This is a genomic window from Paraburkholderia bryophila (assembly GCF_013409255.1).
In the GTDB taxonomy this organism is placed as follows: domain Bacteria; phylum Pseudomonadota; class Gammaproteobacteria; order Burkholderiales; family Burkholderiaceae; genus Paraburkholderia.
The window spans coordinates 2,297,472-2,354,221 of the sequence record NZ_JACCAS010000002.1 but is presented as its reverse complement, the minus strand read 5'-3'; the positions used below and the strand labels follow the sequence as shown (position 1 = coordinate 2,354,221).

The 56,750-nt window shown below is 60.5% G+C and carries 53 protein-coding genes and 1 pseudogene (2 of these 54 cut by a window edge); 25 read left to right on the top strand and 29 right to left on the bottom strand.

Annotated features, from left to right (window positions below; all coding sequences use genetic code 11):
- Both GGD40_RS31490 and GGD40_RS31485 read left to right on the top strand, forming a co-directional pair.
- Positions 1-431: the 3' portion of an ABC transporter permease gene (locus GGD40_RS31490; protein ID WP_179710332.1), read on the top strand. The gene continues 571 nt to the left of window position 1, outside the view; the window shows 431 of its 1,002 coding nt (coding positions 572-1,002); the start codon falls outside the window, past its left edge; the stop codon is at positions 429-431.
- A 120-nt stretch (positions 432-551) separates the two neighbouring features.
- Positions 552-1,700: a substrate-binding domain-containing protein gene (locus GGD40_RS31485; RefSeq protein ID WP_035555451.1), complete on the top strand. Its 1,149-nt coding sequence runs from the start codon at positions 552-554 to the stop codon at positions 1,698-1,700.
- Positions 1,701-1,766: 66 nt separating this feature from the next.
- Here GGD40_RS31485 and GGD40_RS31480 read toward each other — a convergent pair whose 3' ends face one another.
- The 3 genes from GGD40_RS31480 to GGD40_RS31470 form a co-directional block, all read right to left on the bottom strand.
- Positions 1,767-2,213 (bottom strand): NlpC/P60 family protein, encoded by a 447-nt coding sequence (locus tag GGD40_RS31480; protein ID WP_257030636.1) that lies wholly within the window; start codon positions 2,211-2,213, stop codon positions 1,767-1,769.
- Between the two features lie 175 nt (positions 2,214-2,388).
- On the bottom strand, positions 2,389-2,835 hold the full coding sequence (locus GGD40_RS31475) for a hypothetical protein (protein WP_179710334.1): 447 nt from the start codon (positions 2,833-2,835) through the stop codon (positions 2,389-2,391).
- Between the two features lie 239 nt (positions 2,836-3,074).
- Positions 3,075-3,404 (bottom strand): winged helix-turn-helix transcriptional regulator, encoded by a 330-nt coding sequence (locus GGD40_RS31470; RefSeq protein WP_179710336.1) that lies wholly within the window; start codon positions 3,402-3,404, stop codon positions 3,075-3,077.
- A gap of 141 nt (positions 3,405-3,545) precedes the next feature.
- On the opposite strand from GGD40_RS31470, the gene gstA reads away from it, so the two are divergent.
- Positions 3,546-4,181, top strand: coding sequence for a glutathione transferase GstA (gene gstA / locus GGD40_RS31465; RefSeq protein WP_179746263.1), 636 nt, complete (start codon positions 3,546-3,548; stop codon positions 4,179-4,181).
- A gap of 146 nt (positions 4,182-4,327) precedes the next feature.
- On the opposite strand, the gene GGD40_RS31460 is transcribed toward gstA, so the two are convergent.
- Together GGD40_RS31460 and GGD40_RS31455 are read right to left on the bottom strand one after the other, a co-directional pair.
- Positions 4,328-5,155: a hypothetical protein gene (locus GGD40_RS31460; RefSeq protein WP_179710339.1), complete on the bottom strand. Its 828-nt coding sequence runs from the start codon at positions 5,153-5,155 to the stop codon at positions 4,328-4,330.
- Between the two features lie 246 nt (positions 5,156-5,401).
- The gene (locus tag GGD40_RS31455; RefSeq protein ID WP_179710341.1) at positions 5,402-6,301 is read right to left on the bottom strand and encodes a LysR family transcriptional regulator; all 900 of its coding nucleotides are present in this window, start codon (positions 6,299-6,301) and stop codon (positions 5,402-5,404) included.
- 154 nt (positions 6,302-6,455) lie between these two features.
- On the opposite strand from GGD40_RS31455, the gene dld reads away from it, so the two are divergent.
- The gene (gene dld / locus GGD40_RS31450) at positions 6,456-8,195 is read left to right on the top strand and encodes a D-lactate dehydrogenase (RefSeq protein ID WP_179746262.1); all 1,740 of its coding nucleotides are present in this window, start codon (positions 6,456-6,458) and stop codon (positions 8,193-8,195) included.
- 41 nt (positions 8,196-8,236) lie between these two features.
- Here dld and GGD40_RS37470 read toward each other — a convergent pair whose 3' ends face one another.
- Positions 8,237-8,671 carry a hypothetical protein gene (locus GGD40_RS37470; RefSeq protein WP_373565382.1) on the bottom strand — a complete coding sequence of 145 codons (435 nt, stop codon included), beginning with the start codon at positions 8,669-8,671 and terminating at the stop codon, positions 8,237-8,239.
- On the opposite strand from GGD40_RS37470, the gene GGD40_RS31440 reads away from it, so the two are divergent.
- Positions 8,670-8,993, top strand: coding sequence for a hypothetical protein (locus tag GGD40_RS31440; RefSeq protein ID WP_179746261.1), 324 nt, complete (start codon positions 8,670-8,672; stop codon positions 8,991-8,993). The two genes, GGD40_RS37470 and GGD40_RS31440, sit on opposite strands and share 2 nt — an antisense overlap.
- A gap of 31 nt (positions 8,994-9,024) precedes the next feature.
- Here the strand turns inward: GGD40_RS31440 and GGD40_RS31435 are convergent, their stop codons facing one another.
- The gene (locus tag GGD40_RS31435; protein ID WP_179746260.1) at positions 9,025-10,137 is read right to left on the bottom strand and encodes a helix-turn-helix domain-containing protein; all 1,113 of its coding nucleotides are present in this window, start codon (positions 10,135-10,137) and stop codon (positions 9,025-9,027) included.
- 262 nt (positions 10,138-10,399) lie between these two features.
- Positions 10,400-10,978 carry a TetR/AcrR family transcriptional regulator gene (locus tag GGD40_RS31430; RefSeq protein ID WP_179710346.1) on the bottom strand — a complete coding sequence of 193 codons (579 nt, stop codon included), beginning with the start codon at positions 10,976-10,978 and terminating at the stop codon, positions 10,400-10,402.
- A 122-nt stretch (positions 10,979-11,100) separates the two neighbouring features.
- On the opposite strand from GGD40_RS31430, the gene GGD40_RS31425 reads away from it, so the two are divergent.
- Both GGD40_RS31425 and GGD40_RS31420 read left to right on the top strand, forming a co-directional pair.
- Positions 11,101-12,078 carry an SDR family NAD(P)-dependent oxidoreductase gene (locus tag GGD40_RS31425; protein ID WP_179746259.1) on the top strand — a complete coding sequence of 326 codons (978 nt, stop codon included), beginning with the start codon at positions 11,101-11,103 and terminating at the stop codon, positions 12,076-12,078.
- Positions 12,079-12,432: 354 nt separating this feature from the next.
- Positions 12,433-12,888 carry a hypothetical protein gene (locus tag GGD40_RS31420; RefSeq protein ID WP_179747112.1) on the top strand — a complete coding sequence of 152 codons (456 nt, stop codon included), beginning with the start codon at positions 12,433-12,435 and terminating at the stop codon, positions 12,886-12,888.
- A gap of 23 nt (positions 12,889-12,911) precedes the next feature.
- Here the strand turns inward: GGD40_RS31420 and GGD40_RS31415 are convergent, their stop codons facing one another.
- The gene (locus GGD40_RS31415) at positions 12,912-14,213 is read right to left on the bottom strand and encodes an aspartate aminotransferase family protein (protein ID WP_179746258.1); all 1,302 of its coding nucleotides are present in this window, start codon (positions 14,211-14,213) and stop codon (positions 12,912-12,914) included.
- 79 nt (positions 14,214-14,292) lie between these two features.
- Here GGD40_RS31415 and GGD40_RS31410 point away from each other — a divergent pair, with 79 nt between their 5' ends.
- The 3 genes from GGD40_RS31410 to GGD40_RS31400 all read left to right on the top strand — a co-directional run bounded on the left by GGD40_RS31410 (position 14,293) and on the right by GGD40_RS31400 (position 16,274).
- Positions 14,293-15,177 (top strand): LysR family transcriptional regulator, encoded by an 885-nt coding sequence (locus GGD40_RS31410; RefSeq protein WP_179710350.1) that lies wholly within the window; start codon positions 14,293-14,295, stop codon positions 15,175-15,177.
- 153 nt (positions 15,178-15,330) lie between these two features.
- Positions 15,331-15,807 (top strand): MaoC family dehydratase, encoded by a 477-nt coding sequence (locus GGD40_RS31405; protein ID WP_179746257.1) that lies wholly within the window; start codon positions 15,331-15,333, stop codon positions 15,805-15,807.
- Positions 15,808-15,854: 47 nt separating this feature from the next.
- Positions 15,855-16,274, top strand: coding sequence for a hypothetical protein (locus GGD40_RS31400; protein WP_179746256.1), 420 nt, complete (start codon positions 15,855-15,857; stop codon positions 16,272-16,274).
- Between the two features lie 37 nt (positions 16,275-16,311).
- On the opposite strand, the gene GGD40_RS31395 is transcribed toward GGD40_RS31400, so the two are convergent.
- Complete coding sequence (locus tag GGD40_RS31395) at positions 16,312-17,433, bottom strand: porin (RefSeq protein WP_257030635.1); 1,122 nt, start codon at positions 17,431-17,433, stop codon at positions 16,312-16,314.
- Positions 17,434-17,880: 447 nt separating this feature from the next.
- Here GGD40_RS31395 and GGD40_RS31390 point away from each other — a divergent pair, with 447 nt between their 5' ends.
- The 3 genes from GGD40_RS31390 to GGD40_RS31385 all read left to right on the top strand — a co-directional run bounded on the left by GGD40_RS31390 (position 17,881) and on the right by GGD40_RS31385 (position 20,727).
- Positions 17,881-18,954, top strand: a complete 1,074-nt coding sequence (locus tag GGD40_RS31390) for a MerR family transcriptional regulator (RefSeq protein WP_257030634.1) — start codon at positions 17,881-17,883, stop codon at positions 18,952-18,954.
- A 9-nt stretch (positions 18,955-18,963) separates the two neighbouring features.
- On the top strand, positions 18,964-19,473 hold the full coding sequence (locus GGD40_RS37115; RefSeq protein ID WP_257030633.1) for a DUF523 domain-containing protein: 510 nt from the start codon (positions 18,964-18,966) through the stop codon (positions 19,471-19,473).
- A gap of 126 nt (positions 19,474-19,599) precedes the next feature.
- Positions 19,600-20,727 carry an aminotransferase class V-fold PLP-dependent enzyme gene (locus tag GGD40_RS31385; RefSeq protein WP_179746255.1) on the top strand — a complete coding sequence of 376 codons (1,128 nt, stop codon included), beginning with the start codon at positions 19,600-19,602 and terminating at the stop codon, positions 20,725-20,727.
- Between the two features lie 107 nt (positions 20,728-20,834).
- Here GGD40_RS31385 and GGD40_RS31380 read toward each other — a convergent pair whose 3' ends face one another.
- Positions 20,835-21,476, bottom strand: coding sequence for a dihydrofolate reductase family protein (locus tag GGD40_RS31380; RefSeq protein ID WP_179746254.1), 642 nt, complete (start codon positions 21,474-21,476; stop codon positions 20,835-20,837).
- Positions 21,477-22,022: 546 nt separating this feature from the next.
- Between GGD40_RS31380 and GGD40_RS31375 the strand changes: the two genes are divergently transcribed.
- The 3 genes from GGD40_RS31375 to GGD40_RS31365 all read left to right on the top strand — a co-directional run bounded on the left by GGD40_RS31375 (position 22,023) and on the right by GGD40_RS31365 (position 24,688).
- Positions 22,023-23,447: a phospholipase D-like domain-containing protein gene (locus GGD40_RS31375; protein ID WP_218901358.1), complete on the top strand. Its 1,425-nt coding sequence runs from the start codon at positions 22,023-22,025 to the stop codon at positions 23,445-23,447.
- A 151-nt stretch (positions 23,448-23,598) separates the two neighbouring features.
- On the top strand, positions 23,599-24,165 hold the full coding sequence (locus GGD40_RS31370; RefSeq protein ID WP_179746253.1) for a GNAT family N-acetyltransferase: 567 nt from the start codon (positions 23,599-23,601) through the stop codon (positions 24,163-24,165).
- Positions 24,166-24,364: 199 nt separating this feature from the next.
- The gene (locus tag GGD40_RS31365; RefSeq protein ID WP_179746252.1) at positions 24,365-24,688 is read left to right on the top strand and encodes a hypothetical protein; all 324 of its coding nucleotides are present in this window, start codon (positions 24,365-24,367) and stop codon (positions 24,686-24,688) included.
- A gap of 176 nt (positions 24,689-24,864) precedes the next feature.
- On the opposite strand, the gene GGD40_RS31360 is transcribed toward GGD40_RS31365, so the two are convergent.
- Positions 24,865-25,263: a hypothetical protein gene (locus GGD40_RS31360; protein WP_179746251.1), complete on the bottom strand. Its 399-nt coding sequence runs from the start codon at positions 25,261-25,263 to the stop codon at positions 24,865-24,867.
- Between the two features lie 246 nt (positions 25,264-25,509).
- Here GGD40_RS31360 and GGD40_RS31355 point away from each other — a divergent pair, with 246 nt between their 5' ends.
- Positions 25,510-25,914 (top strand): hypothetical protein, encoded by a 405-nt coding sequence (locus GGD40_RS31355; protein ID WP_179746250.1) that lies wholly within the window; start codon positions 25,510-25,512, stop codon positions 25,912-25,914.
- A 290-nt stretch (positions 25,915-26,204) separates the two neighbouring features.
- Positions 26,205-26,540, top strand: coding sequence for a hypothetical protein (locus GGD40_RS31350; protein WP_179746249.1), 336 nt, complete (start codon positions 26,205-26,207; stop codon positions 26,538-26,540).
- Positions 26,541-27,038: 498 nt separating this feature from the next.
- Here GGD40_RS31350 and GGD40_RS31345 read toward each other — a convergent pair whose 3' ends face one another.
- Positions 27,039-27,506: a PH domain-containing protein gene (locus GGD40_RS31345; RefSeq protein WP_179746248.1), complete on the bottom strand. Its 468-nt coding sequence runs from the start codon at positions 27,504-27,506 to the stop codon at positions 27,039-27,041.
- 326 nt (positions 27,507-27,832) lie between these two features.
- Here GGD40_RS31345 and GGD40_RS31340 point away from each other — a divergent pair, with 326 nt between their 5' ends.
- The 3 genes from GGD40_RS31340 to GGD40_RS31330 all read left to right on the top strand — a co-directional run bounded on the left by GGD40_RS31340 (position 27,833) and on the right by GGD40_RS31330 (position 31,443).
- Positions 27,833-29,278: an IS1182 family transposase gene (locus tag GGD40_RS31340; RefSeq protein ID WP_179742617.1), complete on the top strand. Its 1,446-nt coding sequence runs from the start codon at positions 27,833-27,835 to the stop codon at positions 29,276-29,278.
- A 307-nt stretch (positions 29,279-29,585) separates the two neighbouring features.
- On the top strand, positions 29,586-30,419 hold the full coding sequence (locus tag GGD40_RS31335; RefSeq protein WP_179746247.1) for a DUF6236 family protein: 834 nt from the start codon (positions 29,586-29,588) through the stop codon (positions 30,417-30,419).
- Positions 30,420-30,822: 403 nt separating this feature from the next.
- A complete protein-coding gene (locus GGD40_RS31330; RefSeq protein ID WP_035555400.1) occupies positions 30,823-31,443 on the top strand; it encodes a trimeric intracellular cation channel family protein in 621 nt (206 codons plus the stop codon).
- A gap of 93 nt (positions 31,444-31,536) precedes the next feature.
- Here the strand turns inward: GGD40_RS31330 and GGD40_RS31325 are convergent, their stop codons facing one another.
- Positions 31,537-32,484, bottom strand: coding sequence for a GlxA family transcriptional regulator (locus tag GGD40_RS31325; RefSeq protein ID WP_179747109.1), 948 nt, complete (start codon positions 32,482-32,484; stop codon positions 31,537-31,539).
- A gap of 178 nt (positions 32,485-32,662) precedes the next feature.
- On the opposite strand from GGD40_RS31325, the pseudogene GGD40_RS31320 reads away from it, so the two are divergent.
- From GGD40_RS31320 to GGD40_RS31310, 3 genes and pseudogenes are all read left to right on the top strand, one after another.
- Positions 32,663-33,471: pseudogene (locus tag GGD40_RS31320) on the top strand (SDR family NAD(P)-dependent oxidoreductase).
- Positions 33,472-33,729: 258 nt separating this feature from the next.
- A complete protein-coding gene (locus GGD40_RS31315; protein ID WP_257030632.1) occupies positions 33,730-34,236 on the top strand; it encodes a tautomerase family protein in 507 nt (168 codons plus the stop codon).
- A gap of 292 nt (positions 34,237-34,528) precedes the next feature.
- On the top strand, positions 34,529-36,193 hold the full coding sequence (locus GGD40_RS31310; protein ID WP_179746246.1) for an ABC-F family ATP-binding cassette domain-containing protein: 1,665 nt from the start codon (positions 34,529-34,531) through the stop codon (positions 36,191-36,193).
- A gap of 62 nt (positions 36,194-36,255) precedes the next feature.
- Here GGD40_RS31310 and GGD40_RS31305 read toward each other — a convergent pair whose 3' ends face one another.
- The 5 genes from GGD40_RS31305 to prpC form a co-directional block, all read right to left on the bottom strand.
- Positions 36,256-37,233, bottom strand: a complete 978-nt coding sequence (locus GGD40_RS31305) for an NAD-dependent epimerase/dehydratase family protein (RefSeq protein ID WP_179746245.1) — start codon at positions 37,231-37,233, stop codon at positions 36,256-36,258.
- A 604-nt stretch (positions 37,234-37,837) separates the two neighbouring features.
- The gene (locus GGD40_RS31300) at positions 37,838-38,872 is read right to left on the bottom strand and encodes a questin oxidase family protein (protein WP_179746244.1); all 1,035 of its coding nucleotides are present in this window, start codon (positions 38,870-38,872) and stop codon (positions 37,838-37,840) included.
- A gap of 45 nt (positions 38,873-38,917) precedes the next feature.
- Positions 38,918-40,108, bottom strand: coding sequence for a 2-methylaconitate cis-trans isomerase PrpF (prpF, locus tag GGD40_RS31295; protein ID WP_179746243.1), 1,191 nt, complete (start codon positions 40,106-40,108; stop codon positions 38,918-38,920).
- 167 nt (positions 40,109-40,275) lie between these two features.
- Entirely contained in the window at positions 40,276-42,873 is a 2,598-nt protein-coding gene (gene acnD, locus GGD40_RS31290; protein WP_179746242.1) for a Fe/S-dependent 2-methylisocitrate dehydratase AcnD, read from the bottom strand.
- A gap of 271 nt (positions 42,874-43,144) precedes the next feature.
- Positions 43,145-44,314, bottom strand: a complete 1,170-nt coding sequence (gene prpC / locus GGD40_RS31285; protein WP_179746241.1) for a bifunctional 2-methylcitrate synthase/citrate synthase — start codon at positions 44,312-44,314, stop codon at positions 43,145-43,147.
- Positions 44,315-44,545: 231 nt separating this feature from the next.
- Between prpC and prpR the strand changes: the two genes are divergently transcribed.
- Positions 44,546-46,528, top strand: coding sequence for a propionate catabolism operon regulatory protein PrpR (prpR, locus tag GGD40_RS31280; RefSeq protein ID WP_179746240.1), 1,983 nt, complete (start codon positions 44,546-44,548; stop codon positions 46,526-46,528).
- On the opposite strand, the gene GGD40_RS31275 is transcribed toward prpR, so the two are convergent.
- The 10 genes from GGD40_RS31275 to GGD40_RS31230 all read right to left on the bottom strand — a co-directional run.
- Positions 46,485-46,889 (bottom strand): helix-turn-helix domain-containing protein, encoded by a 405-nt coding sequence (locus GGD40_RS31275; protein ID WP_179746239.1) that lies wholly within the window; start codon positions 46,887-46,889, stop codon positions 46,485-46,487. The two genes, prpR and GGD40_RS31275, sit on opposite strands and share 44 nt — an antisense overlap.
- Complete coding sequence (locus GGD40_RS31270; RefSeq protein WP_179746238.1) at positions 46,886-48,067, bottom strand: NAD(P)/FAD-dependent oxidoreductase; 1,182 nt, start codon at positions 48,065-48,067, stop codon at positions 46,886-46,888. The genes GGD40_RS31275 and GGD40_RS31270 overlap by 4 nt, the downstream gene beginning before the upstream one ends.
- On the bottom strand, positions 48,064-49,434 hold the full coding sequence (locus GGD40_RS31265; protein ID WP_179746237.1) for an FAD/NAD(P)-dependent oxidoreductase: 1,371 nt from the start codon (positions 49,432-49,434) through the stop codon (positions 48,064-48,066). Before GGD40_RS31265 ends, GGD40_RS31270 begins: the two co-directional genes overlap by 4 nt.
- A complete protein-coding gene (locus tag GGD40_RS31260) occupies positions 49,419-49,733 on the bottom strand; it encodes a (2Fe-2S)-binding protein (protein WP_035555362.1) in 315 nt (104 codons plus the stop codon). Before GGD40_RS31260 ends, GGD40_RS31265 begins: the two co-directional genes overlap by 16 nt.
- Positions 49,730-51,574, bottom strand: coding sequence for an ABC transporter ATP-binding protein (locus GGD40_RS31255; protein WP_179746236.1), 1,845 nt, complete (start codon positions 51,572-51,574; stop codon positions 49,730-49,732). The genes GGD40_RS31260 and GGD40_RS31255 overlap by 4 nt, the downstream gene beginning before the upstream one ends.
- Positions 51,574-52,524, bottom strand: coding sequence for an ABC transporter permease (locus GGD40_RS31250; protein WP_156126690.1), 951 nt, complete (start codon positions 52,522-52,524; stop codon positions 51,574-51,576). The genes GGD40_RS31255 and GGD40_RS31250 overlap by 1 nt, the downstream gene beginning before the upstream one ends.
- Complete coding sequence (locus GGD40_RS31245; protein WP_179746235.1) at positions 52,521-53,474, bottom strand: ABC transporter permease; 954 nt, start codon at positions 53,472-53,474, stop codon at positions 52,521-52,523. The genes GGD40_RS31250 and GGD40_RS31245 overlap by 4 nt, the downstream gene beginning before the upstream one ends.
- Before the next feature lie 87 nt (positions 53,475-53,561).
- The gene (locus tag GGD40_RS31240) at positions 53,562-55,178 is read right to left on the bottom strand and encodes an ABC transporter substrate-binding protein (RefSeq protein ID WP_179710385.1); all 1,617 of its coding nucleotides are present in this window, start codon (positions 55,176-55,178) and stop codon (positions 53,562-53,564) included.
- Between the two features lie 81 nt (positions 55,179-55,259).
- Positions 55,260-56,534, bottom strand: coding sequence for an NAD(P)/FAD-dependent oxidoreductase (locus GGD40_RS31235; RefSeq protein WP_179746234.1), 1,275 nt, complete (start codon positions 56,532-56,534; stop codon positions 55,260-55,262).
- A 66-nt stretch (positions 56,535-56,600) separates the two neighbouring features.
- On the bottom strand, positions 56,601-56,750 hold the 3' end of the coding sequence (locus GGD40_RS31230; protein WP_179710387.1) for a haloacid dehalogenase type II. The gene runs 519 nt beyond the window's last position; only the last 150 of its 669 coding nucleotides appear in the window; its start codon lies off the right edge, out of view; the stop codon is at positions 56,601-56,603.

Below are 56,750 nucleotides of genomic sequence, written 5' to 3'. Positions count from 1 at the left end.
TCTGGACGGTGCTGGCGGTAATCGCCGGCATTCTGCTGCTTCATTACAGCGTGTTCGGGCGGCAGATCTATGCCGCCGGCGGCAACCCGACGGCCGCGCTCTACTCCGGCATCAACACGCGCCGCGTGACCACGCTGGCGTTCATTCTCACCGGCATGCTGGCCGGACTCGCCGCGCTCGTGCTGTCCGCGCGCTCGCATGCGGCGCGGCCCGACGTGGTGCAAGGACTCGAACTCGACGTGATCGCCTCGGTCACGCTCGGCGGTTGCAGCCTGTTCGGCGGGCGCGGCTTCGTGCTCGGCACGCTGCTCGGGAGTCTCATCATCGGGACGCTGAATAACGGGCTGGTGCTGCTTGGCGTCAGTTCGTCGCTGCAACTGGTGATCAAGGGGGCGATCATCGTCGCGGCGGTGGCATTTACCAGGAAGTGACGAGGGCACGTCGACCACTCGTGATGGGCGGAAACCGCGCGATGTGCCCGCGTGTTGTCCGCGAATGGCAGGAGACAGGTTAAGCCGTAATACAAACGTGAAGACCAACGGAGGAGAATCATGAAGCAACATCGTCGTGGCTCGAACAGGGTATTAGGTGGCGTCCTCGCAGCGGCCGCCGTTGCAACGCTGGTTTCGTCGGGGGCTTACGCGCAATGCGTGACCAGCCTGCCGGTCGGTTCGATCGGTCCGAAGACGATTGTCGGCCAGGGGCCGAATGGCGAAAAAGCAGCTTCAGTGGACGCCGTGCAACTGAGCGCCGCCGACGTCGCCAAGATCAAGGCCGGTAAATTCAAGGTCGGCATTTCGATGCAGACCATGAACCTCGACTGGTCGCAATTGCAGGTGCAAGGCATTACCGACACGCTCAAGAAATACGGCGTGGAAGTGATCGGCACGGCATCCGCCGAATACCAGGTCGACAAGCAGATCGCCGATATCGAGAACACCATTCAGCGCCATCCGGACGGGATCATTTCCATTCCGGTCGACGGCACCGCGACGGCCGCCACCTACAAGAAGGTGTCGGAAGCCGGTATCAAGCTCGTGTTCATGGACAACGTGCCGACGGGGTTGAAGCATCCGGAGCAATACGCGTCGATGATTTCGGCGGACAGCGAAGGCAACGGCCAGATCGCGGCGAAGGTGCTGGCTTCGTGCGTGCCGAAAGGGTCGACTATCGGGCTCGTGAATTTCGGTGTGGATTACTTCAGCACGAAAGAACGCACCAAGGCCGTCAACGACTGGATGAAGAAGAACCGTCCGGACCTCAAGATCAAGCAGGTCGACTTCACCGATCCGTCGAAAGTCGGGCAGATCGCGGGCGACTTTCTGACGGGGAATCCAGACGTGAAGGGCTTGTTCGCCGTTTGGGATCAGCCGGCGCTCGACACGCTGACGTCGATGCGCGCGCAGGGTGTGAATATTCCCGTGACGACGGTCGACCTGGGTCTGCAATCCGCGATCGAGATCGCCAAGGGCGGACCGCTCAAGGCGACGGGTTCGCAACGTCCTTATGACCAGGGCGTCGCCGAAGCATTGGCCATGATGAAAGCGCTGATCGGACAGACGCCGCCTGCGTGGATCGGTGTGCAGTCGTTGCCGGTGGTGCAGTCGAACGTGCTTGAATCTTATAAGACGGTGTTCAAGAAAGATCCGCCGCCGCAGCTTGCGGATGCGTGCAAGAAGGCGAAGCCGGCTTGCGGTTGAGTGGGGTTTGAGTCGGGGAGGTGGGCGAAGCTCGCGCTCTGGGAAGGCATAGCCCACCCTCCGGATCTACGTCGGCCATCGGTATCCAAGCACCGAAGCCAGCGGATAAGCCAACTCGCGAACCTCGTTCAGTTGGTTTCCACCGAACAGATAGATCGACTCAGCGTCGTGGCGAACATAAAAACCAACATGTCCTTTCCAACTGGTGGGATCGTCCCGTGTCAATACAGCGATGCAGCCATAGACGGGATTTTCAAGCGGCGCGCCCCAATCGAGCCACGACCGTGCTAACGCCGAGCGCGTGCCATCAACGCCCACGCCTGCCAGACACCAGTTGATAAAAGAGGAACACCAGGACACCTTGTCGTCGTAGCCGACCAGGTTGGTGTGATTGTTGTACTCGACAATGCGCGGATTTGTCTCGCCAATCGGGAAACGCGCGACGCCGATTTCGGCAACCGCAACAGGCATCCACGCGGGTCCGTCAGCGCGAGGCAGGGTAGTGGAGTTCATTGGCCATGCTCAGTCATTGATCGTTTGCGCCGGGTGAAACCACACCTCGCAAAAAAACTGATCCGAGGCGGTGTTTCCAATGGCTATCTTCGCACATACGCCACGTTGGCATTGTGCATGGAGCGCCGCCAGACCCGCTCGGAGAACGCGGCGTCCCATCAATAAGGCCAATACCTCAATGCCCGTTGCAATAGACGGCCGTGAGAAGAAACGGAATGACCTCGTGAACGGTCGCCTCGCTTCCTGCACGGCGCACGCTCGCTTCGACCGACGCCGCGGGCGCGGTCACCACCACGCCGTACGTCCAGGGTTTGACGGGTTGACCGCTTCCCCGTTTGAACATCGGCTCGTCCTGCTCGTAGCCGAACACCGCGTAGACATGAAAGCCGAACGCGCTCAATTTGGTCCCTCGCGTCGGGCGAAACGAGTTGACCGAGTTGGCTTCGATACGCATGGGCTTCGGGTCGATGGACTGGTTGTCCAGAAGCGCGCCGATGAACTCATGCGGGCTCGACGTGCAGTCCATCTGCCGATCGAGCTCGTCGGCGTAGCACGGCAGCGGAGCAAAAGTGACCCCTAGCGACGCAATGGCCGCCAGCGTGTTGAAAACAGTCGATTTCATCGTCATGCCCCGACGGGTCACCCATGTCTCACTGTGCCATGTTTGGCGCCGATCGTTCGTGCGGTGGCAATCAATGCCGGCGACACGGTGCACTCTGCCGGTGCGTGTTTTCACGCGTGGTGCGAGACCTCGCACGCTCGCAAAACCGTCTCCGCGTCACCAAAAGAAAAGTACGCCCGTTTTAAATTTCGCGGCAAGAGAGTCCGACAAAACCGGCGCCGGAACAGCGGCCGAGCGTGTCACACCAGCAGCGCGGACCGCGCCTTGAGCCAAAGGCCAAAATCACGCATCACCTCGACAACGGGCCTTAGACGTTCGCCGTCTTCGGTAAGCTGATACTCGACCTTAACCGGTACTTGAGCAAATACCGTGCGCAGTACGAGACCGGCTTCTTCAAGCGCGCGCAGGTCCAGGGTCAGCATGCGTTGCGAAATGCCGGGCACGTCCCTGCGTAAATCGGTGAAGCGTTTGGGGCCATCCAGAAGATAGGAAACCAGCAACAAACGCCAACGTCCGCCCAGCAGACGCATGGCTTCCTCGACCGAACATCCGGTTGCACTGCTCTTCATTCGCCCGTCCTCGGTAAGTATATTTTTTGTACCTTCACCACACTATTCTGCCTTCTTCCTTTTTTATCCCGCTTGCCGGATATTAGCCGCGTTGCCGCGACAGCGCGCAGAACACGCTATTTACCTGGAAGAGAAAACCCGATGAAGCTCTATCACGCGCCCGGCAGTTGCTCGCAGGCGATTCATATCGTCTTGCAGGAAACGGGACTCCACGCGGAAGTGATCAAGGTCGATGCACGCAAGCATCGGATCGAAGGCGGCGCCGACTATTACGACGTGAACGAGTTGGGCTACGTGCCGCTACTCCAACTGGACGACGGCAGTTATCTGCGTGAAGGGCCGGTGATTGCACAGTATCTGGCCGATCAACGGCCGGCATCCTTTTTGACGCCGAGCCACGGCACCATGGAGCGATACCGGCTTCTGGAGTGGCTCAATTTTTTGACGTCAGAAATCCACAAGGGCTTCATTCCGTTGCTCTACGCCGTTGCGGCGGGCAAGTATGTCGACACCGCGAAACCGAAGCTCGAAAGCCGGTTTGCGTGGCTCGATAAACAACTGTCGGACAAGCCATTTCTGATGGGCGAGGTGTTCACGATCGCCGACGCTTATCTGTTCGCGCTAACCGGTTGGGGCAAGGCCACGTGGATGAAATCGGTGTACAACGCCGACATCGATTTCACCCCACTCGTGCATCTGCAAGCCTGGTACGAGCGCGTGCGGAACCGGACCGCTGTGCAGCGGGTTCTACGCGACGAAGGTTTGTCGGGCGAGTGACGGAAGGCTCACTCTTCGACATCAGGCCATCCTTCACTTGCCGACGAATCCGGTCGTTCCGATTCGCGAGACGGCGAGTTTTAACGAGGGTGTGCTTCACGTCCTGACACCTCCATGTGTAAGGGGGCATAACGTGAAGCAGGTGCTTACTGCCATCCGCTATAGTCGGCGGCCTGCACCGAATAGCCGTATCGAACCGGACGCGGCTGCCGATAAGGACGCGCCCAATAAGCTCGCCGATATCCCGCGTAGGCCTGGGGGCGGCGCACCATCATGACCGGCTGCACCAACACCTGGGGAGGCGGTTGCGGCACGTAAGCCTGTTGTTGGCCGACCATCGCCACATACTCGACGCGCTGCGGCGCTTGAGGCGGCGGACCGTAGGCTTGCGCTACATACGCGGGCTGCTGATACTGCGGATATTCGTCCTCGGCTTCAGCGTATGCGGGCGCTTCCGCATAGTTCTGCGCTTCCGCGTATTCCGGCGCCGGTTGGTACTGCATTGGCCGAGGCGGCGCATATTGCGGCTGCTGGTACGCTTGGCGGTACTGCGGCTGGGGTTGCAGTTGCGGTTGTGGTTGCGGCGGCAACGCGCGCTGCGCTATCTGCGGCTTCTGTACGGAGGTCACCTGCGCCTCCTCATCGCCCGGCATGCCTTCGGGGAGCGGCGGCATGACCTGCGCCGCAGCAGCCTTCGGCGGACGCTTCAATTGCTCGCGCAACGATGTGTACGTCTCGGCGTCTTCCTTGGCCCGCGCGTTGTAGCCATTGTGATAGGCATCGCTCAGATCTTTCAGGCGCGCGTTGTTTTCTTCGTCGGCCGTCAAGCGCTCTTCACCCGGATCGAGCGAGGCATCGGCAGCGCCCTTTCCATAAGCCGATGCCGGGCCGTCGGCGCGCGCAGAAACGGGATGCAGCAGTCCGGCAAAAGACACCACCGCCACTGAAATACCCAGCAGCAATTTCGTTCCCATAGTTTCACCTCGATATGCAACGCGACAACGGGCATGTGATCGACGAAGACCGACTCCGGTCCTCTGATAGACGGGATTTCGATGCCGGCGTGTCTCTACGTTATCGACGCTTTGCGCGAGGTCCTAAAGGGTAAAACGGGGTAAAACGCACCAGGGAATATCCGAACCTGCACTGGGAGAATCCGGGCAACACGCGATCAGAACGCCGCATGCTTACGAAGCAAAAATTCTCCGCTTACATGTCCCTCACCGCGTCCGCGCAACGGCTCGCTGTTGCCGCAAAATCCTGACGAAATTCAGCACGGTAGGCGACTTTTCGCGCGGCCGGTGAATCAACGCAATACCCGTCGAAAGCGGATTACCCTGCAGCGCGTGATACGACACGTTTTCCACCTGAATTTGCCGGATCGACGCGGGAACCACGGCAACGCCGAAGCCCGCCGCCACCAGATTCGCCGCCGATGAAATCTGCGGCGACTCCATGCCGATCGACGGCGCGAAGCCGGCTTCCTGGCAGGCGGCAATGATGGAATCGTAGAGATCCGGGCCGATGGGTCGCGGAAAGAGAATGAACGGGTCATCCGCCAGGTCGGCAAGATTGATGCGCCGCCGCCGGCTCAAACGGTGGTTCGCCGGCAACACGGCCAGCATGTCTTCGTCCACGAGCGGCTCGACCACCAGATCCCGGCAGTTCAGCGGCATGCGCACGAGCGCGGCGTCGAGTTGCCGCTCGGCGACTTTATCCAGCAGCAGCGAACTGTTGCTCTCCTCGCAACTGATCGATACGCGTTCGTACGCATGCCGATAACGCTGCATGGTTATTGCAACGGTCGGATGAAACACCGTCGACCCCGCGAAGCCGAGCGAAAGCCGCCCCGTCTCCCCACGTCCCGCGTTCTGCACTTCGACGAAGGCCTGCTGCGTATCTTCGATGATGCGCCGTGCGCGTTCGCGAAAGAGCCGCCCCGCTTCAGTCAGTTCGACACGGCGCGGATGCCGGATAAACAGCGGCGCGCCGATTTCCCGTTCGAGCTTCAGGATCTGCTGGCTCAAAGGGGGTTGCGCAATCCCCAGATGGGTCGCGGCGTCGGTGAAATGCAGATGCTCGGCGACGGCGAGGAAGTAACGCAGTTGGCGAAATTCCATATGTTTTTCGTCTCCAAATGACGACTTCAAGATATTGGACTAATGACCTGGCTGATTTTAACCTTCGTGTCAACCTGATGCGCTCAAAGGTCGCAGCCCAAACCATCGGACGAAATCGACGCGCGTCACACCCAACGCTTATGAGGAGAATTCGATGTCTGCAGCGCAAACACCGCTAGTCGCCGATCGGGACGACGTGGCCCATACGTTGATCGCGGAGCTGCGCGCCATCGTCGGCAAAAAGCACACCTTGACCGACGACGCCGCAACCCGGCGCTTTCGCACGGGCTTCCGTTTTGGCGCAGGCAAGGCGCTCGCGGTGGTCCGGCCCGGCACGATCGTCGAGCAATGGAAAATCCTGCAGGCGTGCATCGCGGCGAACGTGATCGTGATCGCGCAGGCATCGAACACGGGACTCACCGGCGGCTCGACACCCGACGGCGATGACTATGATCGCGACATCGTGATTGTCAGCACGAGCCGCATGAAAAAGGTGATGGTGATCGACGGCGGCAAGCAGGTGGTCTGCCTGCCAGGCGCCACGCTCGATCAACTGGAAAAGACGCTGAAACCCCTTGGCCGCGAACCGCATTCGGTGATTGGTTCGAGCTGTATCGGGGCGTCGGTGTTTGGTGGTGTCTGCAACAACTCGGGGGGCGCGCTGGTGCAGCGGGGTCCGGCCTATACGGAAATGGCGGCATTCGCGCAGGTGGATGCCGCAGGCAAGCTGCAATTCGTGAACCATCTCGGGATTGAACTCGGCGACATGCCCGAGGATATCCTCGGCCGACTGGAACGCGGCGCATTCTCGGACGCCGACGTCCGGCACGACGCAGGCGCCGGATCCGACCATGGCTATGCGAGCCACGTCCGCGAGATCGATGCCGACACACCCGCGCGTTTCAATGCCGACCCGCAGCGTCTTCATGAAGCGTCAGGCTCGGCCGGCAAGCTGATGGTGTTTGCCGTGCGGCTCGATACCTTCCCGATCGAACAGAACGCGAAGGTTTTCTATATCGGCACGAATCGCCCCGACGAACTCACCGAAATTCGCCGTCACGCGTTGCACGACTTTAAAGCCGTGCCGATCTCGGGCGAATATCTCCATCGGGACGCCTTCGACATTGCCGAGAAATACGGCAAAGATATGTTTCTGGCGATCCACTATCTCGGCACGTCGCGGTTGCCCGCGCTGTTCGGACTCAAAAGCCGCTTCGACGCGCTATTCGATCGGCTCGGCTTTCTGCCTTCGCATCTCACCGACCGTGTGTTGCAGGCCGCGAGCCGGCTGTTCCCGAGTCATCTGCCGCAACGGATGAAACAGTACCGCGACAGATACGAGCATCATCTGATGCTGAAAGTCGCGGCCGACAACGTCGACGAAACGCGCGAGTTTCTCGCGAGCTTTTTCGCCAAGGCGACCGGCGGATTTTTCGAATGTACCGACGAGGAAGGCACGAAAGCATTTCTGCATCGCTTCGCCGCCGCCGGCGCAGCCGTCCGTTATCGTGCCGTGCATACCCGCGAGGTCGAGAACATCGTCGCGCTCGACATCGCGCTACGCCGTAACGATCGCGACTGGATCGAGACGCTGCCGCCCGAGATCGAGGCAGCGATCGCCATCAAGCTGTATTACGGGCACTTCCTGTGCCACGTTTTCCACCAGGATTACATCGTCAGGAAGGGCAACGACTGCCTGGAAGTCGAACATAAGATGTGGGCACTGCTGGACCGGCGTGGCGCCGAATATCCGGCGGAACACAACGTGGGCCACCTGTATCGCGCGAAACCGCAGCTTGCGGCGTTTTATCAGCAGCTCGATCCGTGCAACTGCTTCAACCCCGGGATCGGACAGACGTCGAAATTTTCCAGATACCGGGAGATCGCGGGTTAGGTCCGGATCGGGCGTTCCCAATGAACAGGTATCGGAACGAGTCAGTTGTGAGCCGCCGTGTCCTCAAGGCTGGCGAGTACCTGACTCCCGTCAGTGCGTGCAGCGTCTTCAACCGGAAAAGTACTCTCACTGAACGCAATCACTTTGAATCCGCTTCCCACACCGCGCGGAATCGTAATGCCCCAGTGCCAGCCACCGGCTTGTTCGAAGACATGCAGTACAGGAACGGTCGGAGTGGGTAAAGACTGAAGCGTCGTCATGGCGCATTCTCCCGTCGTGGCAAAACTGCGCGCGCACCAATGCGGGCGCTCATCATTGAGTCTATAGACTGTTTGCTGCATTGCAATAAAAAACTGTGGTGAAAATGTCAAATATTGTGGTGTCACAATTTTGAAAAATAATGCCCCGCCATTTGGATGTGCGAGTATGGATTGACCAGCTTCAGAACTTAAGACTGTGATCCACGGGGGCTCCATGAGTAGTCATTCACTCATTTGGGCAGCGGTGCCGCACAACAGCGACGGCGTCGTCTTCCAGGTTCGTATTGTTCACGGACTGCAACGTTTCTACGTGTCACGCCGTGTGCTCGAGCATGTGTTCGATCTCGAGCCGAAAGCCACGGACGCAAGACAACTCGAACTCTTCTACAAGTTCTTGAAACGCATTCTGGCGCGAGCCGGCATCAAGCGTTCAGTCGCCGGTTCGGACACCGTTGCGCTTCAGGCAACGGATTTCATCGTACAGAGCAGGAGCGACAGCAACTCGATGCAGCGATCGATCTCGCGAACCACGATTTAAGCACCGCCGCAGCGAGCGTCAAACGTTGAGCTTACGCGTGAACGTGCGCCGCGTGTGCTACATGTGTAGCCTGTGCCGACTGGCTCGTCGTCGGCCAGTTCGTATGACGCGCGAACCCTTCCCTCTCTCGCCGGAGTAATGGCGCATACCCGTGCAAATCGCGCGGTGCGATATCGAACGCGCGACGAAACGCGCGGTTGAAACTCGATGCGCTGTTGAAGCCGAGTCCCGCCGCGATGTCCCGCACTTCGAGATGCGGAAAGCGGACCAGTTCATCGGCGGCCATTCGCAACCTGCGACTGGCGATATAAGTCGCCAGACCGCCTTCATGCTCGAACAGACGGTACGCGCTGGCACGCGACACATGCAGCGACGCCAATACGCGCTCCGTCGACAACTCCGGGTCGTGCAGATGCGCCTCGACATAGCGCCGCACCTGTCCGTACACCGCGGCGCGCACCGCCGCGCGCGCGTTGCCGGATAGGCCCGCTTGCCGGCTGAATGCAGCGGCCAGCAATTCGACCGCGGTAAGAAAGGACTGACGCGCGTCGTCTTTGCTCAGGCCGACGATTTGCCGATTGAGCGCGATCAGATGCGCTATCAGCGTGCGGGTCAACGGTGTTGTCGCTTCGACCCGGCGGCCATGCAGCGACGCCGCGTCGGGAAAGGCTTTTTCGACCAGCGCGCGCGGCACGAAGAACAACAATATCCGGCCATGAAAGCTCCGTACGGCGCACGGCTGATCCATATCCAGCGCAAGAATAGTCGGCATGGATGCGATGGGCGATGCGTCCCGCCCTTGCTTGCCGCTCACGAATTCACCAGGCCGGCCTTCCAGAAACACGCTAAATGAAACGTCGCGAATGTTCTCCGTCGAGACGCGTCCCAGTGAGCGCACGGCCAGATTCGGGCCAGTGCGGAAATGGAAAAAGCTGAGATCGTCGATCGAGTAGCGGGACATCGCGGCGTCGAAGGTTTCGTCGGCGTGCTTTGAGGCAGGCTGAATGTCGTAGACCGGACTCATGCGTTCCTGCCACGAGAGGAAGCTATGACGGGCGTCGCCCTGCACGCTGAAATTGCTGTGTACGATGCCCGGCGCAAGCTGGGGCGGCTCGGCCGCTAACAACAGGTGGCTCAATGGCATACAGGCGGGCGGCGGATCGCTGGCTCGTTGGTGCGCACTGCTGGTTGGGTCCAGTTGCGTTCCACCTGAGCGGGCGCGTTTGCCTGCCGGGTCGGAAGGCCACCCCTGCGCACTTGGAGGGTGGCGAGAAAGCATAGCGTGTCCGGACTACCGACGCTATTGGGCAATGCGAGCCATGCGCCACGACGCGCAGAGTGAAGGCGTCGCATCGCATGACGTTATCAGCGCGTTGGTTGTCCGCGCATCGATCTGAAAACCCGCACTAGTCCTGCGGTCGCGATCCGAGCAACAGGATATCGACCAGCCTCTTGGCACTCTGCTGCCAGTCCGGCGCGGACGCGACATTTGAAACGCCTACGAGTGCGCGAAGCAGATCCAGCGGATCGAGATCCGCCCGGATATCACCACTCGCGACGGCGCGCGCAACCAGCGAGTGGATCGCGTCCATGATCTGCGCCCCGGACGATTCGAACAGTTTGGTCGATCCGCCGACAATCGAATTCAATGCAGGCGCAATGATCTTCTTCGTCGCGATGTAGTCGATGAAAAGCGTCATCCAGGCGCGCAGCGCTTCGAGCGGCGGCAGCGAATCGGTCAGCTTGCGCGCCTCCTCGGCCAGCCTCTCCACCTCGGCACGATAGACACTCTCAAGCAGCGCGTCGCGCGTCGGAAAGTGCCGGTAGAGCGTGCCGACGCCAACGCCGGCCTGGCGGGCGACCTCCTCCAGGCTGATCTCGCCTTGCGCGTGGGTAAACGCCGTTTTCGCTACCTCGAGAATGCGCTCGCGATTGCGCAGCGCGTCCGCCCTGGGTTTTCGTTCTTTGGGTGTCGGTTCGTTCATCGATACGTTTGAGTGCTTGCAAACGGAGGCTAGCTCCGTTTAGTATAGTTAAAAGCGGAGGCTCACTCCGTTTTATCCCGGACAGGGAATGACGTCAACTCTATTGTGATGGAGCAGCGAAGATGACTGAGAAATTGGGTGCAACCACAACGACCGACCAGGTACTCGCGAGCGTTGACCTTCACGGCAAGCGAATTCTCGTCACGGGTGTCTCCGCGGGGCTGGGCGTGGAGACGGCGCGGGCACTCGCCGCGCGCGGGGCGAACGTGATCGGCGCGGCCCGGGACCTGAAAAAAGCGCAGCAGGCGACCGTTGAAGCACAACGCGAAGCCACTGCGGCAGGCGGCAGTATCGAGCTGATCGAACTCGATCTCGCGAGCCTCGCGAGCGTTCGCGCTTGCGCCGACAAGCTGCTCGCGCAAGGCCAACCGCTCGACGTGATCATCGCCAATGCGGGCGTGATGGCCACGCCGTTCGGCAAAACAGCGGACGGCTTCGAGACGCAGTTCGGCACGAATCATCTCGGGCATTTCGTGTTCGTGAATCGCGTGGCGTCGCTGATCCGCCCGGGTGGTCGGGTGGTCATGCTGGCGTCGTCAGGACATCGTTTCGCGGACGTGGATCTCAACGATCCCAACTTCGAGCACACGCCCTACGATCCATTCGTTGCATACGGTCGCGCCAAGACCGCGAATATCCTCTTTGCGGTGGCCTTCGACCAGCGCCACAAGGCACGCGGTGTGCGAGCGGCGGCCGTTCATCCGGGCGGAATCATGACGGAACTGGCACGCCATATGGACCAAGGCCAGATGACCGCGATGCTGGAAAACATCAACAGTCAGCTTGCGTCGGAGGGCAAGGGGCCGTTCCAGTTCAAGACGGTTCCGCAAGGCGCGGCCACCTCGGTATGGACAGCGGCGGTAGCGGCAGCCGACGAGGTAGGCGGCAAATACTGCGAAAACTGCCATGTGAGCGAAATCGTTGCGGATGACGTGGTCATTACGCCCATCAGCGAAGGCGTTCGGCGTTATGCGCTCGACACGGATCACGCGGCCGCGCTCTGGCGCAAAAGCGAAGAGATGGTGGGCGAGTCGTTCTGACGCGTTACCCTGAGCGCTTGTTACGCTTGCTGCGGCGGTTTTCACCTAGGAGCACAGGCTTCGGTCTCGCCAGAAAGATATCGATTGATCATGCTTTATCTGTCCACCGGCAAAAGAACGCTTGCGCATAATTCGCGCACACCAGGCTGATAAACTGCCGCAGCGTTTCGGTGACGAAGATAGGCGCATTACGCGAGTCGGCGTGAAGGCAATTCCTTTCGCATGGATTGTTCTACTGCGCGGGCTGCATGATCAAATCAAAACACTGAGGGAGCTTCTGCCATGTCGTCTTTAACCTTTCACGAGGGCCGCAGCATCCGACGACGCGTCCGGTCGTCGGCCAGTTTATGTTTCGTGCTTGCTTTGCTATCCACCCGTGCATTTGCCGACGACGCACAGCAATGCGCCGCCAATGCGGGAACGCTGCTTGTCGGTCAGGTCGTGTCCCCACCCACCTTCAAACACGGAATGTTCCGCAAAGGCGTCGAGCTGTCGCACACGCATTTAACGCTGAAGGGCGAAGCGGACGGAGCGGATTACGACGTCGCAATCGACAATGTCTTCGCGTCGGGCTATCAGCAAGATGCAGCCGTTGTGCCGCCGCCGTTGAACAGCATTGCAGTGGGCGACAGACTCGAACTATGCGGCCTTCCCTTTCAAGGCGGGATTCATTGGGTTCACACCAATTGCGGCGACACACCCACCTCGCAAGATCCGAATGGATGGCTGAAAGAGATCGCGGCCGACGGCACCGTCGGCCCCAGTTTCGAAGACAGTCAGCAATACTGCTACCTGTGGCCACATAACTAGAACGAGCCCAAACAAGCGGCAGGTCAGAGAGAGCGTTCGATCGCCTGCCGCAGCAGTGCCAGACCCAGATCGATCTCTTCTTCGCTGACGGTCAGCGGCGGCGCGATCCGGAACACACCGCCCATGCCCGGCAACTGCACGATGTTCATGCTGAGCCCCAGGTTCATGCACTCGCGGGTAATCTTTGCACCGAGCCCATCCGCCGGTTCTTTCGTGCGACGATCCTTGACGATCTCCATGCCCAGCAGCAACCCGCGTCCGCGAATGTCGCCGATGCATTCGAAGCTTTCCATCAGATCCAGCAAACCGCGTTTGAGTCGCGCACCCATCACGTTCGCACGCTCGACCAACCCGTCGCGCTCGACCACGTCCAACACACGCAGACCGACGGCGGCCGGCAGCGGATCGGACACGTGAGTCGTATAGAACAGATAACCCAATTCGTGAGCCCGCTCTTCGATCTGCGCGGAAGTCACGACCGCCGCGAGTGGTAAACCCGCGCCCAGTGTTTTCGACAGAGTGAGAATGTCGGGCGTGACGCCGTCGCGCTGACAGGCGAACATCGTGCCTGTACGCCCCACTCCGGTTTGCGCTTCGTCGAGGATCAGCAGCATGCCGCGTTCCTCGCATTTGCGCTTCAACGCGGCCATGTAGCCTTCCGGCAATTCGATGATGCCGCCGGAGCTGAGAATCGGCTCTGCAATAAAGGCAGCCAGATTGCCGCTGGATTGACGGTCGATGAGATCGAATGCGTAGTCCAATTCCGCCAGGTAATCGTATTCACCGTGACGCTCGAAACGCGGCCGATACGGAAACGGCGCGGGAATCGCGTAAGAGCCAACCGCCGCGGGACCGACGCCCTTACGACCCGCGCTATAGGTTGCGGACGCAGCGTTCCCCGTCATGCCGTGCCACGACTGCGCAAATCCGACAATTTCATATTTGCCGGTGACCAGCTTCGCCATGCGAATAGCGGCCTCGTTCGACTCCGCGCCGGTGCTGAGCAACAGCGCGCGGTCGAGTCCGTCGGGCGTGATGTCGGCGAGGCGCGTTGCGAGGTCGACCACCGGGCGTGACAGCATGCCGCTGAACAGGTGGTCGAGCTTGCCGGCGTATTCGTTGATGACGGACACGATGTCCGGATGACTGTGCCCAAGCACCGCGCTCATTTGCCCCGACGTGAAGTCGAGAATCGCACGGCCGTCCGCGTCATAAACAAAGCTGCCCTGAGCGCGCTCGATGATCAACGGCTCGAAGGTGCCGCCGTAGCGGATCAGGTGCTGCCTGGCGTTGCGCCAGAACGTTGCGTCGTCGTTGCGGGACACTGTGCTTCTCCTTGGCCGGGTAGCGGGAATAGCTTGCAGTCTAGAGGGCTCTCTGGTTTCATAGAAACGAATAGTTCTAATGGAAGCTAGAAGCGAGTCTAATATCTTGAGCCTCTCACTCGAAATCGATCTGCTGCGTTCGTTTGTCGTGATTGCCGAAGTCCGCGCGCTGAGTCGTGCGGCCAATCGGATCGGTCGGACCCAGTCGGCGCTGAGTCAGCAGATGAAGCGCCTCGAAGAAATCGTCGATCAGCCGCTGTTCCAGCGCACCGGTCGCGGGGTCGTGCTGACGAATCCCGGTGAACGGTTATTGGTCCACGCTCAGCGCATTCTGCGGCTGCACGATGAAGCGATGGCGGATCTTTCTGGAAAAGGCTTGTCGGGGACGATCCGCTTCGGGTGTCCGGACGACTACGCGGCCGTCTTTCTGCCGCATTTATTGCGGCAGTTTTCCAGTCAGCATCCGCAGGCTTTGGTGGAGGTTATTTGCGCTCCTACTCCGCGCTTGCGCGAACAACTGGAGATGCATGCGCTGGATCTGGCGATGATCTCACTGCCGGAAGACGCGACCGATGCGAACATCATTCGCCGGGAACCGCTGGTTTGGGTGGGCTGTCCGGGAATGGATTCCGCGCACTTCGATCCGCTGCCGTTAGCGCTTTCGGATCCGGATACGCTCGATCATGTGGCGGCATGCGAGGCGCTGCAGCGTGTGGGGAGGCGTTATCGCATTGCCTATGCGAGTAGCAGTCTTGCCGGGCTCACGGCTTTGGTGCGCTCAGGGCAGGCTTTCGCGGTGATTACGCAGACGGCGGTAGCTTCGGATCTCTGCGTAATCAGCGATGATCCGCAGTTGCCCGCTTTGCCGGCTATCGGCATCACGCTGAAGTTCGAGCGGGATCGGCCCTCGCATTTGACCACCGCGTTTGCGGAGCACATTCGCGTGACGTTGCCGTTGCTTTGATCCGGCAATTGCGCAAGACAATGGAGTACCTCGATCGTCAAAGCTTTGCCGGCACCTTGTCCGGTTAAGGTCAATTAATAAAATCACAAAGCTTTTCAGGCTTCAGGCCGATACGCTCAATTCCATTGATCGCAGAACTCAAGGAGAGAACGTATGGCTTTCAGCTTTGACCCAACCGACTGGCAGATCGTCCCCGCGCGCACGTTTGCCGAGCTGCGAATCGGCGAGATCTTTCGTGCGCCGAGCCGCACGCTGACCGACGCTCATGCCTCCGCGTTCCAAACCGTTTCCTGCGACAACCATCCGATCCACTACGACGTAGGTTACGCCCAGCGTTACGGTCATTCGGCGCCCGTGGTGCATGGCCTCCAGGTGCTCGCGTTCACTGCGCCCGGCGCGACGCTGCTGCCGCACAACTTCGGCGCGATCTTCGTGGCCTTCACCGAATTGTCGGCAAAGTTTCTCGCCGAGGTTCACTCCGGCGACACGCTTTTCTCGGCACTGGAGATCGTCGCTCTCGAACCCGTGGGCGACAAAGGTCAAGTGACGACCGCTGTCACCGTTCACAATCAGCGCGGCGAGCTGGTGTTGTCTGGGCAGCATAAATATCTGCTGCGGACGATGGCCTGATCATTAACGTTGCTGCCGCCGCAAACCATCATTCGAGGGAAAAGACCATGCCTGTTTCGTTGCCACCCGAGCCCTTCGTCACTCAGGAAGTACGCATCGTCGATCAACAAGGCCGTCCGCGCATCGTGCTGTCGGCGAGCAACGGTGTGCCGACCTTGGTTCTACTCAGCGAATCCGGCACGGTCGGTGCGACTGTCGCACTCGATGCCGCGGGCAGACCGTCCGTCACGCTTGCCAATCCGAATCCGGCATGGCCGACGGCCGCGCTCGCCGTCGACGACAAGGGCGCGCATGTGAAGTTCGACCGGCCAGGTGGCGCGTCGAGTTATCTGTTCCTCAATAACGCGGGCGGGTCCGGCGTCGTATTGGTGGACAACACTGGCAAGCGCCGGCTCAACGCGACGGTGGCAGCAGATGGCACCGCTAACGTCGAGCCGTTGAGCGTGGATGGAAAAGCGCCGCAATAAAGCACGTTCCATCCACGGTAAGTGCGAGCCGACGTCGTCAAAACCTGGTCTGCATACCGACGCGCGCGAGTGTCTGCGAACGGCTACTCGACGCGCCTCCCGGCTGCAGTAAACCATTGATCCAGGCCCCGGTTTCGGCGGCGTCCCCACTCGCCCGCTGAAACACGGCCTCGACGTACGCCGTCGTGCGCTTCGAGAAGTTGTATTGCAGAGCCGTCGTGACCTGCTGCGCGCGGTTGTCCTGAAGGACCTCATTGCCCTTCATATACTGGTAGTCCAGACCCCACGCCCACGGCCCTGCTACGTTCCACAGCACGCCGCCTTTATAAACATCGATCTTCGCGCCGCTCGCGGTATTTTTGGTGTTCGTGTAGAGCAGCATCGCAAGGACACGCGCGAACTTGTAGTGCACACCGGAACCGAAATTGCGGATACCGTCATGACCGTTGCCAAGCTGCGGGTACTTCACTTCCACATACGCCGCGCCAACACCCAACTGGCCGTTCACATAGTTCGCGCCGAAGCTGATAGTCGAGTCGGCCGAAAAAGACCCGGGCACGCCACCGAACCCATAAAGCGCGCCGACAGTCAGGCCGGCTATTTCCGGGCCGCGATATTTGATGGCATTCGGCACACGCGTGCCACCCGCCATGCGGTCGAAATCGAACGAGCCGGTCGGATTGCCGGGTACGCCTAGCGCCGCGAAGGGACCCTGACGAAAATCATAGAGACCGCCGAACAGCAACGCGCCGTCATACTGACCTAGCGATAGCGTGTCGAACATGAAGTCGTACTGGTTGCCGAAGGTCAGCGAGCCGAGCCGGTCATTCGCGAGTCCGACCAGGGCGGTGCGATTGAATATCTGCCCGGCGCCCGGCACAGACGCACCACTCCCGAAATCGAATTGCGACGTCAACTCGAACAACGCCTTGTTGCCGCGGCCGAGATCCTCACTGCCTTTCAAGGTCAACGTGGTGGGCGTCAAGATGCCGCTATCGAACAACGTAACCGCGCCGCCGCGCTGGTTGTTGACGTAGGTCACGCCGCTGTCGATAACGCCCTGCAAGCTCACCGTGCTCTGCGCAAACGTATTGCTGGACGAGGTCAGCGCCAGCATCCAGCCCGCCAGGGCGATGCCGGTGGAAATCGTCGCTTTCATGCGTGTTCCTTCGTGCTTCGTTTCGACTCGATAAGCGAGTTTCTTTGCGTCAAACAAAAAAGCCACCTGGCGAAGTAGCCGGCAAAAAAGAATAACAACTTGAAACGGGTCTCGCGCGGGGCGAGCGGTTAAATCTTCTTAAATGACATTAAGGGGGATTGGCGTTGGGCAGCCACGCATCCGAACAGCGTTCCTTACGGGCGTCTGCTTTACGAATCGAAAACCCGACTGGCCCGGCATCAACACGGGCTTTCGCGTGGCTATTCGCGCGGGGCTTCTAATGCACGTGGCGTGGGATGTGCTGGCGGGTTTCGGATTCGTGTCGTAACGGCAAGGTGCAAACTCGCTTCACGCGCAAGCCACGGCAGTGCTCTAAAATTTAGTTGACCCGGCCCCAAGGGCCGCCCTCATGCTTACCGCAACCGGTCAACAGAACGAGGTGACTAAATGAGCTCTTCCGCCCCGTGTTTTAACGCATCAGAAGCGGCCAGTCAGCTCGGTGTGTCGATCAAAGCATTGCGGTTATATGAGCAGCAGGGACTGGTCACGCCAGGCCGAACGGCAGCCGGATACCGCGTGTATGGTCCGAACGAAATGGATCGCGCCGGCGAGATTGTGGCTCTGCGTGCTCTAGGCCTCAGTCTTGCCCAAGTAGCGCGAGTGTTGGATGGCGATCCCCAAAGCCTGGCAACCGCCTTGGCGGCGCATGAAACCGCATTGAATAATGAACTGCAGGATCTTGTTCAGAAGCTGGACAGAATCCGGCGGGTCCGCTCCGATCTTGCGCGTGGTCAGATGCCGGTTGATGGAGAGTTGACCCGACTCATCGATCGAACAGGGATTAGCGTGGAATTTGCGCTTCCGTGGCCTTGGGGCGGTGAACATTTCGAAGTTCGCGACATTCGTCCGCTTAACTACATCATCGGTTCTCTGGGCAGCGGCAAGACCAGGCTGGCGCTTCGTCTCGCGGAGACGTTGCCTGACGCTGTATTCCTCGGGCTGGATCGGTTGCAGGATAAAGGCGTCGCGGCGCTCGACTTGCTGAAGGCCGATGCGACTTTAAAGTCGCGCGTCGATCGGGCGGTGGAATGGCTTGTCGATGAGGGCGCAACTGAATCTGAAGCACTGACAATCTTGCTGGTAGCTTTTGAAGCAGATGGCCCCGCTGCATTGGTTGTCGATATGGTCGAACAGGACCTCGATGGGGTCACACAGGAAGCGTTGATCACGTTTCTTCGCCTCCGTGCGAGTGCCGGTGTGCGACCTTTTTTCCTGATGACACGCTCTTCAGCGATTCTGGACTTGGCGGCGATCGGGCCCGACGAAGCGATTATTCTCTGTCCCGCGAATCATAGTGCGCCGGTTCGTGTGGCGCCGTATCCCGGCGCGCCGGGTTATGAAGCGGTTGCTACTTGTCTGGCGACGCCTGAGGTGCGGGCGCGGATCGCGCGTCAGCCTGAAACAACGGCTGGCGAGGCTACAATCAACACACCTCAAACCCACGCCCCACGGGACTCATAGTCACCGCTTATGTTGAAGATCCTGGTCAGCGCCTGCCTCGTCGGCCACCCAGTCCGCTATAACGGCCAGGCCAAACTCACGCGCGACGCGTGGTTGTCCCGCTGGCGCGACGAAGGCCGCCTCGTTACCGTCTGCCCCGAAGTGGCAGCCGGCTTCCCGACTCCGCGCCCACCGGCGGAAATACAACTGCGCCGCACAGGTGTGGATGTTCTGGCGAGCAACGCGACGATTGAGGACAACACCGGCGCAAACGTGACCGCGCTCTTTATCGTGGGTGCCCGCCATGCGCTCGACCGCGCCAAGGCTGAAAACTGCCGCTATGCGCTACTTGCGGACGGTAGCCCCTCTTGCGGTAGTACCTTCATTTACGACGGCGCATTTAGTGGGGAAGCGCATCCTGGAGTCGGCGTGACTGTCGCGTTGCTGCGGGAGCATGGCATCCGCGTGTTTGCGGAGTCGCAAATCGATGAGCTGGCGGCAGAGATCGCGGAAGGCGATAGGGAGCAGGGTCTCTTGTGAAAGGCCGGTTTGGAGCAAAGTACGAGGACGGATCCAATCGTGCCAAAATGCTCTTTGCCTCAGCCACAGGTGGTTTAGCTAGAATCAGTTTTCGATCCAACTATTCGTCTATAAACGGAGACAAACGTGCCAGGCTTACTTCCCGATGTCGACCGCGAGGGGCTCCTCGAATATTCAGTCGTTTACACCGACCGATCAATCAATCACATGTCGCAACTCTTCCAGGGAGTCATGCGCAACATTTCCGTTTCCCTGAAAAAAGTCTACAACGCGAAGTCGGCCGTTGTTGTCCCGGGTAGCGGGACTTTCGGCATGGAAGCCGTTGCCCGGCAGTTCGCGACGAACAAAAAGTGTCTGGTCATCCGCAATGGCTGGTTCAGTTTTCGCTGGTCGCAAATTTTCGACATGGGCGGCATACCGTCCGAATCGATCGTGCTGAAGGCGCGTCCAGTCGAACAAGGGAGACAGGCTGCCTACGCACCGCCCCCGATCGAAGACGTGGTCGCTGCGATCCGCGAAAACAAGCCAGATCTGGTGTTTGCACCGCATGTCGAAACCGCATCCGGGATCATGCTGCCAGACGCCTATTTGCGTGCGGTGGCCGATGCTGTGCATGACGTCGGCGGCATGTTTGTACTGGATTGCATTGCCTCCGGCACGGTCTGGGTCGATATGAAAGCGAGCGGCGTCGACGTTCTGATTAGCGCCCCGCAAAAAGGATGGAGTGCGTCACCGTGCTGCGGGCTGGTCATGCTTAGCCCGCTTGCCCGCGAAAGAATCGATGCGACAGCCAGCACCAGTTTCGCTTGCGATCTTCGCAAATGGCTGCAGGTCATGGAAGCTTATGAGAACGGCGGGTTCGCGTACCACGCGACGATGCCCACCGACGGCCTCGCGACGTTGCGTAACGTCATGAAGGAAACCGAGGCCTATGGCTTCGAGAAAGTGAGAGCGGAGCAACTTGAGCTCGGCAAGCGCGTTCGCTCACTCCTCGCGGAGAACGGTTTCAAAAGCGTGGCGGCCGAAGGTTTTGAGGCGCCAGGCGTGGTCGTCAGCTACACGGACGATGACGGAATACGATCCGGCAAGAAGTTCGCCGATGCCGGCTTGCAGATCGCGGCAGGCGTTCCGCTTCAGTGCGACGAACCTGAAGACTTCAAAACCTTCCGCATTGGGTTATTCGGCCTGGACAAACTGCATGACGTTGAAGGTGCGGTGGCCAGGTTTACGAAAGCGCTGGCCAGTATTGTTTAGAGCGTTTTTTTGCTGAGGATGTGCGTATTGCTGACCATGACCCCGTTTGGCAGTTGACCTGCGGCTTCCTGAGTCAGCAAACTCGCACTTCCAATTGATCGCCAACGCTACTTCGCGAGGACAATGTGCGTGGCTCGGTCCGTCGCTACATGCTCGACTGTCCGATATCCAAGGGCGCGAAGATCCAGGCCGCTAAAGAGCGACTCGCCCTGACCGAGCGCAACCGGAGCAACGGCGAGATGAATCTCATCCACGTAGCCGGCCTGAATGTATTGCCGCACAGTCTCGACACCGCCGCCAATCTTGACGTCCTTTCCGCCTGCCGCTTCGCGCGCCTTTTCTAGCGCATCCTCAATGCCGCCAGAAACGAAATGAAATGTCGTTCCGCCTAGCATCTCAATGGACGGTCGCGGATGATGCGTGAGTACGAAGGTTGGCGCATGGTACGGCGGATTGTCGCCCCACCAGCCCTTCCATTGATCGTCCGGCCATTCCCCACGAATCGGGCCGAACATGTTGCGACCGAGGATGAAGGCACCGAAACCGTCCATGGCTCGTTGCGCGAATTTGTCGTCCAGGCCGGTGTCGCCACCTTCTTTGCCCAGCATCTGAAGAAAAGTCCGCGTTGGGAAAAACCATTGAAAGATTTCCTCGCCTCGGACGCCAAGCGGTTGATCTAGACTTTGAGCGGTTCCCGCACCAAAGCCGTCAAGCGAGACACAGAACCCGGCAACTTTTACCTTAGTCATTTACCTCTCCGTTGGAGTTTTAAGTGATGTGGCTTCGAAGCCAGATGATAGTTTGGCTTTCATTCAGGCGACGCGCGATGCGATGGTAAATCGACAATGATTCGACTCAGTGAAAACCCGGATGTGGAATCTGCGCTGTCTTGTTCCGGCCAAACTGGATCGTGTTCGCCGGTTCTTGGGTACCGAAATGAAGGTGTGTGCGAGTACACGCATCATTCCAATTTCAACAAACGGCTGATGAGGTGTCGCTGGCGCTCGATGAGGGAATGGCCGTTTGCGGCCCAGGAACGGTCGTTGGAACAGTGCTCGTAAATCGGCGACAATCGGACATTCCGGAAAGCCATTCTTTCAACTGCGCTGATGTCCTGTCCACTGAGTGCTTAAAGTGCAGCCGGATTCGCGCTGCTCTTGTCCACGGTAACTATCTCGCGTTCGCCGTTCTGTTCACCTTCTCGAAGTAACAGCGAGCTACTTGACCGCATTAACGCGTCAAAGCCTTCCAGACCTTCAAGGACGTAGGGCCCGAGACACATCGAACGCCACATCATGACCACAACGAGAAGCCTGGCGCTCATTCTGGCATGCGTGTTTGCCTCTTCTCAGTACGGCCACGCGCAATGTGTCGACCTGGTCGCCGGTCTTGACGACGGTCAGTTGATGCAGTCGCGGATTGCACTGGTCGACCGTGCCACGCCTACCGAGCAGATCCGCATCCTCGCCTACATCTTCGAAATCGATCAGACCGGCGGCCTGCTGTTGCATCATCTGGTCGAGGCCGCGCGCCGAGGCGTGCCGGTCAAGCTGTTGATCGACGGCATCGGCCCCGAGCCGCACTTCCCGTTCGAGGACGAGTTCATCGTTGCCCTGCACGAGGTGGCTCCCGGCATCGAACTCCGAATCTTCCATCCACGATCAGATCTCGTCGAGATTTCGCATCGCATGCACGACAAGCTGTTCCTGGTTGGCGACACGGCCGTGATCGGCAGTACCTCGATCTGGGATGCGAGCTTCCTCAACTGGCTCAGCGAGCGCGATCTGATGGTGTCGGGCGACGCCGGCCAGGATGCTTCCTCCCTGCACGCCATGTACCAGCATTTCGCCTTGTTCTGGAATAGCCCGGAAGTGGTTCGCCCCGAGCCGGAAAAATTCCTCAAAGTCGCAACTCCTTATCGCGTCTCACAGGGTTATGCGACGCTGGACCCGGCGCGCATCCATTATTGGCGCGAATGGCTGCTGGCTCCGCTCGACGCCGCAGCCCGGGCGACGGACCTGGCCGTTACCGATACTCCAACTGCCTCCGATACGCCCAATGATCCCGCCGCTCTGCCCGCTTCCGGGACGGATTTTGATCCTGCCTGGATGCCGATCGCCTGCGAGCGCCTGCGCTATACCCACGACTGGCCCGACAAGCGCTCGCCAGGCACGTTGCAGGACATGCTGCAAGCGTTCGATACGGCGCAGCACGAGATCCTGATCATCAACCCCTACCTGATCCTGGTGCCGGAACTGCGCGAGGCGCTTGAGCGCAAGCGGCGCGAAGGTGTCCACGTGATCCTGGTGAGCGCCTCGCTGGCGAGCATCACGCAGGAATTCCCCGCAGTCGGACGCGCCTATGCCAACGATCTGCCCGCCTTGGTGAATGCCGGGATCGAGGTGCGCGAATACTCCGACCGAGAGAACCGCATGATGCACGCCAAACTGGTTCTCATCGACGGCCATCGATACTATCTCGGCAGTTTCAATTTCGATTCGCTGTCGGCCCACTTGAATACCGAAAACGGTCTGTGGATAGATATCCCTGAGGACGGGCTCGATCCTTTGCACGACAGCGTGGCGTACTTCCTGCGCAACTCAAGTTCGGTGAGCGACGCCAATGGCCGCCTTCTGGCGGATCCCGATGCGCGCTGCCGGGCCGCCGGCTGCGGCGGTGCCTGGCGGTGGGTGACGATCCTGATCAGGAATTTTCTCTGAGCGCGGCGTGGCCTATCGCTAAGCTACGTGGCCAATTCGGGTCGCCGTCCGCGCCGTGTTGCGCGGTAGTCGGCCATTTTCGGCCGTTCGACACGCCTGTCAACATCGTTGACAATATGCGGCATCGCAACCTCCGCGAGCTGCAGAAGACATGAACCGCGTCGACGATAAAGAAGTTTGCATAATGGCTGGCAGCGTAGCGCTTCGAGATTTTCGCGCCGGAGACCTGATTCAGTATCAGCGACTTCGAAGTGATCCCAAGATGCATAGGTTTTACAGCGAAGAGGACTCGTCGGATGCGCGCGCGGGCCAGTTGCTAGAGATGTTCATAGAGCAATCCACAAGTCGGCCACGCACAAAATTCCAACTTGCCGTGGAATCAGCGAGTGGTGAGCTGATGGGAACGTGTGGGATTCGGATCGAATCGCCTGGCGAAGCATCGATCGGTTGCGAAATTGGTCGTCAATGGCATGGATCAGGTGTAGCACGCGAAGCAGCTTCTGCCCTTCTGGAATTTGGATTTTCGACATTGGACGTGACGCGGATCTACGCAGAAACCATCTCGGAAAACGTCGCCGCGATCAGGTTATGCAGATCCATTGGGATGACTGCAATGGCGGAGCGTATCGCTGATCGAACGTTTAAAGGTCGAACCTGGAATACAACTGTCGTTTCGCTGAGTCGCGAAGAGTGGCCGCGGAAGACAAGCCGGGCCTGAGGCGGCTTGTGACCGCTCGTGATCGCTTTGGATCGGTGGACCTGAAACTGTTCAATGCAGCTAAGTCTGTCGGGCATCACGCGGCCACAAACAGTCATTTGACGACCGGTCCCAGATTGCTGACAATCCCGCTTCTGGTTCGGATCGTCGAGTCGTCTTTCAAGCCGGTCTTTCGACAGAAACTGCCACAAGGGTGCCAATGACCATATCGAAGATTCTCGAACTTTATGCTCGAAGCGGGCGGTCCCTTCAAGATGTCGGTTTAAACGAAGCCGCGTTAGGTCTGTCGGAAGCAGAACAAGCGTTGGACCTGTTTGCTGGCCAAAAGTGGCTGATCCTTGGCGGGGACATTTATCGCGCATCGTCAGACAAGCAATTCCTTGCGCCCGCGCATGAAAATTGGTTTTACGAGGGAAGCAACGTCGAAGAGGGAATCGCTGTAGCGCGGGATTATTTGCATTCCTTGCGAGAGTGTTCGTTGTTCGTGGTGTTTGTCGTTACTGGCCGGACTCCAACGCAGTGAATTACGGCCTCTGCGGGCGAGCGAGCGCTCATGAGGACCGTCGACGCAGGATCAAGTCGCCTGCTACCGACCCTTGCTGCTGCAGGCGCCGGCCTTCTATGCGAATCGCATGAGGCGATAGTCGGCCAGTTTGAGCCGTTCGCCGCATCCTGCTAGATCGTTGACGATCCAGCGCGTCAACATGGATACGCGCCATGGCCGGCCTCAACACCCTCACAGATCACATCGAGAAACTCGTCGTAGAACATGAAGCGGTAGTGGCTGCAGTTTCCGAGGTGCCGCGAGCTGAATCGCTGCAGCCAGGCGGACTTGCCAAAGTCGACTGCTGCGAATCTAGTTTCCCCTTCCCACGGATTGAATTCGGGCGTATAGGGCTCAACTTCTTCTGGCGTGAACATGAATACCTGCGGCTTAAAAAAACGCAGATGCCGAAGGTTTTCCGGTGTGTAGGAGTCTTCGGATAAAAAATAGTCTACCGCGACGATAGCTCGACCGCTGGCTCCGCGGTAGTGGACCTTCATGAGTTCTGGTCCACGACCTTCATGATGGAAATCGCTCAGCAGTATCGGGTTCATGGCTATTTCTCATTGTCGATGGAGTAGATTTTGCCAGCAACTCGAATGGTTGAATAATGCCTTGTACATGAGAGCTGCACACCCGAGGCGATTGCCGCGCTCGGGCGTGGGGCAGTAGTCGGTCAAGATCGGCCGTTCGACATCCTCACAGGAATCGTCAACAATCGTCCACGACGGAAGATCGCCACGCGACCTCACCGTTACAACTACAGCTACGATCAACCAATACCGAAGTTCGCAAGCGCCATGGCAAAGCCTATTTTGACAGTCTTACTGAAAGGTTCATTTCTGGACGTTTTTCGCTTTGTCGAGGCGTTGCTCCTGCCTCTTGGGTTTTCGCTTGCCAATCCAGGAAGTGGGCGAGTAACGCACTGGAGCGATGACGGCGAACAAATCGCGATACCCCGCGACATGATCACTAACCAAGCTTCTATGTCGACTCCGAAGAACGTTCAGTTTTGGAGCACTAGCAGCGAAGACCTATTTGTGTCCTGGGTCGATGCGTCACTTGGGTGGTGGTTTTCCTTTCACCTCGATGGCGTCATCCCGGAGTTGAGGGTTGCATTGACAACCGCACTCTCGAATTCAGTCCTGATCGAATCAAAGCTGCAGTATGAAGATGAGTGCGCCTTTAGGATCGATTTCGACTAACTTTTCAATCGAGAATTCGGCCAGAATAATGCTTGAATAGGTCCGCGATGTGCGCCTCAGCGACCGCTTTCTGGCGAAGCGGAAGGCTGATCCGGGTCGAATTGAGGCACTCACCAGCCGTCTTGGTTCGGCGAGGAACGGTCATTCGACATCGGCTCTCAGACGGTCGACAATCAACGCCGTTTTCCAGTCACAACCGGGTGCAAGGAACGATCAGCCGGTACGGGCTAAACTTCGGGCGGCGAAATGTCGTTAAGCCGAGGTGCCGATAATAATAGCGAGGGGACGCAATGAAACTGCTAGTCCCATGCGGCGCAGTGCTCGCACTTGCCGGTTGCACTGACACGGGACCGATAAAAGTCGGTCCTGACACTTACACGATTTCCACGCGTGTTCCGTTCGGCGGTCCTGCTTCGGCCAAGGGTCAAGCCCTGACGGAGGCGAATGCCTTTTGTGAGTCGAAGACCCGGGAAATCCTGCTCGATCATGAACAGTCAAGCGAATGCGCGTTGCACGGCGGTTGCGGCGAAGCTGAAATCACTTTCTATTGCCTAAGGCCCGACGACCCGCAGCTTCAACGCCCGAAGTTCAGGGCCGAAGCGAATCAGCGTATCGAAATCCAATAGAAGTAGCTGATCTCCCCGAAAACAGAACAATGAAAAAGACCTGCACGGCGATGCTCGTTCTCGCTTGTTTAACCACAGCGTGTTCGAGCAAGGGTGTCGTGCCGATGGACGGTGATACATACACAGTATCCAGGCGAAGTGCGCAAGTCGGATTCGGTCCCGCTGACGGGCTGAAAGCGGACATATACCGCGAGACAAACGACTTCTGCGGGAAACAAGGTAAAAAGGTCCAAACCGTGTCATTGCAAATGAGCGATTCCGGGTTCGCCAAACCCGCCAGCGCTTCGTTGCAATTCCGCTGTATGTAAGAGACGAAACGGCCTACAAATGCCTCTTATGAAAAAGGCTGAGTGTCTTTGTCAGGTCTTGGATTCAGCCGGCCGGCAGGCTGAGCTTGGCCTGAATTGAACTGTCAGCAAAGATCTCGCATTTGCGAACTAATGTCGCCGTTCAAATACTGTGCACCTGAGAGTAATCAGGTGCGTGCGGATCATTCGTCTATACGGGAATACGGCGTTCCTGATGCATAGCCTCGTCGAGCCTCTGGCAGAGCTGATCCGCGTTGCTGATGGCCGGCAAACGCCTCACGGGATGAACTGCATCGTTGGTCGTCAGGATGATTGTGCCGGTGCCGAATAGGCGTTGCCACCATGGATGGATCGAGGTGATGCACTGAATCCGGGAAAGATCGAGAGTCGACGCATGGCGATGCAAAATGCCCTGCGTCCAAGTAATTCGTGTGGTATCGATGACGATTCGGGTGAACGCGGTCTTAACGAAGGGCAAACCGACTCCGATCAAAACCGCGCCGGCTTGTGCGAGCAGCACATTCCACTGAAACGGGAAAGAGTTCGTCGTCGAGAGATGCACACCGCCAATCATAACCATGACAGCGCCCCCCTTCAGGAGCGCGGGAAGGTTGCAGACCTGCGACGGCGCTCCGCGGAAAATCACCTGATTAGCCATCGCGTATATTCCTTTCTGACCGAAGGCTCCAGTCGTCGATCGGAAAAGGCAGTGCTGCCTGACTGGGCTTCGCCTCGGCGAACTGACTGCTGAGCAGCGAAATGCCATGGCCGTTACGCCAAGCATACTTTCACAATTGTAGCGCAGTGGTCGTTGCAGACTGGCCCACGGCCTCTTTCGGGGCGAGGACTCTCCATTGGCGGGCCGCTGCGAAAGGCCGCTGAGGCGCGAACTGAGCTGGTCGTCATCCGTTAGAGTTCGGCCGAGGCTGTGTGAAAACGACCTTATCGCCTAAACTGAATTAACGCGTTGAGACCGGGTGACTCATGAAGCGATTCGTTGAAGGCGATGACCGCAAGCAGGTCGCATTACTTCCCGAATGCGTCGATGACTACATCGAACAGGACAACCCGGTCAGGATCATAGACGTCTTCGTCGATGAACTGGATCTTGCGGAACTCGGCTTCAACGGCGCCACGCCGGCCACCACAGGTCGCCCCTCGTATCATCCGGGCGTGATGCTCAAGCTCTACATCTACGGCTATCTGAACCGTGTACCTTCAAGCCGGCGTCTTGAGCGCGAATGTCAGCGCAATGTCGAGATGATGTGGTTGACAGGTCGGCTGGCACCTGACTTCAAGACGATTGCCGACTTTCGCCGTGATAACGGTGCGGCTATTCGCAACGTCTGCAAGCGCTTCGTCGAATTGTGTCGCGGGATGAAGTTGCTGACCAGTGACACCGTGGCCATCGACGGCAGCAAGTTCAAGGCAGTGAACAGTCGGGACAGGAATTACACGGCGGGCAAGATCGATAAGCGCCAGCAGCAGATCGAGGAAAGCGTACAGCGATATCTCGACGCGATTGAAACCGCGGACCGGATCAATCCGACGGGCTTCGATGTGAAGACCGTAGACCTGTACGGGAAGATCGCCCGTTTGCGTCAGCAGATGCGCGAACTCGAACAGATCAGAAAGGAGTTGAAGAAGCAGCCGGACCAGCAACTGTCGCTCACAGATCCGGATTCCCGCTCCATGACCAGTAGTGGCAAAGGGACCGGAACGGTGGGCTACAACGTGCAGGCGGCTGTAGACACAAAGCATCACCTGATCGTTGAACACGAGGTGACGAATGTCGGAAACGATCGCGGACAACTCAGCAGGATGGGCGTGTCGGCCAGCAAGGCGATGGGCAGGACGGGACTGAAGGTGCTAGCCGATCGGGGCTACTACAGCGGTCCTGAGATTCGTGCGTGCGAGCAGGCTGGCATTACCGCCTATGTGCCCAAACCGCTCACCTCGGGCTCACGGAAGAAAGGTCTCTTTACGAAGCGCGACTTCATCTACGCCAAAAAGGACGATGAGTACCGGTGCCCGGCAGGCGAGCGCGCCATTCGACGGTTCACGACAGTTGAGCACGGTATGAATCTGCAGGTGTACTGGCCCAGTGCCTGCCCGGAATGCCATCTGAAGGAGCGATGTTCTACCAGCGCCTATCGCCGCATCCGACGTTGGGAGCATGAACATGTACTGGAAGCCATGCAGCGTCGGCTGGAACGCAAGTCTGATGCAATGACCATCCGCAGAAGCACCGTCGAACATGTCTTCGGCACGCTCAAACACTGGATGGGGTCCACACACTTCCTCACGCGCACGCTGGCGCGGGTGAGTACCGAAATGAGCCTTCAGGTATTGGCGTACAACATCAGGCGCGCCATCAACATACTCGGTGTTGAACGAACGATGAAAGCCATGAAGATAGCTGGAAGCTGACGCCCCGAGGGGCTTATTTGCGCCTGCGATGTTCGATTAGCCTGAACCCGATGCATTAAACTTGATCGACCTGGCTGGCAACCTTGCCATCTGCGGCAAAAGTTGAGTTTCCACACAGCCTCGGCCAAGAGCGGACGACGAACTTCGCACATTGAGTGGCCGCTTTTGGAAAATACCGCCGTACACGATGTCGAAGGATGCAGAATAATCACATTTTTCTGAACAGGACCGCGCAATGAGCGAGAGTAGGCAACGAAAATTATCAGACCCGGGCTATGGGATACGGGCAAAAGGCGGGAGTGGCATCATGCTTGTGCCTTTTTTTTCCGAAGGCAAAGACGGAGTGATGCAAACGCATGCGAATCTTTCGGCAGAGCAGTTAAGGTTTGCACTGTGCTTTTGGGAGCACATCGCTTGGCCATCCGTGTCTCACTTTAAAAGTGAAGCGAACGACGACATAGCTTTCCTAGGCAGTGCTGGAGTTCTGCGCAGGCCGGAAATTCAACTACAACCGACCTCGATGTCTGTTGGAAGAAGTCTTGCCGACGCTTATTTTCGGGCATACCAAGAGCTCGATGCGCAGGAGCCTGGACGATGGAGCTTGTCAGCAGAATCTGAGTTCGACATGAAGTGTTTCTTAGGCGACCGGATAGTATCGGATCGCGGCGTCACCGTGTCTCTGCATAGAGCCATCCCCATTCCCACAGGTGATACGCCGCTGAATGATTTGCTCGAATTTAAGCTGAAGCGAGCGCCTGAGATTATGGCACTACGTGCAGAATTGGGCGAATCCAAACGGTTGATCACCGGCTCCACGGATCGTGCCGAAGCACTCGCAGCACAATTGGATCGCATTGACGCCGCATGCAGAGATCTGCTAACCGTAGCCCGCGAAGTCAGAATGTCGGTTCGCATTGCCGACTTGTCAGTTGGAATTCAAAGTAATGGAGGGGTGATTGCAGGCGTTGTTTCTGCTGCATACCATCTCAAAAGTACAAACGAATTTATGTCATCTCTGGGCTTGGCTGCCGTTTCTTCTATTAAGTTGTCGAGCACATACAGTGCAAAAAAAGATTTACTAAAGAAATCGTCATTCAGATATGTGCATCAACTTCATGAAGAACTTGATTGGCTAACGTAGCGACAACCGACCAATGCCACAGAGATTTTCCGATATCTGCAGTGCCAGTTCTCGATTGGGCTCAAAGGCGCAGCCGCGCGAAAGCGGCCATTGATCTAGCGGCTCTCAACTTCCGAGTTGGGTCGAATTGAGGCACTCACCAGCCGTCTTGGTTCGGCCCACAGCCGTCGGCCTGCCAGATCGACGGCATGACCGCGACGAGGCGCTCTGGGGACGCCACTTCTTCTGAGCATGTGCCTTTGTGGGTGCGCTCCCCGAATGCGAACGTCATGGCATTGCTTGCTCGTTTGGCCCGGGTTCGCTAACGGGTGTAGGTAATGAAAGGCCCAGTCGCGGTTATCATCGCGGTCAGTTACCGGGCGGCATTCCGCCAGTCCTCATCTTTAATCCGCTCCCGACGTCTATGAAAAGAATCGAATCGGTCGTGCTTGCTGCCGACCTTGCAGGCACCGCTGTATTCGCGTTCGAAGGTGCGCTCGCCGCGATGCACGGCGGCCTCGATCTGCTCGGCGTGATGGTGCTGTCGTTCGTAGTCGCGTTGGGTGGCGGCGTGATACGCGATCTGCTGATTGGCGCGACGCCGCCGAATGCGGTACGCGACTGGCGTTATCCCGTGCTCGCGTTCGCGACGGGACTGCTGACCTTCGTCTTTCACGGCGCCGCGCGCGAACTTCCTCCGCTGCTCGTCACAACGCTCGATGCGGCAGGGCTCGCGCTGTTCGCGGTGGCGGGCGCCCAGAAGGCGCTCAACTTCGGAATCGGACCGTTCATCGCGACGCTGATGGGCACTGTGACTGGCGTGGGCGGTGGGGTGATCCGCGACCTGCTGCTCGCGCGCGTGCCGAGCGTTCTGGTCACCGATATCTATGCGAGTGCGGCATTCGTCGGCGGTGTTGCGCTCGTCGCCGCGCGACGCTTCGAGGTGCCACCGGTCGCAACTGCGCTGCTCAGCGGCGCGGTCTGCTTCGTGCTGCGGATGCTTGCCGTCACACACGGCTGGCAACTGCCGAAGGCTGCGATGTAGACAGACCAACCGTCGCACGGCCAATTTCGCGCGCGCCGCCAACCGCGTTATAGCCCGGAGTGGACGCCGGGCGGGCAGTAAACCGAACTACGCTTAAAGCGCAAGGGGTGTGACACCCGACGCCCGCTGTATGGTTTGCGGTGGCTGACCGAATGCACGCAGGAACGCTTGACGCATCCGCTCCCGGTCACCAAAGCCTGTCTCTCTCGCAACGATCTCGATCGGGTGACGAGTCGTCTCCATCATCAGTCGAGCGGCTTCAACGCGAAGCCGCTCGACTGCCTTCGCGGGCGATTGACCCGTTTCCTCACGAAACACGCGGCTGAACTGACGCGGACTGAGCCGTGCCGCTTCGGCCAGCCGCTCGACCGACAAATCGCTCGCCAGGTTTTCGCTCGCGTAAGCGAGTGCCATCTGAACGCGGTCTGAGCGCGCGCCCATCTCCAGCAGCGCCGAAAACTGCGACTGACCGCCACCGCGACGCTGATAAAGCACCAGCTTGCGCGCAACCATGCGCGAGGTGTCCAGCCCGAAGTCGTTTTCGACGATCGCAAGCGCGAGATCCACGCCGGCGCTCATGCCGGCCGACGTCCAGACCTGTCCATCCACGACGAAGATGCGGTCTTTTTCGAGTTGTACGTTCGGATACTGCTTCTCGAAGTCGCGCGCGTGGAACCAGTGTGTCGTTGCGCGCTTTCCTTCCAGCAGACCTGCAGCAGCCAGAACAAATGCACCGGTACAGATCGACGCAATTCGTCGCGATTGGCGCGGCGCTTTTCGAAGGTAATCCACCAACGCAGCCGAAGGAAGGCGGCAATCGTTGTCGCCTGCCACGATGAGGGTGTCGTAGCCCCCTTTGGCAAGTGGTTCGCTATGAACCGAAAAACCCTGGGACGAAGCGACAGGTCCACCGTGCTCGGACACGATGCTGAATTCGTAAGCTGCTTCACCGCGCAGCAGATTGGCATATTCGAAGACGCTCGCCACTGCAAGCGCGAGCGACTGGAAGTTGGGATAGACGACAAGTCCGACGGAATGCATTGATGCCTCGCGAGTCATGGCTTGATTCGTTGAAGGTAGCACATAACGGACATCAATGTGGAGAAGGGTGTGTCTGGAATCATTGCATATATGGCATTGAGGTCGTGGACGGCCGAGTTCAGAATTCGCTCCATGAACCAACGCCTTGCTGGTTCAACAATTCACTCAAGGACTGAAAATGACTTCCTCTACAAACGGTTTCGCGCTGATCACCGGTGCGTCGGCTGGCATTGGCGCCATCTACGCCGACCGTCTCGCCAAGCGCGGCTTCAACCTTATTCTGGTGGCACGCAACCAGAGCCGCCTGAACGCTCTCGCAGAGCGCCTCACGAAAGAGACGGGCCGCTCGATCGAAACGATTGCCGCGGATCTCAACGACAAGGCTGCGCTCGCGAAAATCGAGACCCTGCTTCGCGAAGACCCGCGTATCACGATGCTGGTGAACAACGCGGGTATCGGCTCGGTTGCATCGGTTCTCGACGGCCACGTCGACTCCATGGAGTCGATGATCAACCTGAACATCACGGCGCTGACGCGTCTCACCTACGCGGTTGCGCCTACGTTCGTCGCCAAGGGCTCGGGCACGATCATCAACATCAGTTCGGTGGTCGGCATTGCAGTCGAGCTGTTGAACGGTGTGTACAGCGCCTCGAAATCGTACGTGCTGAGCTTCGGCCATGCGCTTCAGCGTGACCTCGCAGGCAAGGGCGTGCGTGTGCAGACCGTGCTGCCGGCAGCGACGGCAACCGAGTTCTGGGACGTCCCGGCTATTCGAAGCAAAAGGAAGCCGCGAGCACGATGACAGCCGACGATCTGGTGGATGCCGCGCTCGCGGGCCTCGATCAGGGCGAACTCGTGACCATCCCAACGCTGCACGATGGTGACGACTGGACGAAGTGGGAAGCCGACCGTCGCGCGCTGGCTCCCCGGTTCGCGAACGCCGAGGCCGCGCCGCGCTACACGCCGAGCGCCACGACCGCCCAGTAAGTCCGCCAACCCATCTTGCGAAAGAGATTAATCATGAACCTCCTTAGGTTCCGCGCCGCTGCGCTCGCGATGGCCACTGCCTTTGCATTGCCGGCGGCCGTGTCGGCACAGTCACGCCGTCGGTGAACGTCATGGGTAATGCAGTAGCGGTTGGCGTAGTATCGGCGTGGGAGGGGGAACTCGATCGGTCGATGATGCACGCGGCGCTCTACGGAGACCGGGATCAACGCGTCTCGATCGATGGATCGGTAACGCTGAATGGGTCACAATCTGTCGATAGCAAGGCGTATTAATCGTAGCGAGCAATCGCGACAGGAGAACAGCATGCCAACTTATACCGTGATGGCGGCCGCTGGGCGGCTTACCGATCCGCAGAAGCGGGAGATCGCGCGAGACATTACACGCGTACACAGTGAGGCGACCGGCGCGCAAGGTTTTTTCGCGCAGGTGATTTTTCAGGCCATTCCGGCTGGCGATCACTTCCTCGGCGGAGCACCGCTCGTGTCGGATCTGTTATTCGTCCAGGGACAGATCCGTGCGGGCAGAAGCGCGGATCAGAAGAAAGGTTTGCTCGAAGCTCTCGTCACGCTTGTCGCAAACGCGACGGGGGCCGAAAAGCGCTCCGTTTGGGTGTATCTCTCGGAGTTATCGCCGTCCCAGATGGTTGAGTACGGTAAGGTGTTGCCCGCACCTGGAGCCGAATCGGAATGGCTCAATTCAATGCCCGAGTCCGATCGCGAATTCCTTCTCGGTATTGGGAAATAGTTGTCTTTACTTCAGGACTGTCCCTCTCGCAGGTTGCGGCAAGCGGGCCCAGGAGGCGGAGATTCCGAAGGGGTTCGGCCAGGAGCGCCCAGCCGATCGTCATCGCGCAAAAAGTGCGGCCAGGCGCCATCATTCACCGCCCTATTCACTGGCCCACAACCGTCCCCCGCTACGCCAGTCCCCGCCTCGCTTTGTCTCCAAGAGACGCCCCAAACCGCCAGCCCACTCAGACAATAACCAGCCCCACCCGTCCAGTCGGCTATCATGCGACTCCTCTCCGAAGTAGCTCCTTATGATTTCCGTCCGTAATCTCACCCTGCGCCGTGGCATTAACGTCGTACTCGACAACGCGTCCATCACCTTCACCCCCGGCGAAAAAATTGGTCTTGTCGGCCGCAATGGCGCCGGCAAGTCGTCCTTCTTCGGCCTGCTTAACGGCACGTTGCACGAAGATAGCGGCGAATTCTCGATTCCAGCTGCCTACCGGATGGGCCAGGTCGCGCAGGACATGCCGGAAACCGAGCAGAACGCGACCGACTTCGTCGTCGAGGGTGACACCGTGCTGCTGGCCGCGCAGGCCGAAGTCGCCGCCGCCGAGGCCAGCGACGACGGCATGCGCATGGCGCACGCCTATATGGACCTGCATGACGCCGGTGCCCACGATGCGCCCGCACGTGCCCAGGCGCTGATCCAGGGTCTTGGCTTCACCTCTGAGCAGCTTAGCCAGCCGGTCAACAGTTTCTCCGGCGGCTGGCGCATGCGGCTGCAACTGGCGCGCGCGCTCATGTGCCCGTCCGACTTGCTGCTGCTCGACGAACCGACCAATCACCTTGACCTCGACGCGCTGGTCTGGCTGGAAGCGTGGCTCAAGCGCTATCAAGGAACCCTGGTCGTGATCAGCCACGACCGCGAATTCCTCGACGGGGTGACGCAGGTGACGGTGCACGTCGACAACGCCAAGCTCGTGCGTTATGGCGGCAACTACAGCAAGTTCGAAGAGATGCGCGCTGAGCAACTCGTGTTGCAGCAAGCCTCGGTGGCCAAGCAGGCGGACAAGATTGCTCACCTGCAGAAATTCATCGACCGTTTCAAGGCCACGGCCTCGAAGGCGAAACAGGCGCAGAGCCGGGTCAAGGCGCTCGAACGCATGGAAAAGATCGCACCGGTGCTTGCCGATGCCGAGTTCACTTTCGAGTTCAAGGAGCCCCTCAACGTCCCGAACCCGCTGTTGTCGATGCTGGAAGCGAGCTTCGGCTACCCCGCGCCGGCCGACGCGCCGCCGGACACACCGCCCACGGTCATCGTGCGGGGCATCAACCGTTCCGTGCTGGCCGGGCAGCGCATCGGTATTCTCGGTGCCAACGGCCAGGGCAAGTCCACGCTGGTGAAGACGGTGGCGCATTCGCTGGCGCCGATTGCCGGCGAAATCAGCGAAGGCAAGGGCCTGAACATCGGCTACTTCGCCCAGCAGGAACTCGACGTGCTGCGCCCGTTCGACACGCCGATGGAACACATGATCCGCCTTGCCAAGGACACGCCGCCGCAAATGCGCGCCCCTGGCCAGAGCAGCACCGAACAATCGCTTCGCACCTTCCTCGGCACGTTCAACTTCAGTGGCGACATGGTCCATCAGGCGGTTCACACAATGAGCGGTGGCGAAAAAGCGCGGCTCGTGTTGTGCATGATCGTGTGGCAGCGCCCCAACCTGCTGCTGCTCGACGAGCCGACCAATCACCTCGATTTGGCCACACGCGAAGCGCTAGCCGTGGCGCTCAACGAATTCGAAGGCACTGTGATGCTGGTCAGTCACGACCGGGCTCTGCTGCGCGCCGTATGCGATGAGTTCTGGCTGGTCACCAAGGGCGGCGTCGAGCCCTTCGACGGCGATCTGGACGATTACCAGCAGTTCCTGCGCGACGAAGCCCGTCGCATGCGCGAGGAGGCTGCTGCTGCGTAGAAGGTTGTCGGTTGAGATACCCGCAGGCGGGCGGTGCATGGGAGGCGAAGCGCGGACGTTCGTCAAGGCTGGCAAGCGTTGATTGTTGATTGCTCCTTGACCGTGCTTAGAGTTTTGACCAACAACGGCGAACATTTAACCTCGCCGGCCGCACGGATCCAGTCCCGAGTATCTCTGATCGTTTCAGCGACGGGTCTGAAGCCAAGCTCTAGCCCTCTTGCACGGCGATTGTCGGCGTGAAAAATACCTCCCGCCTCGGTGTCGTTCTCGGCGATCCACAGTGGCAGTTCAGTCCATCCTTCGATACCGCTAGCTAGTATTTGCTCATCTGTGAGCCACTCAAGCCGCGCGTCGCTTTGTGATGCTTCCAGACAGTGGTCGAGGAACTGTCCCATAGTCAACGTTGAATGTGGGCCGGCCGCGTTATAGACCGCGCTCACCTGATCTTCGGCCAATAGCATGGCCCATTCAGCAAGGTCTCGCGCGTCAATGAACTGGACTGGACGCTCGCGACGTCCCGGTGCGAGCACACGGCCACCCGCTTCGATGCGCCGAATCCAGTAGGTGAACCGTCCCGTGGGATCGTAAGGACCAGCGATCAATCCTGGCCTTAGAATCGCGACGCGCTCCGGCATTGCGGACCAAATCGCTGCTTCCGTTCTCGCTTTCAGCGCACCATAGCCTTCGCTCCCGGCAAGCAGGTCAGCATCTTCATCATATTGGATGCCGGGCGCAAAGCCGCGATACACGGAAATGCTCGAGATGAACGTGTAGTGCCTGGGAGGACCCTTGAGGGCAGAAAGTAGGAGATGAATCTGCTCGGGGTTATAGGCGGAAGGATCGATCGCCGCCTCGAACTCGCGGCCAGCCAAGCTGGATAGATTCGAATTCCTGTCTCCGACAAGACGTTCGATCTCGGGAAATAGCGTTGGATTCTCTTGGCCCCGGTTGAATATCGTGACGTCATGTCCGCGCCCCAAGGCGACCTCCACGATGTGCCGACCGAGGAATAGTGTGCCGCCCATGACTAGAACTCGCATACGGGCATCCGGTTTGACGATAGAAAAACTTAACACGCCAAATGCTCACGGTCTCGGTTCGATGGACGAGTGGTCGCTATTGAGAACGCAGACTCTCCCTTATGATCGATTTCGGCCGTTCGCATAAACGTTGCCGTCGGCGTAACCATTGAGGTATATCTCGGACTGGGTTTCGCCCGCATGCGTCGTCGTGCACTCACGCGGCAGCAGACAAGGGCAGGCATCGAACAAGCCTTAACAACAGCGGTCTCTCGCAGAATCTGCAAGCGGTAACCTACGGCGCAGTTTTATCACCGGTCCACACGGTGTCTCAGATCGTTCAATCGACGGACAGATCAACGGACCGACATGGTGACGAGCCGTTACGCTGTTTTGGCTGCGGTCACTGTTATTTCAACAAACCAGCCAGGCTCGACCAATCCAACGACTTGCGAGCGAGTGCGAGTGGGTAGGTTCGGTTATGTTTTCGAGCCGAAATAATCGAGATATACACTCGGAAAGCCTTCGCGATCGGGTTTGTCGTCGTTAGCTGGATCATCGACAAAGATCGCCTGCACAGCGACAACGTCGCTCAACGTATAGCCCTTGCTACCGAGGAGCCCGGTTACACGGATTTGCGTAAGCGTTCGCCTGTGTTCGACAGCAACGGTCGTACCGCCGCCGCAAGATAAACCGCCGATGGCTGCCGACGATATTCACAAAGGCATGTGTACGCCATCTTGATCACATGATCGTCGTCCGAGGCCACGGCCAGACGACGCACGTCACTCCAGCTCACGGCGAGATCAGGAACATCCACTTCCCCGCTCGCCCTCCTTCCCACCGTCACATAAGCCGCGCACAACGCGACCCACAATCCAGGCAACAATCGCTCCGCCATCGCCTGCGGCAATTGCGCGAAAAGAATTCGTGCCGCGTGTGTGGCGGTCACCATGTGGAGGATCGTGAAATTTCGCGAGCGCCAGTAAGCGGCAATCGTCGCCTGCGCCAGATCGTCGAGTAAACACGCCGAGGCCGGCGGTGAAAGGATGGCCTGCCTGAATCGCGCGTCGCTTGCAACAACGCGCAAGCGTGACGTAATCGAACTCGCTTCGACAGCACTACCGCCCATTGCGTCGACGACATGTTCAAACCCTGCCTCAACACTTCCCGCGGGACGCCTTTCATCAAACTGCACGGCAACAGGTAGATGCGAAGAAACTAACGCCGCCAGGCCCGAAGCGATCTCACCGGAATGCGCCGCCTCAATGCCATACGCCAGCCTGATGAGCGCGTGAAAGGCCTGCGTTGCCGGTGCAAACGGCACCTCGTCCAGCACAGCCACGATGACCGGAACGGATCCGACTTCCCTAATCCATTCCAGAAACAATAGACGCAAAGCGCCGAATGCAGCGGCATTGCCCAATTGCCTGGACCAATCTTCGCGGGCAATGACCATTTCGACCGGAGGCGCGCTCAATGCGTACTCTCGCTCCCACCTATCGAAGAACACCTGCAGTCTTTCTGCGGATGCTCCCATCTCGGCCAGCGCGACAAGCGCCATCGGACAATGGTTGGTTGTGCCTCTGGCCGCCAGGTCAAATCGGGCGTTTGCATCCAGAAGTTCTTCCAGCTTGAGCCTGACAGGATCTGTCCGCATCTCGACGTCCTTCAATCAAAGAAAGAGCGCAACGTGAACCCTCAATCAATCTCCCACACGCGGCACCCGCACCCACCCTTCCATCAACACCCTCGCACTACGGCTCATGATGGCCTTGGTAACGGTCCACTCCCCACCGCTCTCCCGCGCCTCCGCCCCTACCCGCAACGTCCCCGACGGATGACCGAATCGCACCGCCTCGCGCTCGCCACCACCGGCCGCAAGATTCACCAACGTCCCGGAGATCGCAGCCGCCGTGCCGATCGCCACCGCAGCCGTTCCCATCATCGCGTGATGCAGCTTGCCCATCGACATCGCCCGCACCAGCAAATCAACATCCGCCGCCGCAATGCGCTTGCCACTGGAAGCCACGTACTCGGCCGGCTTCGCAACAAACGCGACCTTCGGCGTATGCTGCCGCGTCGCGATTTCATCGAGCTGCTTGATCAGCCCCATCCGCAACGCGCCATGCGCACGAATCGTCTCGAACATCGCGAGTGCTTTCTCGTCGCTATTGATCGCGTCCTGCAACTCCGTGCCCTTGTACCCGATCGCTTCCGCCTCGATGAAAATCGTCGGAATACCTGCATTGATCATGGTCGCCTTCAACGTACCGACGCCCGGCACTTCAAGGTCATCCACCAGATTGCCGGTCGGGAACATCGACCCACCGCCGCCCTCTTCTTCCGCCGCCGGGTCCATGAATTCAAGCTGAACCTCGGCCGCCGGAAAGGTCACGCCGTCCAGTTCGAAATCGCCGGTCTCCTGCACAGCGCCATCCGTCATCGGCACATGGCCGATGATCGTCTTACCGATATTGGCCTGCCAGATCCGCACGATAGCCACACCATCTCGCGGAATCCGGCTCGGATCGACGAGCCCTGCGCTAATAGCGAACGGCCCGACCGCAGCGGAAAGATTGCCGCAATTCCCGCTCCAATCGACAAAAGCCTGATCGATCGACACCTGCCCGAACAGGTAATCCACATCGTGATCGGGCTTGCTGCTTTTGGCGATGATCACGGTCTTGCTCGTGCTCGACGTCGCGCCGCCCATACCGTCAGTCTGCTTGCCATACGGATCGGGGCTGCCGATCACGCGCATCAGCAAAGTGTCGCGCGCGGCGCCGGGTACTTGCGCCGACTCGGGCAAATCCTGCAGGCGAAAGAACACACCTTTGCTGGTGCCGCCACGCATGTAGGTAGCCGGAATCTTGATCTGAGGTGAGTGGGCCATGAAAGTGTCCTGATATGGGCGAGCAGCATTAACAAACTCTGCCGCTCGCACCTGCGTTACGTTCGCCGCCGGGAGCCTGCATGAAGCAATAAAGCCCCTTGCAGTTCCCGCAGCGCAACCAATCCAACCAATCGAACCAATCCAACAGAAAGGCTCGTCAAACAGCCTTAAGCCGCCGCCTTCGACGACTCCAGAAAGTCCTGCGCGAAGCGTTGCAACACACCGCCGGCTTCGTAAATGGACACCTCTTCCGCGGTATCGAGCCGGCATGTCACCGGCACGTCGACACGCTCCCCGTTCCTGCGATGAATCACCAGCGTCAAATCCGCGCGCGGCTTGCGTTCACCGATTACGTCGAAGGTCTCGGTCCCGTCGATCGCCAGCGTAAGCCGGTTCACGCCCGGCTTGAACTCCAGCGGCAGCACGCCCATACCGACGAGGTTCGTCCGGTGAATCCGTTCGAAGCCTTCCGCCACGATCGCTTCCGCACCGGCAAGCCGCACGCCCTTGGCCGCCCAATCGCGCGACGAGCCCTGGCCATAATCGGCCCCAGCAATCACGATCAGCGGCTGCTTGCGCTCCATATATGTTTCGATGGCTTCCCACATGCGCGTGACCTTGCCATCAGGCTCGATACGCGCCAACGAACCGGCCTTCACCTTGCCGTCCTCGACCACCATCTCGTTCTTCAGCGTCGGATTTGCAAAGGTGGCGCGTTGTGCAGTCAAGTGATCGCCGCGATGCGTCGCGTACGAATTGAAATCCTCTTCCGGCAGGCCCATTTTCGCGAGGTATTCGCCCGACGCGCTATCCAGCAGAATCGCGTTGGAAGGCGACAGGTGATCCGTCGTGATGTTGTCGCCCAGCACGGCCAGCGGACGCATGCCCGTAAGCGTGCGCTCACCCGCAAGCGCGCCTTCCCAATACGGCGGACGTCGAATGTAAGTACTCATCTCACGCCAGTCGTACAGCGGATTCGCCGGCGCGCCCGTATCCACGGACACCGCGAACATCGGCTCGTACACCTTGCGGAATTGCTCCGGCTTCACGCTCGACGCCACGATCGCATCGATCTCCGCATCGGTCGGCCAGATGTCCTTCAGCGTGACAGCGTGACCGTCGGCATCGATACCGAGTACATCTTTCTCGATGTCGAAACGAATCGTGCCCGCAATCGCATACGCCACCACCAACGGCGGCGAAGCGAGAAACGCCTGCTTCGCGTACGGATGAATCCGGCCATCGAAATTCCGGTTACCCGACAGCACAGCGGTCGCATACAGATCGCGCTCGACCACTTCCTTCTGAATCACCGGATCCAGCGCACCGGACATCCCGTTGCACGACGTGCACGCATACGCGACCACGCCGAAGCCGAGTTGCTCCAGTTCCGGGAGCAGGCCGGCCTCTTCCAGATACAACGTGACGGCCTTCGAGCCCGGCGCGAGCGATGTCTTCGCCCACGGCTTGCGGGTCAGGCCGCGCCGGTTCGCATTACGCGCGAGCAGGCCCGCAGCGATCATGTTGCGCGGATTGTTCGTATTCGTGCAGCTGGTGATCGCGGCGATAATCACCGCGCCGTCCGGCATCAAGCCCGGCTCGTTCTCCACCTTGCCGCTAATGCCGCGCGCCGCCAGTTCCGACACCGGCAAACGCCGATGCGGATTCGACGGCCCAGCCAACGTACGCACCACCGTCGACAGATCGAACTTGAGCACGCGTTCGTACTCGGCGTTCTTCAGGCTATCGGCCCACAAGCCGGTTTCCTTCGCATACGTCTCCACCAGCTTGACGAGTTCGTCATCGCGGCCGGTGAGCTTCAGATACTTGATGGTCTGCTCATCGATATAAAACATCGCCGCGGTCGCGCCGAATTCCGGCGCCATGTTGGCGATCGTCGCGCGGTCGCCGAGCGTCAGACTCGCCGTACCCGCGCCGTAAAATTCGAGGTACGCGCCGACCACTTTTTCCTTGCGCAGGAATTCGGTCAACGAGAGCACCACGTCGGTTGCCGTAATGCCTTCGGCCGGCTTGCCCGTCAGTTCCACACCGACCATATCCGGCAAGCGCATATACGAAGCGCGGCCCAGCATCACGCTCTCCGCTTCGAGTCCGCCCACACCGATCGCGATGACGCCGAGCGCGTCCACCATCGGTGTATGGGAATCCGTGCCGACCAGCGTATCGGGAAACGCGACGCCGTCTTTCACCTGTACCACCGGGCTCATCCGCTCGAGATTGATCTGGTGCAGGATGCCGTTGCCCGGCGGAATCACGTCGACGTTCTTGAACGCGCGCTTGGTCCAGTTGATGAAGTCGAAGCGGTCTTCGTTACGACGGTCTTCGATCGCGCGGTTCTTGGCGAACGCGTCCGGATCGAAACCGCCGCATTCGACGGCGAGCGAATGGTCCACCACGAGTTGCGTCGGCACCACCGGGTTGACCATCGCGGGATCACCGCCTTGCGCGGCAATCGCATCGCGCAGACCGGCGAGGTCGACTAGCGCGGTCTGGCCGAGAATGTCGTGACACACCACGCGCGCCGGAAACCACGGAAAATCCAGCTCGCGTTTGCGTTCGATGATCTGTTTCAGCGACGCGACCAGCGTCACCGGATCGCAGCGCCGCACGAGGTTTTCGGCCAGCACGCGCGAGGTGTACGGCAAGGTGTCGTAAGCGCCGGGCTGGATCGCGTCGACCGCGGCGCGCGTGTCGAAGAAGTCCAGCTGGGTGCCGGGAAGGCGTTTGCGGTTGGCAGTATTCATGGCGTAGGGGACGAACAGTAATGATCCGGGGACGACGGCTGGTGCCGGTCGCCATCCGCTGATCCTTTGTTAGCGGCGCTTGGCCGGCGGATCAGTCAGACAGTGTGAGTAGTTTAGCTCGCTGTCGCGCGCTGGTTTGTTGCTGGCCGGGTAAACGCGTCGTGGCATGCCGCTGCAAAAAATGACCTTGGCTCGGGGTTCCAGCGAGCCAAGGCCTAACTTCATTGCATCGCGCTCTAGAGACGCAATGGAGGAGAAAACGCAGACGGTGTTACACGCGCTTCGCGAGCGGCACGAACGGCAGATCGTCCGGACCCGTGTAGTTCGCGCTCGGGCGGATGATCTTGTTGTCGATCCGTTGCTCGATGATGTGCGCGCTCCAGCCGGCCGTACGGGCAATCACGAACAGCGGCGTGAACATCGCCGTCGGCACGCCCATCATGTGATACGAGACCGCGCTGAACCAGTCGAGATTCGGGAACATCTTCTTCGCTTCCCACATGACCGATTCGAGACGCTCGGCGATGCTGAACAGCTTGTTGTTACCCGCTTCTTTCGAGAGCTTCTTCGCGATTTCCTTGATGACCTTGTTGCGCGGGTCCGAAATCGTGTACACCGGGTGACCGAAACCGATCACCACTTCCTTGTTTTCCACGCGACGGCGGATGTCCGCTTCGGCTTCGTCCGGCGTCTGATAGCGCGATTGGATTTCGAACGCGACCTCATTGGCGCCGCCGTGTTTCGGGCCGCGCAGCGCGCCGATCGCGCCGGTGATCGCCGAGTAGATGTCCGAGCCCGTGCCCGCGATCACGCGGCCGGTAAAGGTCGATGCGTTGAATTCGTGCTCGGCGTACAGGTTCAGCGACACATGCATGGCGTCGACCCACGACTTCGACGGCTCCACGCCATGCAGCAGATGCAGGAAATGGCCGCCGATCGAATCGTCGTCGGTTTCCACTTCGATGCGTTTGCCGTTGTGCGAGTAGTGATACCAGTAGAGCAGCATCGAACCGAGCGAGGCCATCAGCTTATCGGCGATGTCGCGTGCGCCCGGCAGGTTGTGGTCGTCCTTCTCCGGCAGCACGGTGCCGAGCACCGAGACGCCGGTGCGCATCACGTCCATCGGGTGGGCGGCGGCCGGAATCCATTCAAGCGCGGCTTTCACGTTCGCGGGCAGGCCGCGCATGCCTTTGAGCTTGGTCTTGTATGCGGCCAGCTCGGCCTGGGTCGGCAGCTTTTCGTGGACCAGCAGATACGCGATCTCTTCGAATTCGCACGCGCTGGCGATGTCGAGAATGTCGTAGCCACGGTAATGCAGGTCGTTGCCGGTCTTGCCGACCGTGCACAGCGCCGTATTGCCCGCCGTCACGCCCGACAGCGCCACGGACTTCTTCGGTTTGAATGCGCCTGCGGCCGGCGTGCTGTTGTCTGCTTCGCTCATGGGTTTGTCTCCAGATGCATTGGGGGTACTTTTGACTGCAGCCTGAAACGCAAAGAACGGGCCAGGCGTGGCTGGCCGAGCTAAGTGACTGATTTAACAAAAGACCGCTGCCCGGCACCGTCCACAAACGATTTCATAATTGAAATGAAAATTTCAAATTGGAAATCGAGAGGCGCATAATAGCCGGACCTCCTACGCCCGCCGCGAGCCCGCCATGTCGAGCACCCCATCTTGAGCACACCGCTTTTCGAACCCGGCCAGCGCCCTCGTATCTGGGCGCTCAGCATTAGCCGCCTGCGCGATCTGTTTTTCGACATCGCCGGTGAATACGTGGAACGCGCGGATTTGCGCATCGTGTCGCACGGTTTCGAAGACGCCGTGCGCGAGATCGAAGCCGCAGGCGCGAGCCGTCCCGATGTCGTGATCGCGGGCGGCTCCAACGGCGCGTATCTGAAAACTCGCGTGTCCGTTCCGGTCGTGCAGATCAGCCCGACCGGTTTCGACGTGATGCATGCGCTCGCCCGCGCGCGGCGCGACGGCGCGAATGTGGCCCTCGTCACGCACGGCAATACGCCGGATGAAGTACGGCGCTTCGTCGCCGCCTTCGCACTCGACGTCACCTTAGCGTCGTATCAATCCGCGCAGGACGCGGAAAGCGTCGTGCTCGATCTGCGCGATCGCGGCATCGACATGCTGGTCGGTCCCGGCCTCGCCACCGATCTGGCGGCGAACGCCGGCATGGGCGCGGTATTTCTCTATTCACGCGCGTCGATACGCGCCGCCTTCGACACGGCGCTCGAAGTCGCGCAAGCCACCCGCCGCGAAACGGTGCGTCGTCAACGGCTCGACAATCTGCTGCAACATCTGCGCGATGGCGTGGTCGCGCTCGACGCGCAAGGACAAGTCGAAGCAATGAATCAGCGCCTCGCCAGCCTGCTCGGCATCGACGCGGCGCGCGCGGTAGGCCGCGTGTTGCTCGAACTCGCGCCGGATCTCGCCGGCAGTCTGCCGGAGGCGGACGGCGACGCGTTCTGCACTGTGCGCGGCGCGAGTTACGTCGTGCATCGCGGGCCGCTGGCGAGCAGCGGCGCGGCGGCCGGCACGGTGCTGACGTTTCAGGAATCGCGTGCGGTCGAACGGCTCGACCGCACGTTGCGCTCGCGGCAGCGCGTGCAGCAGTTCAGCGCGCGTTACCGGCTCGACGATATCGTCGGCGCGTCCGACTCGATCGAACGGGTACGCACGCTGGTCCGGCGTTACGCGCGCTCCGACGCCACCGTTCTGATTCTCGGCGAAAGCGGCACGGGTAAGGAAATGGTCGCGCAGAGCATGCATCAGTTGAGCGCGCGGCGCGATTTCGCGTTCGTCGCGATCAATTGCGGCGCGTTTCCCGAGGCGTTGCTGGAAAGCGAATTGTTCGGCTATGAGGAAGGTGCGTTCACCGGGGCGCGCAAAGGCGGCAAGGCGGGGCTGATCGAGGTGGCGCACCGTGGCACGCTGTTTCTCGACGAGATCGGCGAAATGCCGTTGTCGTTGCAGAGCCGATTGTTGCGCGTGCTGCAGGAGCGTGAGGTGGTGCGGCTGGGTTCGACGGAGCCGACGCGGGTCGATATCCGTGTGGTCGCGGCCACGCATCGTGCGTTGACGGAGGGCATCGCAGCAGGGCGTTTTCGTGCGGACCTCTACTACCGTCTGAACATTCTGAGCATCGCGCTGCCACCGCTGCGGGAGCGTCCCTCCGACCTGCTGCCGCTTGCTGTCGAGTTGCTCTTGCAGGCCGCCGCACGTGAACCGAGGCTCGCGGCGCGTCTGCCGGATGCAGCGGCGGCGGAACGGGTTCTGGAAGGGCTCGGCGACGCATTGCGGCACTACCCGTGGCCAGGCAACGTGCGTGAATTGCAGAACGTGATCGAGCGGCTCGCGGTGGAACTCGCCGATGCCGACACGGAGACAGGCACAGACGCGATTCAAAACGGCACAAGCGGCGCCGCCCTCTCCCGCGAAATACTGCGCACCGTCGCGCCCGAAATCACACTCGAACCTCAACCGCGCGCGAAAAAATCGGCGCTCACGCTACGCGAACGCAGCCGTCACGTGGAAGCCGATGAGATCCGCGCGGCGCTCGTCACGCACGGCGGCGACCGCGACGCGGTGTGCGCCGCGCTCGGCATCAGCAAGACGACGTTATGGCGGAAGCTGAACGCGGCGCAGTAACGGTCACAGCACGGCCGCCGGCACACTTCGCCGCGCTCTCCCCTGCGCGCTCGATAAACATGCTCGGCGTCATCCCGCAGCATCGCTTGAAATGCCGGCCGAAATGGCTTTGATCGAAAAAGCCGACCTCGGTCGCCACCACCGAACCCGGCACGCCTTCAAGCAACAACGTCTGCGCGCGCTGAATCCGTAAACCGCACAGATACCGGTACGGCGACGACCCGTATTCCTGCCGGAACACCGTCGCGAAGCGCGACACGCTCAACGCGGACAGCGCCGCGAGCTGCGCGAGCGTCACCGGTTCGTCGAAGTGCGCTTCGATAAACGCTCGCGCGGCGTTAAGCCCAAGCGACTGCCTCATGACATCACCGTGCTTGAATGGACCGCCGCCTGTCGGGTAGCGAATCGCTGAATCGAGAACACGTCGAGCGGAATCTCCGTGCTACCCGTTCCAACAAGCTCCGCCATCGTCTCACCCACACCCGGACCGATCTGGAAACCCGAACCGCAAAAACCGAACGCGTAAAACAAGCCATCGACCTTGCTGCTCGGACCGATCACCGGCTCGCTGTCGGGCAGATAGCTTTCCACGCCGCTCCACACGCGGATGATATGCAGCGGCGCGAGCGCGGGCACGATCCGGCGCATTTGCGCGAGCTGACGCACGGTGTTGGCCGGCAGCACCGACGCGCGGCTCGTTACGGCATCCGCAGGCCCAGGCGGCCCGCCGCCCACGATGATGTTGCCGCGCGGAATCTGCCGGAAGTAAATGCTCTCCTCCTTGATCGACGTGAACACGCCGATCGACGACTTGAACACATACGGCACCGGCTCGGTCACGCACATTTGCGGGCCGCTCGCAATGAGCGGCACCGTTTCGCCGAATTGCTCCGTGAGACGGGTGGCCCATGCACCCGCGCAAATCACGAGTTGCGCCGCCCAATACACGTCGCCGCGCGCGCTCTCCACGCGAAACCGTCCCCCGTCTTTCTCGACGCGAACAATCTCCGTGTTCTCGACGATCTGCGCGCCGAGTCGCGCCGCCGCGCGGCCGAATGCGGGCGTCGCGAGTCGCGGATTCGCGTGACCGTCGAGCGGCGAAATCGAGGCCGCCAGCACTTCGCGGCCGAGAAACGGATAACGCTTGAACAGGGCCTCGCCGTGCAGCACTTCGAGGTCGAGACCATGGGCGCGTGCATCGATCGCGTACTGATCGAAATTCTCAACGTCTTTCTGGTGATAGCAGACCCGCGTATGGCCTACCGGCAGAAACTCGACGTCTTCACCGAGCAGTTCCGCCGACCGCTGCCACGTACGCAGCGCGCGGTTCGACATAGCCAGTTGCGGCAACGAGCGGCCTTGCCGGCGAATTCCGCCGAAGTTCACACCGCTCGCCTGCTGTCCCGTGAGACCGCGTTCGAGCAGAATCACCGAACGGTTGCGCTGGCGCAGAAAGAACGCCGTCGTGGTCCCCACGATGCCGCCGCCGATCACGATGACGTCGGCCTCGCCGCCCTTAACAGAGGAAGTCGCGCTCATTCGCTCACCTCTTCGACCAACGCCACGGGCAGCGGTTTGACCGGCGCCTGGCCGCGCAACCGTCCCACGGAAGACAACGGCACGCAGGCCGCCGCCGCGATAATTTCGGCGCCCGCGTGGCCGCAATAACGCCCCTGGCAACGACCCATGCCGACCCGCGAAAACGCCTTCGCGCGATTGGCTTCCTGCGCGCCGCTCGCGTGCACGACGCGGCGCAATTCGCCCGCCGTGATCGCTTCGCAACGGCAGACGATCGTTTCGTCCGGCAACGAAGCGGCGAACTTCGCGGGCCACGGAAACGCTTCTCTCAACCCCGCAGCGAAGCGCGTGAAGCCCGCGAGTTCGGCGCGCAAGCGCTCCACACCCTCGACCGGCGTGCCGAAATCCTGCAACGCCGCCAGCGCAGCCAGGCGGCCCGAGCGTTCGGCCGCATCGGCGCCGCGCACTCTTGCGCCATCGCCAGCCAGATAGATGCCTTTGATGCTGCTGCGGCCGTCGGCATCGATATGCGGAAGCCACTGTTGCGCGGCGTCGTCGAATATGAAGCGGCAGCCCGCGAGATCCGCGAGTTGCGTCTCGGGACGCAAGTGATAACCGAGCGCGACGGCATCGCACGCGAACTCGAGGTGCGCGCCGCCGGGCAGCGCGACTTCCACACCGCTCACGCCGTGTTGCGGCGAGCCTTTGATCTCGACCGGCTGCACGCCGCGATGAACCGGCACGCGTGCATGGGCGAGCACACGCGTCAACGCAATGCCTTTTTTCAACGCAGCGGGAATCGCCAGCAACTTCGGCAATGCAGCCACGCGCTGCATGAACGTCGACGTATCGAGCACCGCCTCCACCTGCGCGCCCGCCTTCACGTACTGCGCGGCCACGAGATACAGCAACGGCCCGCTGCCCATCATCACGACACGCGAACCGATCGCGCAGCCCTGCGATTTCAACGCAACCTGCGCGCCGCCGAGGCTATACGTGCCCGCCTGATGCCAACCCTTCACCGGCATCAGCCGATCGGTCGCGCCGCTGCAAACGATCAGCGCGTCGAACGGCAACGTCCGGTAGCGCGTGCCGCTCACCAGATGCAAGGTATTCGGCGAGATATTCCACACCAGCGTGTCCGGCAGATAGTCGAGCTTGCTCTTCAACGCATCGAAACTCTGATGCAGCGAGGCGGCACGCTCGGCCTCGGTGCCGTACAACGTCTCGTAGCTGCGCGAAAACCCTTCCGGTTGCCGCCGATAAATCTGCCCGCCGTCGCGCCGTCCTTCATCGATCACGGTCGGCCGCAGCCCCGCTTCGACCAGCGCCTGCGCGGCACGCACGCCCGCCGGCCCGCTGCCTATCACCACTATCCGCGCGGCCATACACCCTCCCCGGCTTCCGCCAGCTTCGTGACGATCGACATGCCGGGCGCGGCGGGCGTGCTGCACGCGCGCACGCGCTCGCCTTGCGCGGTCCACACCCAACAATCCTGGCACGCGCCCATCAGACAGAAACCGGCGCGACGTCCGTCGCCGAATTCGGAATCGCGCAAGGTGGTCGCGCCGGTCAGCAGCGCGACCATCAGCGTGTCACCCTCGGCGGCTTCGCGCGCCACGCCGTCCACCGTGATGGCGAAGGTCCGGCGGCCCGTTTCCGCTAGCCGTACAAATCGTCCGTTCATGCCGGGATCGTCTCCAGGGTTTGCAAGCGGTTCAGTTCCGCGGCGGGATGGTGGCAAAGAATCTCCGCGCCGGAAGGCAGCTTCTTCATGGACGGCGGCGTCATGTTGCACATGCCGTCGATCCGCACCGGACAACGCGCGCGGAACGCACACAGCTCGGCGATATCGGCGCTCTCGCCCATTGCCGGTAAAGCGCTGGCGACGATCCCACGACGCGCGTCGAGCCAACCCGGCTTCAACACCGGCACCGAATCGACCAGCAGGCCCGTGTACGGGTGATACGGCGGCGCCGCGAGCATGTCGCGCTGCCCCGCTTCCACGCGATGCCCGGCATACAGCACGATCACTTCGTCGCAGATCGCGCGCACTGTCGAAATATCGTGGCTGATAAACATGTACGACACGCCCAGCTCGCGCCGCAATTCAGCCAGCAGATCGAGGATCGCCGCACCGACCACCGTGTCGAGCGCGGAGGTCACTTCGTCGCACAGAATCAACGCGGGATCGGCGGCGAGCGCGCGCGCCAGATTCACGCGCTGCTTCTGACCGCCGGACAAACCGGCCGGCGTGCGCGTGGCGATCGAAGCCGGCAGCTTCACCAGATCGAGCAGCGCCAGCATCCGCTTCTTCGCGTCCGAGCCGCGCAGGTGGTGATAAAACGCGAGCGGCCGGCCGAGAATATCGGCGATCGAATGACTCGGGTTCAGCGCCGTGTCGGCGTTCTGGAACACGATCTGAATCTGCCGGTACTGCTCCGGCGTGCGGCGCGACAGTTGCGCGGGCAACGGCTTGCCGTTGAACAGCACCTCGCCGCTCGCACGGTCCACTAACCCGGCCACCACACGCGCCAGCGTCGTTTTGCCAGAGCCTGACTCGCCGATCACGCCGAGCGTACTGCCGCGCGGAATCGACAGGCTGACATCGTCGAGCACGCGCACGGCGGGCGATCCGAACCGGTCGATGCGGCCATAACCCGCCGACAGCCCGCGAATCTCCAGCAACGGCGGCACATGTTTGCCGAGGTCGAGCGGCGCTTCCAGTTCGAGTTCCGGGCGGCGTGTCGCGGCCAGCAGTTGACGCGTGTACGCATCCACGGGCGCGTCGAGCACTTGCGCGACCGCGCCGTTTTCCTTCACCGCGCCGCCGTTCAGCACGACGATGCGATCCGCCATCTGCGCGACCACCGCCAGATCGTGCGACACATACACGGCCGTCGTGCCCAACTCACGCACCACCTTCTTGAAGGCCGCGAGCACTTCGATCTGCGTGGTCACGTCCAGCGCGGTAGTCGGTTCGTCGAACACCACCACGGCCGGATCGGTGATTAGCGCCATGGCGGCCATCAAGCGCTGCAACTGCCCACCCGACACCTGGTGCGGATAACGCTCGCCGATCGTCTCCGGCGCGGGCAACGCCAGCGCACGGAACAGGTCGATCGCTTTGACACACGCCGCCTCTTTCGTCATCAACCGATGCAGCAGTGCCGGCTCAGTGACCTGATCCATGATCGTGCGCGCCGGGTTGAAACCGGCCGCCGCGCTCTGCGCGACATACGCCACGGTGCGCGCGCGCAATGCGCGGCGTCCTTTCGCGTCGAGCGACAACACGTCGAGTCCGCCGATACACACCGAGCCGCCGCTGATCGAGCATCCGGCTCGCGCATAGCCGAGCAGCGCCAGCGCAATGGTCGTCTTGCCCGAGCCCGACTCGCCGATCAGCGCCAGCACCTCGCCCTGCTTCACCGAAAAATCGACGCCCTTGACGATCTCCGTCACCGCCCCCGGCGCCGCACCGGCGACGACGCGCAGGCCTCTTACTTCAATCATGTCCCGCTCGGCCATCACGCACCTCCATGACTACGGCCGCGACGCCGCAAATTGTCGATCAGCAGATTCATCCCGATCGTCAGCGTCGCAATCGCGACGGCGGGCATCAACACGGCGGGCGCACCCTCCGACAAGCCGCCGATGTTCTCGCGCACCAGCGATCCCCAATCGGCATTCGGCGGCTGCACGCCGAGCCCGAGAAAACTGAGCCCGCTGAGCAGCAGCACGATAAACACGAAGCGCAAGCCGAAATCCGCGAGCATCGGATGAATCATGTTCGGCAGCACCTCGACCCGCGCGATATAGAAGATGCCTTCGCCGCGAGCCCGCGCCACCTGCACGTATTCGAGGCCCATCAGGTTCACCGCGAGCGAGCGCGAAATGCGGAACGCGCCGGGAATGTAGGCCAATGCTGCGACCGTGGTCAGCATCGTGATCGACGAACCGAACGCGGCGATCACCACCAGCGCGAGCACCTTGCTCGGAATCGAAATCAGCGCGTCGAACAGACGGCTGATAATTTCATCGACCCAGCGGCCGGACACCGCGGCCAGCAAACCGAAGAACGTGCCGATCACGCTGGCCAGCACGGCGGCGGCCAGCGCGAGGCCGACCGTATAACGCGCACCGTAGAGAATCCGGCTCAGCATGTCGCGGCCGAGATAGTCGGTGCCGAGCGGATACGCCGCGCTATACCGGCCGAATATTTCCGTCGACGTCAGCGCGCCGCCTTTATACGGCGCGACCAGCGGTCCGACGAACGCGACCAGCAGCCAGAACGCGACCATCGTCAGGCCGATCAGCCCGAGCACGGAAAAACGCTGCACGAGCCGTTTGAACACGCCCTGCTTCAACGCGGCCGTTTCGACAGGCGCGGGCTCGGCGACCAGTTCGTCGCGCTGCACGTCGTACAGCTCCGTGCCGGCGTGGGGAACGTGGTGGGGATTGGTAGGTTGGCTCATCATCGACGTAGCCTCGGGTTGGAGACGATTTGGCACAGATCGGCGATCAGCACGAGGGCGAGATACGCCGCGCAGAACACCATCACGCAGCCCTGCACGAGCGGCATGTCGCGATTCGTGACCGCATCGACCATCAGGCTCGCGAGACCGGGATAGTTGAAGATCGACTCGACGATCACCACGCCGCCGAACAGATACGACAGGCTCAGCGCCACCGCGTTGGCAATCGGCCCGACGGTGTTCGGCAACACGTGCCGCCACACCACCCGAACCGGCGAGGCGCCCTTGAGCACCGCCATTTCCACGTACGACGAATTGAGCTGATCGAGCACCGCGGCGCGCGTCATGCGCGCCATCTGCGCAACCAGCACGCAGCACAGCGTCATGACCGGCATCGCGTAGATACGCAGCAATGCGCCGAACGAATCCACTTCCGACAGATACGACAGCGCCGGCAGCCAGCGCAGCTTCACGGCGAAGATCAGCACCGCGACGGTCGCGATCAGGAACTCCGGCACCGCCACCGTCGACAACGTCAGCACGTTGAGCGTGCGGTCGAGCAGCGAGCCGCGAAACATGGCCGACACAATGCCGATCGTCAGCGCGAGCGGCACCGAGACCAGCGCCGTGAGACCGGCGAGCACCAGCGAGTTCGGCAGGCGCGTCGCGATCAGTTGGCTGACGGGCAGATTGTTCGACATCGAGATGCCGAAGTTGCCGGTCACCACCTGCACCAGCCACTCGACGTAGCGCTGCAGCGCGGGCTGATCGAGCCCGAACTGATGCCGCAGGGCGGCGACGGCTTCGGGTGTCGCCGCCTGGCCGAGCGCCTGCTGGGCCGCGTCGCCCGGCAGCAACCCGGTGACGGCGAATACGACCGCCGAGACCAGCAGCAGCGTGAGCAGCGCAAGGCCGAGGCGCGCGGCGATAAGACGTTGCGCATGAGATTTCATCGAAATCGCCTCCAATGCAATTGAAGCAGCACGCCGCTGTGGGGTACGGCGTGCGTATTGCCGGGACTGACCGCTCGTCTAACGCACTCAGCTTTCGAGCCAGACGTTTTCCGCAAACATGAAACCCATCAAGCCGGCCAGCGGAATCGAACCGAGGCCCTTGAGCTTGTTCGTGTACGCATCGATCGAACTCTGAAACAGCGGAATACCGATGCCGCCGTTGTCATGCACCAGCACCTGCATGTCGCCGTAAATCTTCTTGCGCTTCGCGTCGTCGGGTTCGCCGCGCGCGGCAACCAGCATCTGATCGAACTTCGGACTCTTCCAGTTCGCTTCGTTCCACGGTGCGTCGGACTTGAAAAACTGCGTGAAGATCACGTCGGCGCTCGGACGCGCATTGACCGAGCCGTAACCGAGCGGATGCTTCATCCAGTGGTTCGACCAGTAGCCATCCGCCGGCACGCGCGTCACCTGCAGATTCAGGCCCGCCTGCGGCGCAACCTGCTGAAGCAGCATGGCCATTTCCACCGAGCCCTCGGCGGCCGGCGACGCGAAAATCTGGATCGGCGCGCTGCCTACCTTCGCCTTCTGAAAGTGGAACTTCGCCTTGTCCGGATCGAAGCCGCGCTGCGGCAAGCCGGCCAGGTAGTACTTGTTGGTCGGATCGATCGGCTGATCGTTGCCGATCGCGCCGTAGCCCTGGAAAATCGCCTGACGAATCTGATCGCGATTCTGCAGGTACATCATGCCCCGCCGAAAATCGTCGTTACCGGTAATGCCGTTTTCGTCGCGCACGATCAGATCGGTGTACTCGCCGGTCTTTGTTTCCAGCACCGAGTGGCCGCCGGCGCTCTTGATCTGCGCGGTCGAACGCGGGCTCACCGAGTTGATCAGTTGCACGTCGCCTGAAAGCAGCGCATTCACGCGCGCCGATTCGTCGCCGATACCGATCAGCTCGATTTCGTCCAGATGCGGCATGCCGGGTTTCCAGTACTTCTCGTTCCTGGCGCCGACCGTTCGCACGCCCGGCGAGAACTCCTTGACCTTGAACGGGCCAGTGCCGATCGCGGTTTTGAAATCTTTGGTGCCGTCCTTGATGATCAGGAAATGCGAGGTCGCGAGAATCACCGGCAGGTCGGCATTAGCGCCTTCCAGCGTGATCGTCACTTCGTTCGGGCCGGTGGCCTTCACGTCCTTGATCTGGTCGGCGAGCGTCTTGGCTTTTGAAGCCGTGGCCGGGTCCTTATGACGCAGGATCGAGTAGACGACATCGGCCGGCGCGAGCGCCTTGCCGTCATGGAACTGCACACCCGTGCGCAGCTTTACGACCCACACGATCGCGTCTTTCGTATCCAGCGAGGTGGCCAGCGCCATCTTCGCGCCGAGGTGCGAATCGAGTTCGGTCAGCCCGTTGTAGAACATGAAGCCACGAACATAGTCGGTGCCGAGCGCACCCTTCGCGGGATCGAGCGTGTCGGCGGCGGAGGCCGATTGCGTCGCCACCCGGATCTTGCCGCCCTGCTTCGGCTTCGCTTGCGCGAAGGCCGCGCCGCTCGCGGACAACAGGCCGGCGCCCGTCACGGACATCATGCCGGCCGCGGCCATCGCGCGCAGCACATCGCGCCGCGATGCCCCCCTGGCGGTCAATCGCTCCAGACTCGTATCGAGTTGAAGCACGCCGTGTTGCGAGTTTTCCTTATTCATCGAACATCTCCGCGAGGGTAAGCGAGGTTGAGTTGTGGGTGCGGCTGTGTGGTTGTGATTGCCTGATACGACGACGGGAATTCAGTAAAAAATATCTTTGATGCGGTAGTACGTGCCCACCAGCGGCAGAAACCAAGGCTTGCCGGTGTGGCCCGGAATCGCGGGCCATTCGGACTCGCGCCACGGGTTCTGTTCTTCGTGGCCGTCCATCACGTCGGCCATCACCTGGCCCATATGAGTCGACATCTGCGTACCGTGACCGCTATAGCCCATCGAAAAATAGACGCCGTCATGCTGGCCGGCATGCGGCAGACGGTCGGCGCTCATGTCGACGAGACCGCCCCAGCAATAGTCGATGCGCGCGCTCGCCAGTTGCGGAAACATCGCGACGAGACCGTCTCGCAGAATCCGTCCGCTCTTCGCATCCGACGGCTGTTCGGACGCCGTGAAACGCGCGCGGCCGCCGAACAGCAGACGCGAGTCGGGCGTCACGCGGAAGTAGTTATGCATCAGCCGCGAGGTGGTGTACGCGCGCTGCTTCGGCAACACCTGCTGAAGCAAGGCGGGCGGCAACGGCTCCGTCACGACGATGAACGAACCGATCGGCGCGATACGACGCCGGTACCAGCCGAACGGACCATGCCGTGACGGCCCCGTCGCAATCAGCACCTGCTTCGCGCGCACTTCGCCGCGTGCGGTGGTGACGCGATAGCCGCTGCCGTCCTTCACGATCGCGCTGACCGCCGCGTTCTCATACAGCTTCGCGCCACGCCGCACGGCGGCATCGGCGAGACCGACGGTGAACTTGCCCATATGCATCTGGCCGCCGTGCCGCTGCAACAGGCCGCCATGAAAACTGTCCGACTGGACCTCGCTGCGAATCCGTTCGCGGCCGATCAGTTCGATATCCGTATCGACTTCGCGGCGAATCAGCTCCGCCGTCTTCTCAAGATGCGCGAGATGGTGCGGTTTCGATGCCAGCTTCAGCTTGCCGGTCGCGACGTAATTGCAGTCGATGTTTTCTTCGCGAATCAGCCGCTCGACCGTGTCGACCGCATCCGAAAACGCGCGATAACACGCGCTGGCCCGCTCCACCCCGAGTTGCGCGACCAGCGCGACGAAGTCCTGCGCAACGCCGGTATTGACCTGCCCGCCGTTACGCCCGGACGCGCCGCCGCCAATCCGTCCCGCGTCCACCACGGTCACCGCCGCGCCGCGCTTGCCCAGCGCCTGTGCCGCCGACAGTCCAGTGAAGCCGCCGCCGATCACCAGCACATCGGCCTGGCCGTCGACCGGGCCTTCACACGCCGACAACAGCGGCGGTGCGGTGTCGAGCCAATAGGAATCGAGCTTCATCCGGTCTGTCCTTGAGAGGGGCAATGAGCGAGGCGGCGTGTTGTCTTCAGCGCGGGCAAACAGCGCTTACAGACCGAGTTCCGTGGCCAGTTGCGGCATGCCGGCGACCTCGTAGTACTGGTAGTACGGCGTCGACGGTTCGTGACCGCGGTTCACGAAAACCTTGTGCTTGATGCCCATGTCGTGCGCGGTCATCAGGTCGTAGCGCAGGCTCGA

Bases quoted from the DNA above. Each gene is read 5' to 3' on its own strand.
- GGD40_RS31485 (WP_035555451.1), top strand. From the start codon at position 552: ATGAAGCAACATCGTCGTGGCTCGAACAGGGTATTAGGTGGCGTCCTC.
- GGD40_RS31480 (WP_257030636.1), bottom strand. From the start codon at position 2,213: ATGAACTCCACTACCCTGCCTCGCGCTGACGGACCCGCGTGGATGCCT.
- GGD40_RS31475 (WP_179710334.1), bottom strand. From the start codon at position 2,835: ATGAAATCGACTGTTTTCAACACGCTGGCGGCCATTGCGTCGCTAGGG.
- GGD40_RS31470 (WP_179710336.1), bottom strand. From the start codon at position 3,404: ATGAAGAGCAGTGCAACCGGATGTTCGGTCGAGGAAGCCATGCGTCTG.
- gstA (WP_179746263.1), top strand. From the start codon at position 3,546: ATGAAGCTCTATCACGCGCCCGGCAGTTGCTCGCAGGCGATTCATATC.
- GGD40_RS31460 (WP_179710339.1), bottom strand. From the start codon at position 5,155: ATGGGAACGAAATTGCTGCTGGGTATTTCAGTGGCGGTGGTGTCTTTT.
- GGD40_RS31455 (WP_179710341.1), bottom strand. From the start codon at position 6,301: ATGGAATTTCGCCAACTGCGTTACTTCCTCGCCGTCGCCGAGCATCTG.
- dld (WP_179746262.1), top strand. From the start codon at position 6,456: ATGTCTGCAGCGCAAACACCGCTAGTCGCCGATCGGGACGACGTGGCC.
- GGD40_RS31440 (WP_179746261.1), top strand. From the start codon at position 8,670: ATGAGTAGTCATTCACTCATTTGGGCAGCGGTGCCGCACAACAGCGAC.
- GGD40_RS37470 (WP_373565382.1), bottom strand. From the start codon at position 8,671: ATGGAGCCCCCGTGGATCACAGTCTTAAGTTCTGAAGCTGGTCAATCC.
- GGD40_RS31435 (WP_179746260.1), bottom strand. From the start codon at position 10,137: ATGCCATTGAGCCACCTGTTGTTAGCGGCCGAGCCGCCCCAGCTTGCG.
- GGD40_RS31430 (WP_179710346.1), bottom strand. From the start codon at position 10,978: ATGAACGAACCGACACCCAAAGAACGAAAACCCAGGGCGGACGCGCTG.
- GGD40_RS31425 (WP_179746259.1), top strand. From the start codon at position 11,101: ATGACTGAGAAATTGGGTGCAACCACAACGACCGACCAGGTACTCGCG.
- GGD40_RS31410 (WP_179710350.1), top strand. From the start codon at position 14,293: ATGGAAGCTAGAAGCGAGTCTAATATCTTGAGCCTCTCACTCGAAATC.
- GGD40_RS31405 (WP_179746257.1), top strand. From the start codon at position 15,331: ATGGCTTTCAGCTTTGACCCAACCGACTGGCAGATCGTCCCCGCGCGC.
- GGD40_RS31400 (WP_179746256.1), top strand. From the start codon at position 15,855: ATGCCTGTTTCGTTGCCACCCGAGCCCTTCGTCACTCAGGAAGTACGC.
- GGD40_RS31395 (WP_257030635.1), bottom strand. From the start codon at position 17,433: ATGAAAGCGACGATTTCCACCGGCATCGCCCTGGCGGGCTGGATGCTG.
- GGD40_RS31390 (WP_257030634.1), top strand. From the start codon at position 17,881: ATGAGCTCTTCCGCCCCGTGTTTTAACGCATCAGAAGCGGCCAGTCAG.
- GGD40_RS37115 (WP_257030633.1), top strand. From the start codon at position 18,964: ATGTTGAAGATCCTGGTCAGCGCCTGCCTCGTCGGCCACCCAGTCCGC.
- GGD40_RS31380 (WP_179746254.1), bottom strand. From the start codon at position 21,476: ATGACTAAGGTAAAAGTTGCCGGGTTCTGTGTCTCGCTTGACGGCTTT.
- GGD40_RS31375 (WP_218901358.1), top strand. From the start codon at position 22,023: ATGACCACAACGAGAAGCCTGGCGCTCATTCTGGCATGCGTGTTTGCC.
- GGD40_RS31370 (WP_179746253.1), top strand. From the start codon at position 23,599: ATGAACCGCGTCGACGATAAAGAAGTTTGCATAATGGCTGGCAGCGTA.
- GGD40_RS31365 (WP_179746252.1), top strand. From the start codon at position 24,365: ATGACCATATCGAAGATTCTCGAACTTTATGCTCGAAGCGGGCGGTCC.
- GGD40_RS31360 (WP_179746251.1), bottom strand. From the start codon at position 25,263: ATGAACCCGATACTGCTGAGCGATTTCCATCATGAAGGTCGTGGACCA.
- GGD40_RS31355 (WP_179746250.1), top strand. From the start codon at position 25,510: ATGGCAAAGCCTATTTTGACAGTCTTACTGAAAGGTTCATTTCTGGAC.
- GGD40_RS31350 (WP_179746249.1), top strand. From the start codon at position 26,205: ATGAAACTGCTAGTCCCATGCGGCGCAGTGCTCGCACTTGCCGGTTGC.
- GGD40_RS31345 (WP_179746248.1), bottom strand. From the start codon at position 27,506: ATGGCTAATCAGGTGATTTTCCGCGGAGCGCCGTCGCAGGTCTGCAAC.
- GGD40_RS31340 (WP_179742617.1), top strand. From the start codon at position 27,833: ATGAAGCGATTCGTTGAAGGCGATGACCGCAAGCAGGTCGCATTACTT.
- GGD40_RS31335 (WP_179746247.1), top strand. From the start codon at position 29,586: ATGCTTGTGCCTTTTTTTTCCGAAGGCAAAGACGGAGTGATGCAAACG.
- GGD40_RS31330 (WP_035555400.1), top strand. From the start codon at position 30,823: ATGAAAAGAATCGAATCGGTCGTGCTTGCTGCCGACCTTGCAGGCACC.
- GGD40_RS31325 (WP_179747109.1), bottom strand. From the start codon at position 32,484: ATGCATTCCGTCGGACTTGTCGTCTATCCCAACTTCCAGTCGCTCGCG.
- GGD40_RS31315 (WP_257030632.1), top strand. From the start codon at position 33,730: ATGGGTCACAATCTGTCGATAGCAAGGCGTATTAATCGTAGCGAGCAA.
- GGD40_RS31310 (WP_179746246.1), top strand. From the start codon at position 34,529: ATGATTTCCGTCCGTAATCTCACCCTGCGCCGTGGCATTAACGTCGTA.
- GGD40_RS31305 (WP_179746245.1), bottom strand. From the start codon at position 37,233: ATGCGAGTTCTAGTCATGGGCGGCACACTATTCCTCGGTCGGCACATC.
- GGD40_RS31300 (WP_179746244.1), bottom strand. From the start codon at position 38,872: ATGCGGACAGATCCTGTCAGGCTCAAGCTGGAAGAACTTCTGGATGCA.
- prpF (WP_179746243.1), bottom strand. From the start codon at position 40,108: ATGGCCCACTCACCTCAGATCAAGATTCCGGCTACCTACATGCGTGGC.
- acnD (WP_179746242.1), bottom strand. From the start codon at position 42,873: ATGAATACTGCCAACCGCAAACGCCTTCCCGGCACCCAGCTGGACTTC.
- prpC (WP_179746241.1), bottom strand. From the start codon at position 44,314: ATGAGCGAAGCAGACAACAGCACGCCGGCCGCAGGCGCATTCAAACCG.
- GGD40_RS31275 (WP_179746239.1), bottom strand. From the start codon at position 46,889: ATGAGGCAGTCGCTTGGGCTTAACGCCGCGCGAGCGTTTATCGAAGCG.
- GGD40_RS31270 (WP_179746238.1), bottom strand. From the start codon at position 48,067: ATGAGCGCGACTTCCTCTGTTAAGGGCGGCGAGGCCGACGTCATCGTG.
- GGD40_RS31265 (WP_179746237.1), bottom strand. From the start codon at position 49,434: ATGGCCGCGCGGATAGTGGTGATAGGCAGCGGGCCGGCGGGCGTGCGT.
- GGD40_RS31260 (WP_035555362.1), bottom strand. From the start codon at position 49,733: ATGAACGGACGATTTGTACGGCTAGCGGAAACGGGCCGCCGGACCTTC.
- GGD40_RS31255 (WP_179746236.1), bottom strand. From the start codon at position 51,574: ATGGCCGAGCGGGACATGATTGAAGTAAGAGGCCTGCGCGTCGTCGCC.
- GGD40_RS31250 (WP_156126690.1), bottom strand. From the start codon at position 52,524: ATGATGAGCCAACCTACCAATCCCCACCACGTTCCCCACGCCGGCACG.
- GGD40_RS31245 (WP_179746235.1), bottom strand. From the start codon at position 53,474: ATGAAATCTCATGCGCAACGTCTTATCGCCGCGCGCCTCGGCCTTGCG.
- GGD40_RS31240 (WP_179710385.1), bottom strand. From the start codon at position 55,178: ATGAATAAGGAAAACTCGCAACACGGCGTGCTTCAACTCGATACGAGT.
- GGD40_RS31235 (WP_179746234.1), bottom strand. From the start codon at position 56,534: ATGAAGCTCGATTCCTATTGGCTCGACACCGCACCGCCGCTGTTGTCG.